Annotated in this window: 56 protein-coding genes and 2 pseudogenes (1 of these 58 running past the window's edge); 20 read left to right on the forward strand and 38 right to left on the reverse strand. The window is 61.1% G+C overall.

From position 1 onward, the window contains the following. Positions 1-206: pseudogene (locus tag RHIBUN_RS33575) on the reverse strand (IS630 family transposase); the annotation flags it as partial. Between the two features lie 101 nt (positions 207-307). Then, a complete protein-coding gene (locus tag RHIBUN_RS0118355; RefSeq protein ID WP_018116323.1) occupies positions 308-661 on the reverse strand; it encodes a DMT family protein in 354 nt (117 codons plus the stop codon). A gap of 294 nt (positions 662-955) precedes the next feature. Here RHIBUN_RS0118355 and RHIBUN_RS0118360 point away from each other — a divergent pair, with 294 nt between their 5' ends. Together RHIBUN_RS0118360 and RHIBUN_RS34805 are read left to right on the forward strand one after the other, a co-directional pair. After that, positions 956-1,156 carry a hypothetical protein gene (locus RHIBUN_RS0118360; RefSeq protein WP_025660671.1) on the forward strand — a complete coding sequence of 67 codons (201 nt, stop codon included), beginning with the start codon at positions 956-958 and terminating at the stop codon, positions 1,154-1,156. Beyond that, a complete protein-coding gene (locus RHIBUN_RS34805) occupies positions 1,149-2,060 on the forward strand; it encodes a hypothetical protein (protein ID WP_025660672.1) in 912 nt (303 codons plus the stop codon). The genes RHIBUN_RS0118360 and RHIBUN_RS34805 overlap by 8 nt, the downstream gene beginning before the upstream one ends. Before the next feature lie 194 nt (positions 2,061-2,254). On the opposite strand, the gene gltS is transcribed toward RHIBUN_RS34805, so the two are convergent. The 3 genes from gltS to RHIBUN_RS0118385 form a co-directional block, all read right to left on the reverse strand. Then, positions 2,255-3,460, reverse strand: a complete 1,206-nt coding sequence (gene gltS, locus RHIBUN_RS0118370; RefSeq protein ID WP_025660673.1) for a sodium/glutamate symporter — start codon at positions 3,458-3,460, stop codon at positions 2,255-2,257. A gap of 276 nt (positions 3,461-3,736) precedes the next feature. Further along, positions 3,737-4,396 carry a dihydrofolate reductase family protein gene (locus RHIBUN_RS0118375; protein ID WP_025660674.1) on the reverse strand — a complete coding sequence of 220 codons (660 nt, stop codon included), beginning with the start codon at positions 4,394-4,396 and terminating at the stop codon, positions 3,737-3,739. A 178-nt stretch (positions 4,397-4,574) separates the two neighbouring features. Next, positions 4,575-5,012, reverse strand: a complete 438-nt coding sequence (locus RHIBUN_RS0118385; RefSeq protein ID WP_025660675.1) for a VOC family protein — start codon at positions 5,010-5,012, stop codon at positions 4,575-4,577. Positions 5,013-5,645: 633 nt separating this feature from the next. Between RHIBUN_RS0118385 and RHIBUN_RS36435 the strand changes: the two genes are divergently transcribed. The 8 genes and pseudogenes from RHIBUN_RS36435 (at position 5,646) to RHIBUN_RS0118420 (ending at position 13,610) form a co-directional block, all read left to right on the forward strand. Beyond that, a complete protein-coding gene (locus RHIBUN_RS36435; RefSeq protein WP_037217146.1) occupies positions 5,646-5,870 on the forward strand; it encodes a hypothetical protein in 225 nt (74 codons plus the stop codon). 229 nt (positions 5,871-6,099) lie between these two features. Next, the gene (locus RHIBUN_RS33590) at positions 6,100-7,074 is read left to right on the forward strand and encodes a hypothetical protein (protein ID WP_245271687.1); all 975 of its coding nucleotides are present in this window, start codon (positions 6,100-6,102) and stop codon (positions 7,072-7,074) included. A 278-nt stretch (positions 7,075-7,352) separates the two neighbouring features. Then, positions 7,353-7,736 (forward strand): VOC family protein, encoded by a 384-nt coding sequence (locus RHIBUN_RS0118395; protein WP_018854757.1) that lies wholly within the window; start codon positions 7,353-7,355, stop codon positions 7,734-7,736. Positions 7,737-7,894: 158 nt separating this feature from the next. Then, on the forward strand, positions 7,895-10,801 hold the full coding sequence (uvrB, locus tag RHIBUN_RS0118400; RefSeq protein ID WP_025660676.1) for an excinuclease ABC subunit UvrB: 2,907 nt from the start codon (positions 7,895-7,897) through the stop codon (positions 10,799-10,801). A gap of 221 nt (positions 10,802-11,022) precedes the next feature. Then, positions 11,023-11,313 (forward strand): annotated as a pseudogene (locus RHIBUN_RS33595) (GIY-YIG nuclease family protein). A gap of 868 nt (positions 11,314-12,181) precedes the next feature. After that, positions 12,182-12,616, forward strand: coding sequence for a hypothetical protein (locus tag RHIBUN_RS0118410; protein WP_156932722.1), 435 nt, complete (start codon positions 12,182-12,184; stop codon positions 12,614-12,616). Positions 12,617-12,761: 145 nt separating this feature from the next. Beyond that, positions 12,762-12,965, forward strand: coding sequence for a hypothetical protein (locus RHIBUN_RS0118415; protein ID WP_018116365.1), 204 nt, complete (start codon positions 12,762-12,764; stop codon positions 12,963-12,965). Between the two features lie 432 nt (positions 12,966-13,397). Next, positions 13,398-13,610 (forward strand): cold-shock protein, encoded by a 213-nt coding sequence (locus RHIBUN_RS0118420; RefSeq protein WP_007533154.1) that lies wholly within the window; start codon positions 13,398-13,400, stop codon positions 13,608-13,610. 80 nt (positions 13,611-13,690) lie between these two features. On the opposite strand, the gene dusA is transcribed toward RHIBUN_RS0118420, so the two are convergent. Beyond that, positions 13,691-14,689, reverse strand: a complete 999-nt coding sequence (gene dusA, locus RHIBUN_RS0118425) for a tRNA dihydrouridine(20/20a) synthase DusA (protein WP_025660678.1) — start codon at positions 14,687-14,689, stop codon at positions 13,691-13,693. A gap of 193 nt (positions 14,690-14,882) precedes the next feature. Between dusA and RHIBUN_RS0118430 the strand changes: the two genes are divergently transcribed. Continuing rightward, complete coding sequence (locus RHIBUN_RS0118430; protein WP_025660679.1) at positions 14,883-15,578, forward strand: fumarylacetoacetate hydrolase family protein; 696 nt, start codon at positions 14,883-14,885, stop codon at positions 15,576-15,578. A 12-nt stretch (positions 15,579-15,590) separates the two neighbouring features. Continuing rightward, positions 15,591-16,118, forward strand: a complete 528-nt coding sequence (locus tag RHIBUN_RS0118435; RefSeq protein WP_018854751.1) for a gamma carbonic anhydrase family protein — start codon at positions 15,591-15,593, stop codon at positions 16,116-16,118. Positions 16,119-16,122: 4 nt separating this feature from the next. Here the strand turns inward: RHIBUN_RS0118435 and RHIBUN_RS0118440 are convergent, their stop codons facing one another. From RHIBUN_RS0118440 to RHIBUN_RS0118460, 5 genes are all read right to left on the reverse strand, one after another. Next, positions 16,123-16,473, reverse strand: a complete 351-nt coding sequence (locus tag RHIBUN_RS0118440; RefSeq protein WP_025660680.1) for a hypothetical protein — start codon at positions 16,471-16,473, stop codon at positions 16,123-16,125. Positions 16,474-16,484: 11 nt separating this feature from the next. Further along, a complete protein-coding gene (locus RHIBUN_RS0118445) occupies positions 16,485-16,925 on the reverse strand; it encodes a hypothetical protein (protein WP_025660681.1) in 441 nt (146 codons plus the stop codon). Positions 16,926-17,034: 109 nt separating this feature from the next. Beyond that, a complete protein-coding gene (locus tag RHIBUN_RS0118450; protein WP_016554263.1) occupies positions 17,035-17,433 on the reverse strand; it encodes a Fur family transcriptional regulator in 399 nt (132 codons plus the stop codon). After that, positions 17,430-18,239: a zinc ABC transporter permease subunit ZnuB gene (gene znuB, locus RHIBUN_RS0118455; RefSeq protein ID WP_025660682.1), complete on the reverse strand. Its 810-nt coding sequence runs from the start codon at positions 18,237-18,239 to the stop codon at positions 17,430-17,432. Before znuB ends, RHIBUN_RS0118450 begins: the two co-directional genes overlap by 4 nt. After that, positions 18,232-19,152, reverse strand: a complete 921-nt coding sequence (locus RHIBUN_RS0118460) for a metal ABC transporter ATP-binding protein (RefSeq protein ID WP_025660683.1) — start codon at positions 19,150-19,152, stop codon at positions 18,232-18,234. The genes znuB and RHIBUN_RS0118460 overlap by 8 nt, the downstream gene beginning before the upstream one ends. Before the next feature lie 101 nt (positions 19,153-19,253). On the opposite strand from RHIBUN_RS0118460, the gene znuA reads away from it, so the two are divergent. Further along, positions 19,254-20,234 (forward strand): zinc ABC transporter substrate-binding protein ZnuA, encoded by a 981-nt coding sequence (gene znuA / locus RHIBUN_RS0118465; RefSeq protein ID WP_025660684.1) that lies wholly within the window; start codon positions 19,254-19,256, stop codon positions 20,232-20,234. Positions 20,235-20,375: 141 nt separating this feature from the next. On the opposite strand, the gene RHIBUN_RS0118470 is transcribed toward znuA, so the two are convergent. The 10 genes from RHIBUN_RS0118470 to RHIBUN_RS0118515 form a co-directional block, all read right to left on the reverse strand. After that, positions 20,376-20,687 (reverse strand): RcnB family protein, encoded by a 312-nt coding sequence (locus RHIBUN_RS0118470; RefSeq protein ID WP_025660685.1) that lies wholly within the window; start codon positions 20,685-20,687, stop codon positions 20,376-20,378. 164 nt (positions 20,688-20,851) lie between these two features. Then, the gene (locus tag RHIBUN_RS0118475; RefSeq protein WP_025660686.1) at positions 20,852-22,465 is read right to left on the reverse strand and encodes a glycoside hydrolase family 43 protein; all 1,614 of its coding nucleotides are present in this window, start codon (positions 22,463-22,465) and stop codon (positions 20,852-20,854) included. Positions 22,466-22,561: 96 nt separating this feature from the next. Next, positions 22,562-23,593 (reverse strand): L-glyceraldehyde 3-phosphate reductase, encoded by a 1,032-nt coding sequence (gene mgrA, locus RHIBUN_RS0118480; RefSeq protein WP_025660687.1) that lies wholly within the window; start codon positions 23,591-23,593, stop codon positions 22,562-22,564. A gap of 67 nt (positions 23,594-23,660) precedes the next feature. Further along, a complete protein-coding gene (locus RHIBUN_RS0118485) occupies positions 23,661-24,794 on the reverse strand; it encodes a Gfo/Idh/MocA family oxidoreductase (RefSeq protein ID WP_018854740.1) in 1,134 nt (377 codons plus the stop codon). 8 nt (positions 24,795-24,802) lie between these two features. Then, positions 24,803-25,564, reverse strand: coding sequence for a sugar phosphate isomerase/epimerase (locus RHIBUN_RS0118490; RefSeq protein ID WP_025660688.1), 762 nt, complete (start codon positions 25,562-25,564; stop codon positions 24,803-24,805). Between the two features lie 42 nt (positions 25,565-25,606). After that, the gene (locus tag RHIBUN_RS0118495; protein WP_025660689.1) at positions 25,607-28,072 is read right to left on the reverse strand and encodes a glycoside hydrolase family 2 protein; all 2,466 of its coding nucleotides are present in this window, start codon (positions 28,070-28,072) and stop codon (positions 25,607-25,609) included. Positions 28,073-28,193: 121 nt separating this feature from the next. Next, positions 28,194-29,279, reverse strand: coding sequence for an ABC transporter ATP-binding protein (locus RHIBUN_RS0118500; protein WP_025660690.1), 1,086 nt, complete (start codon positions 29,277-29,279; stop codon positions 28,194-28,196). A gap of 3 nt (positions 29,280-29,282) precedes the next feature. Beyond that, complete coding sequence (locus tag RHIBUN_RS0118505) at positions 29,283-30,203, reverse strand: carbohydrate ABC transporter permease (protein ID WP_018854736.1); 921 nt, start codon at positions 30,201-30,203, stop codon at positions 29,283-29,285. Then, positions 30,196-31,098, reverse strand: coding sequence for a sugar ABC transporter permease (locus RHIBUN_RS0118510; RefSeq protein ID WP_025660691.1), 903 nt, complete (start codon positions 31,096-31,098; stop codon positions 30,196-30,198). The genes RHIBUN_RS0118505 and RHIBUN_RS0118510 overlap by 8 nt, the downstream gene beginning before the upstream one ends. 213 nt (positions 31,099-31,311) lie before the next feature. Next, the gene (locus tag RHIBUN_RS0118515) at positions 31,312-32,547 is read right to left on the reverse strand and encodes an ABC transporter substrate-binding protein (RefSeq protein ID WP_025660692.1); all 1,236 of its coding nucleotides are present in this window, start codon (positions 32,545-32,547) and stop codon (positions 31,312-31,314) included. Positions 32,548-33,001: 454 nt separating this feature from the next. On the opposite strand from RHIBUN_RS0118515, the gene RHIBUN_RS0118520 reads away from it, so the two are divergent. Continuing rightward, on the forward strand, positions 33,002-34,045 hold the full coding sequence (locus RHIBUN_RS0118520) for a LacI family transcriptional regulator (RefSeq protein ID WP_025660693.1): 1,044 nt from the start codon (positions 33,002-33,004) through the stop codon (positions 34,043-34,045). An 80-nt stretch (positions 34,046-34,125) separates the two neighbouring features. Here RHIBUN_RS0118520 and gndA read toward each other — a convergent pair whose 3' ends face one another. After that, complete coding sequence (gndA, locus tag RHIBUN_RS0118525; protein ID WP_198021162.1) at positions 34,126-35,577, reverse strand: NADP-dependent phosphogluconate dehydrogenase; 1,452 nt, start codon at positions 35,575-35,577, stop codon at positions 34,126-34,128. Between the two features lie 126 nt (positions 35,578-35,703). On the opposite strand from gndA, the gene RHIBUN_RS0118530 reads away from it, so the two are divergent. From RHIBUN_RS0118530 to RHIBUN_RS0118540, 3 genes are all read left to right on the forward strand, one after another. Continuing rightward, positions 35,704-36,489, forward strand: coding sequence for a helix-turn-helix domain-containing protein (locus tag RHIBUN_RS0118530; RefSeq protein ID WP_025660695.1), 786 nt, complete (start codon positions 35,704-35,706; stop codon positions 36,487-36,489). A gap of 69 nt (positions 36,490-36,558) precedes the next feature. Continuing rightward, on the forward strand, positions 36,559-36,957 hold the full coding sequence (locus RHIBUN_RS0118535) for a polyketide cyclase (protein WP_018854730.1): 399 nt from the start codon (positions 36,559-36,561) through the stop codon (positions 36,955-36,957). Positions 36,958-36,966: 9 nt separating this feature from the next. Continuing rightward, positions 36,967-37,320, forward strand: coding sequence for a VOC family protein (locus RHIBUN_RS0118540; RefSeq protein ID WP_025660696.1), 354 nt, complete (start codon positions 36,967-36,969; stop codon positions 37,318-37,320). On the opposite strand, the gene RHIBUN_RS0118545 is transcribed toward RHIBUN_RS0118540, so the two are convergent. The 13 genes from RHIBUN_RS0118545 to RHIBUN_RS0118605 all read right to left on the reverse strand — a co-directional run bounded on the left by RHIBUN_RS0118545 (position 37,321) and on the right by RHIBUN_RS0118605 (position 49,499). Then, a complete protein-coding gene (locus RHIBUN_RS0118545) occupies positions 37,321-38,040 on the reverse strand; it encodes a PAS domain-containing protein (protein ID WP_025660697.1) in 720 nt (239 codons plus the stop codon). Between the two features lie 183 nt (positions 38,041-38,223). Further along, positions 38,224-39,159, reverse strand: a complete 936-nt coding sequence (locus RHIBUN_RS0118550; protein WP_025660698.1) for a lipid A biosynthesis lauroyl acyltransferase — start codon at positions 39,157-39,159, stop codon at positions 38,224-38,226. Positions 39,160-39,163: 4 nt separating this feature from the next. Continuing rightward, positions 39,164-40,192 carry a zinc-binding dehydrogenase gene (locus tag RHIBUN_RS0118555; protein ID WP_025660699.1) on the reverse strand — a complete coding sequence of 343 codons (1,029 nt, stop codon included), beginning with the start codon at positions 40,190-40,192 and terminating at the stop codon, positions 39,164-39,166. Positions 40,193-40,246: 54 nt separating this feature from the next. After that, the gene (locus RHIBUN_RS0118560) at positions 40,247-41,533 is read right to left on the reverse strand and encodes a beta-ketoacyl-ACP synthase (RefSeq protein ID WP_025660700.1); all 1,287 of its coding nucleotides are present in this window, start codon (positions 41,531-41,533) and stop codon (positions 40,247-40,249) included. Between the two features lie 11 nt (positions 41,534-41,544). Continuing rightward, positions 41,545-42,741 (reverse strand): beta-ketoacyl-ACP synthase, encoded by a 1,197-nt coding sequence (locus tag RHIBUN_RS0118565; protein WP_018854724.1) that lies wholly within the window; start codon positions 42,739-42,741, stop codon positions 41,545-41,547. Then, the gene (locus RHIBUN_RS0118570; protein WP_018854723.1) at positions 42,738-43,220 is read right to left on the reverse strand and encodes a 3-hydroxyacyl-ACP dehydratase FabZ family protein; all 483 of its coding nucleotides are present in this window, start codon (positions 43,218-43,220) and stop codon (positions 42,738-42,740) included. The genes RHIBUN_RS0118565 and RHIBUN_RS0118570 overlap by 4 nt, the downstream gene beginning before the upstream one ends. Before the next feature lie 113 nt (positions 43,221-43,333). After that, the gene (locus RHIBUN_RS0118575) at positions 43,334-43,612 is read right to left on the reverse strand and encodes an acyl carrier protein (protein WP_007533215.1); all 279 of its coding nucleotides are present in this window, start codon (positions 43,610-43,612) and stop codon (positions 43,334-43,336) included. Positions 43,613-43,783: 171 nt separating this feature from the next. Beyond that, the gene (cbiB, locus tag RHIBUN_RS0118580; protein ID WP_025660701.1) at positions 43,784-44,764 is read right to left on the reverse strand and encodes an adenosylcobinamide-phosphate synthase CbiB; all 981 of its coding nucleotides are present in this window, start codon (positions 44,762-44,764) and stop codon (positions 43,784-43,786) included. After that, on the reverse strand, positions 44,761-45,762 hold the full coding sequence (cobD, locus tag RHIBUN_RS0118585) for a threonine-phosphate decarboxylase CobD (RefSeq protein WP_025660702.1): 1,002 nt from the start codon (positions 45,760-45,762) through the stop codon (positions 44,761-44,763). Before cobD ends, cbiB begins: the two co-directional genes overlap by 4 nt. Further along, positions 45,759-47,066 carry a cobyrinate a,c-diamide synthase gene (locus tag RHIBUN_RS0118590; protein ID WP_025660703.1) on the reverse strand — a complete coding sequence of 436 codons (1,308 nt, stop codon included), beginning with the start codon at positions 47,064-47,066 and terminating at the stop codon, positions 45,759-45,761. Before RHIBUN_RS0118590 ends, cobD begins: the two co-directional genes overlap by 4 nt. Beyond that, complete coding sequence (gene cobA, locus RHIBUN_RS0118595) at positions 47,063-47,905, reverse strand: uroporphyrinogen-III C-methyltransferase (protein ID WP_025660704.1); 843 nt, start codon at positions 47,903-47,905, stop codon at positions 47,063-47,065. The genes RHIBUN_RS0118590 and cobA overlap by 4 nt, the downstream gene beginning before the upstream one ends. A gap of 149 nt (positions 47,906-48,054) precedes the next feature. Continuing rightward, complete coding sequence (locus RHIBUN_RS0118600) at positions 48,055-49,005, reverse strand: nucleoside hydrolase (RefSeq protein WP_025660705.1); 951 nt, start codon at positions 49,003-49,005, stop codon at positions 48,055-48,057. 74 nt (positions 49,006-49,079) lie between these two features. Beyond that, the gene (locus RHIBUN_RS0118605; protein ID WP_018854717.1) at positions 49,080-49,499 is read right to left on the reverse strand and encodes a cobalamin biosynthesis protein; all 420 of its coding nucleotides are present in this window, start codon (positions 49,497-49,499) and stop codon (positions 49,080-49,082) included. A 99-nt stretch (positions 49,500-49,598) separates the two neighbouring features. Between RHIBUN_RS0118605 and RHIBUN_RS0118610 the strand changes: the two genes are divergently transcribed. From RHIBUN_RS0118610 to RHIBUN_RS0118620, 3 genes are all read left to right on the forward strand, one after another. Beyond that, positions 49,599-50,384: a TSUP family transporter gene (locus RHIBUN_RS0118610; protein ID WP_025660706.1), complete on the forward strand. Its 786-nt coding sequence runs from the start codon at positions 49,599-49,601 to the stop codon at positions 50,382-50,384. A 98-nt stretch (positions 50,385-50,482) separates the two neighbouring features. Next, positions 50,483-50,848 (forward strand): nuclear transport factor 2 family protein, encoded by a 366-nt coding sequence (locus RHIBUN_RS0118615; RefSeq protein ID WP_025660707.1) that lies wholly within the window; start codon positions 50,483-50,485, stop codon positions 50,846-50,848. 2 nt (positions 50,849-50,850) lie between these two features. After that, positions 50,851-51,654 carry a helix-turn-helix transcriptional regulator gene (locus RHIBUN_RS0118620; RefSeq protein WP_025660708.1) on the forward strand — a complete coding sequence of 268 codons (804 nt, stop codon included), beginning with the start codon at positions 50,851-50,853 and terminating at the stop codon, positions 51,652-51,654. Here RHIBUN_RS0118620 and RHIBUN_RS0118625 read toward each other — a convergent pair. The 3 genes in view from RHIBUN_RS0118625 to cobN are tightly spaced (at most 1 nt apart) and all read right to left on the reverse strand, a layout consistent with a single transcriptional unit that may run on beyond the window. Further along, positions 51,651-52,076, reverse strand: coding sequence for an EamA family transporter (locus RHIBUN_RS0118625; RefSeq protein ID WP_025660709.1), 426 nt, complete (start codon positions 52,074-52,076; stop codon positions 51,651-51,653). The two genes, RHIBUN_RS0118620 and RHIBUN_RS0118625, sit on opposite strands and share 4 nt — an antisense overlap. Beyond that, positions 52,076-52,708 carry a cob(I)yrinic acid a,c-diamide adenosyltransferase gene (cobO, locus tag RHIBUN_RS0118630; protein WP_025660710.1) on the reverse strand — a complete coding sequence of 211 codons (633 nt, stop codon included), beginning with the start codon at positions 52,706-52,708 and terminating at the stop codon, positions 52,076-52,078. Before cobO ends, RHIBUN_RS0118625 begins: the two co-directional genes overlap by 1 nt. A gap of 1 nt (position 52,709) precedes the next feature. Further along, positions 52,710-55,832, reverse strand: the 3' portion of a protein-coding gene (gene cobN, locus RHIBUN_RS0118635; protein ID WP_025660711.1) for a cobaltochelatase subunit CobN. Its footprint extends 645 nt past the window's final position; the window shows 3,123 of its 3,768 coding nt (coding positions 646-3,768); its start codon lies beyond the right edge, outside the window; the stop codon is at positions 52,710-52,712.

Genomic DNA, 55,832 nt, shown 5'->3' on the forward strand with positions numbered 1-55,832 from the left:
CGCTCAACACAGCGCTGGACCGTCTGATGATGCACGCCAAGTCGTCGTCCCACCGCAAAGAACGACGGGTTCTCGCGGTAGGCCAGCAGCATGGCTGCCCGCGATACCCGGCTCGCCGGCTCGGTTCGAGACCGCGAAAGAGCTGTCAGCGTTTCGATCTCTTGCTCGCTCATCGCCAGCTCAATGACTCGCCGCCTTGGTGCCATGATGAAACTCCTCATTTGAATAATCTCAAACCAGGAATCCACCAGCGCACGTCAGGTTCCATCAAACGCCGCTTTCATGGAATCGGTCGTCTAGTCAGACCTCAGGCGCGGAAGATGAACGATGCGCCGATCGCGATCAGGGCGAAGCCAATGGCGTGGTTCCACGTCAGGTTCTCGCCGAGCCAGAAGACGGAGAAGCCGGAAAAGACGATAAGCGTGATCACCTCCTGCATCGTCTTCAGCTGTGCCGTCGTATAGACGGCCGAACCGATGCGGTTGGCAGGCACGGCAAGGCAGTATTCGAAGAAGGCGATCGCCCAGCTGACGACGATGGCGATATAGAGCGCCGCGCCTTTGTGCTTGAGATGCCCGTACCAGGCGAAGGTCATGAAGATATTTGAGGCGAAAAGCATGACAACCGGCCAGATGGCGGTTGGGCTAAGGGCAAAAGGCATGGTCGATTCCTGGAGTTAAAGGTGGCGGCAGCATGTATCGCCAATTTTCTGCTCCGCAAGGGGTTACCCCATCTTGTCGCCTCATGCACGTCCGGTAACTGAAATCGATGCCCGTCAGCCAGCCTCAAAAGCACAATCCATGATTGATGTTGATTCGTGTCAATTCCTCCAAAGCTGTGCGCCTAATAGGGAAGGCATCCGCAGATTGACAGTCCGATACGCTGCAACGCAAGGCACTGCCGCGCATCGCCGGTCCGGATGGCCTCACCAGACGTCTGCCGGAGGGGACGCGCCATGGACACGATCACAGATATCAACAAATCCAGTCTGGCTGGCCTGCTTGCCGCACTCGCGCAGGCGAAAATGAAGGTCGGTTCGATCGCCGATGCCGATGGCAGCTATACCGTTACCTACGAGCCCTTGCCTTTCCGCATCGGACGGAGCCCAGCTCAGCGAGACTATGCCGAGCACACCGCCCGTTGCCAACATGGATAGCCCTGCCCCGGCGCCAGCAGGCGCGCATGGACCCTTCTTCCACGCCCGCGCGATCGCGCCGAAAACGATCCTTTATACCGACGCGGACGGGCGTGACGAAATCCGCGAAGTCGGCTCGCGCTCCTGGCGCAATTGCAACGCCGGCAATATCCGCAAGGGCGACTTCTCGATCAATTGCGGCGCCATCGGCGATGACGGCAGCTTCGCGATCTTTTCCGACGAGGAGAGCGGGAAGGCGGCGATCATCGCCCTGCTGAGAACGACCGCCTACATCAAGCTCACCCTCAAGCAGGCAATCTTCCGCTATGCGCCGCCGAACGAGAACCAATCCGAAGACTACGCCAAGTTCATCCGTGACAAGACCGGCATTGCGCTGACGGCGGTTCTCGCCGACCTCAAGATGGACGACTTCCGCAAGATCGCGAAATTCATCCAGGTCGTCGAGGGCTGGAAACCTGGCACAATCAGGCCGAACGGACCGCCTGCGCCGCTGATCGGCGCAGGCGCGGCCATCGGCGTGGCGTCGGCGGCGGCGTCGGCCACGCAGAACTGGATGGCCATTGCTCGCCGGGAAGCTGCCCTTCCCGCACATGAACGCAACCAATGGCCTGATCCCGGAGAGAACCCGCGCATCCTGAACTATTTCAAGGTCTGCGCCCCATGGTTCGAGGTTGATGGTTGCGACGAAGTCGATTGGTGCGCCGCCTTCGTCAACTACTGCCTTGTCAGTGGGCACATGGGCACCGACCATCCGGGCGCCCGCTCCCTCTTCTGGAACAAGAAGAAGCAGTTTCATGTCCTTCAAGCCCGCAACCAGGCGCGATCGCGGTTCCCCGCTACGCCCCCTTCTCCGACGCGAGCTGGGCAACGGGAAACGGCCATGTCGGCTTCGTGGTCTCCTTGACCAGCACGACGGTAACGCTCCTCGGCGGCAACCAGGGCAACACGAGAGAGGACATTCCCCCGTCTGGAGAAGAACGCAGCAGGCGCAAAGCAATCCGAATTCGTCGCCTTCCTGATGCCGGTCATCGTGTAGCAGCGGGCCCCGATCCGCGGAATGCCTGACGACGCCGAGGACCAGCGCTGCGTCGTCAGTCCCTATTGGACAAGATAGCCAAGGACTGCCGCGTTTATCAGGTCGATGAAGAAGGCGGAAACGAGCGGCAGAATGATGAACGCCATGCTGGAGGCACCGTGAATCTTGGTGACCGCTGTCATATTGGCGATAGCCGTCGGTGTGGCGCCTAGCGCGATACCGCCAAAGCCGGCGGAAATCACTGCAGCGTCGTAGTTCCGCCCCATCGCCGGGAACACGACGAAAAGGATGTAGATGACGGTCACGCACGTCTGCGCCCCGAGCACCAGGATGAGCGAGAGCCCAAGGCCGCTCAAGGCCCAGAGCTGCATGCTCATCAGCGACATCGAGAGAAACACGTTCAACGAAAGATCGGATATCAGCGACAGCGCACGGCTCCGCGTCGGCCATGGCAGGCGTGGAGCCGCCAACGGGACGACATTGGTCATCACGATGGCCACCAGAAGGCAAACGACGAAAAGCGGGAGCTTGAAGCCGGTCTCCTCGATCACCTCCTCCAAGGCATATCCCGTCAGGATCGCGATGTTGGTGACGAACAATGTCCTCAACAGGCTGACCGCGCTGACCTCATCGTCATGTTCACGCGCTGACTTATGCGACACCCCGATCGTCAACTCTTCGTTCGCCGGTCCGCTCAGGTGGTATCGGGCGATCAGTCGCTGTGCGATCGGCCCGCCGATAAGGCTGGCGATGACAAGGCCAAGCGTTGCGCTGGCAATGCCGACTTCCATGGCGTTGGTGACCCCGAAGCGGCTCGAAACGATTGGAGCCCAAGCGATCGTTGTGCCGTGTCCGCCAATGAGCGAAATCGAGCCGAGCAGAATGTCGATGCCCCTGGGCAGGCCGAGCGCTGCGCTTGTTCCAATGGCCGTCAGATTCTGGATGATCAGGAAGGCGACCGTTATGACCAGAAGGATCAGAAAAGGCCTGCCGCCGGCGGCAAGATCGGTGAGCCGGGCGTTGAGACCGATACCTGTGAAGAAATAGAGAAGCAGCAGATCGCGTGCCTGAAGCGCGAAGCTGATCTCGATGTCGAACAGCGTGTATGCTAGGAGCGTCACCGCCGCCGCAAGCATCCCGCCTGTCACCGCCTCCGGAATGCTCCACCGCGTCAGAACGGGGAAAAGACGGTTCAGAGTTGCCCCAGCAAAGAACACCAGAATTGCAATCGTGAAAGACAGTAGCCCCGGAACCTGAATTGCCGCCACGCGCCACCCTTCCCCAAGATTCGCCACGTCTGCCGCGGCGACGGTTTGCTGCCGGAAATCTGGCACACGACGCGGGATTGAGCCAGAAAAATACGCGCGATACTGGCAGGGAAAACGGCCGCGGCATCCCAACCTCAGGGACTTCTGCCGCTACGCCGCATTTTGGAATCCTTGAACCTTCATGCTCACCTTTGGTAAGGGCGTGCATGGAAGACGAAGAGCGATGCATTGCCGCCGCTCCTCGCCCAGCCTATGCCGCACCACCCGGCTATTGCCTCAGGTCAGGTTCTTGCGTCGCTCGAGCTCGGCCGCAGTCGGCTGCTCGAATTCGAACGAGCCGGTGACGATGTCGCCGTCACGAACATACTTGTTCGCAGTAACGCCGGAGCCCGAAACCCGCGAGCTGACGAGCTTCAGTTTGCCCGGAAAGGCGCCGTCACCGAACAGCTTCTTGCCCTTGCCGAGCACGACGGGAAAGAATGAAATATTCAGCTCGTCGACCAGGTCGTTCTTGAAAAGCGTCTGCAGGAAGTCGGTTGACCCCTGTGTCAATAGGTGCGGTCCATCGCCGCCTTTCAACGCCTTGAGCGCGCCGACCACATCGGCACCGAGCACCTGGCTGTTCTGCCAGCTGGGCACAAAGTCCGGCTTGCGGGTCGCGACATATTTGGTGATCCGATCGAAAAGTGGACCGATCGGGTCGTCGGCCGCGACATAGGGCCAGTGCGCGGCGAAGATGTCGTAGGTCTTGCGGCCGAGCAAAAGATCGAAAGGATTGGCGAACATCTCACCCACGGTCTCGCCCATCGCCTCGTCGAAATAGGGAGCGGCCCAGCCGCCATACCTGAAGTCGCCGATCGGGTCCTCGTCAGGACCGCCCGGCGCCTGCATGATGCCGTCGAGACTGACGAATGCACCAGTGATGATCTTCCTCATGCCTGTTCTCCTTTGTGGCCGTTTAGTTTGCTGACGGCGGCTTTCTCGAGCGAGCCGGCCGGTGTTGACGACTTAATCGCTCTTGGCGAGAACGCGGCCGGCCATGGCGGGATGGATCTCGAACACTGGGCCTGCCTCGGACTCGCTCCCTGACATTAGTCTTGCCTTCGTATTGCGCTCAGCTGAGTTCTTGGGCGAGCCCTATGAGAACCCCTTCAGGCCCCCTGATATAGCAGAGCCGATATATATCTTTGTACCGGACGACTTCGCCCACGAGTTGCGCGCCGCGCCTGCGGAGCCTTTCAAGCGTCTCATCGATGTCGTCCACGGCGAACATGACGCGGAGGTAGCCTAGGGCGTTGACCGGGGCGTTCCGGTGATCTGCGACGACATCAGGTGCAAGGAAGCGGGAGAGCTCAAGCCGGCTGTGTCCATCGGGTGTGCGCATCATGGCAATCTCGACACGCTGATCGGCCAGTCCAGTGACACGTCCGGCCCATTCTCCCTCGATCGTGGCCCGCCCTTCGAGCTCGAGGCCGAGCTCGTGAAAGAATTCAATCGTCTCTCCAAGGTCTTCGACGACGATTCCTACATTGTCCATCCGCTTGAGCGCCATGCTTCCAATCTCCAAGGTGTCGTTCCAATCTACAAGGTGTCGCCTAGTACTGTCCGCGTCAGACGCTTGAATCCGGACGGCCTCAAAACGCCACCCGGCTTTCAAACGGCTCTTACACTCCAAGGACGATCGCCCATGCGACGTGCCGACAACCGTCTGAGATAAAATCGAACCTGTAAGGCGCTATCCTGTTGGGCGTCGTCGACTGGGCGAAGTGACCGGAAGTCGATGACGAGGCGTCCTGCAATCACTCTCGTTCCATCCGCACCTCAACAGCAAACGCCGCCAGTTGATGCACGCGGCTACAACCGGAGCGATTACCACAAAGCGAACGCCCCAATTTCGGTACGGAAGTTTCCGCCAAGGCTCTAGTTATAAACAGTTATTGCGACAAAAGGTAATTCGTGAGATACATATATAGGTTGCAATCGCGCAACCAAGATAAGCTAGCATAAATAGATCGATACGGGCAAAGCGCCCGTCAGCTGTCTGGCGGCGATGATGCCGCTTGCGAAAGAACGATAGCCTGAGACCTCAGACATTTTGAAGACAACAGTAGATCAATCGTCGGTCTGAACAGTTACCGCCATGCGCATTGACATCCTAGGCCGACAGGCCCTGTGGAGAAAAGCCATGCCTTTTGATCTTACCCAGCCGCTCTCGTGGGAGAGCGCGGCAGGAGACGCAGCGGTGATGCTCGACGAGCTCCAACCGAACATCGTCAAGGCGCACACCCGCGAATTCCTGACCGTCCTGTTCCTGAAATTCACCGACCCGGCCGGAGGTCGGGCCCTGCTGAAATCGCTGTCGCAGCCACCGGCCGGCGCGCCGCTCCTGAATCCGCGCGGACTCACTTGATGGAGGTCAAGGCGTTCAAGGCCAACGGCACCAAGGGAACCCCCTGTGTCGGAGTCGGCATCACGCGCCACGGCTACACGGCCCCTGCAAGTCCCAGACCCGACGATCCCGCAGGACGGCTCGTTCCTGGCGGGCATGAAGAACGCCGCGCTGAACGACCCGGCTACCGGCGAACTGGGATCCACATTTCCGCGACGTCATCGACGCCGTCATCCTGGTCGGCGACCAGATGTCCGGGCCGCGCAACCGGGCTCTTGCCGCAGTCCATCAACTGATCCAGGCCGCGCACGGTGTTCAGATCCTCGGCGAGGAAAAGGGCCACGGTCTGCACAACAAGAACGGCGACGGCATCGAGCACTTCGGCTACGTCGACGGGGCAAGCCAGCCGCTGTTTCTCACCGAGGAAATAAACGACGAGCGGCTAACCGCCGACGGCACCAGTAACTGGGATCCGGCCTTCGGGCTGAACCGTGTCATCATCCCGGACACCGCGGCGCCCGATCCGACGAGGCATTTCGGCAGCTACTTCGTATTCCGCAAGCTCGAGCAGAACGTCAAGCTGATCAAGAAGCAGGAGAAGGCGCTGGCAAAGCGGCTGCATCTGAGGGGCGACGACGCCGAGCGAGCCGGCGCCATGCTGGTCGGCCGCTTCGAGGACGGCACGCCGTTGACGACCCAGTTCACCGACGGCAACCACCATCCCGTTCCCAACGACTTCAACTACGACAGCGATCCGGACGGCGCCAAGTGTCCGTTCTTCGGCCATATCCGCAAGGTCAACCCGCGCGGTTCCGGGGGCTTCGAGCCGGTCGAGGGCGAGCGCCTGCACATCATGGCGCGGTGCGGCCAGACTTACGGCGTGCGCACCGACCAGCCCAATGACGGCCGGATCGACAACAAGCCGAGCAAGGATGTCGGCCTGCTGTTCATGGCCTTCAATGCAAACATCGCGCAGCAGTTCGAATTTGCGCAAGGGACATGGGCAAACAATCCGGGCTTTCCCCGGGTGCCCGCAGGCGCCGGCAGCCCCGGTCTCGACCTGGTGATCGGCCAGAGCCCCAACCCGCGCCCCGATATCCATTGTCCGGCGCAATGGGGCGGCTCGACGATGACCACCACGACCGCACCGCCGCAGGCAGTGACCATGAAGGGCGGCGAATACTTCTTCATGCCGTCGCTGGCCTTCTTTCGCAGCCTCCCCTAGCCGGTCGGTTCCCGTTTACGCATCGAACACTCCTCACCCCTGTGCCCGTGGCAGGGGTGAGCCGCAAGAGCGAGACCGAGTGCGTGTTCGCACCCGACGTCCCAGACGCCCAAGCTTATCAGCCACTATACAGCCCGCATGCAAATGAGGCGCACATCATCTGCCGCGACGGGCTTCCCTTTTCTCCGGGCCGCGACAGTTTTCCTGGTGAGACAATTGGCGGTTACGCGTGACGGCGACCGACGCCGCCGTTGGCCGCCCAACATCGGGAGGAGGACATGGCGGAAACCACAGTCAATGTCCGCTACATGGTCGATGATGTCGAGGCAGCCATCGCCTGGTACACGACGCATCTCGGCTTTTCCGTTCTGACGAATTACGCTCCCGCCTTCGCGGATGTGCGGCGTGGAGCGCTGCGGCTGCTGCTCAGCGGACCGACCAGTTCCGCGGGACGGCCGATGCCGGACGGCGAACTGCCCCGCCCTGGCGGTTGGAACCGCATCCATCTGATCGTCGACGATCTGTCGGCGGAAGTGGCGCGCCTGCGCGGTGCCGGCGTCCAGTTCCGCAACGAGATCGTCACCGGACCGGGCGGGTCGCAGATCCTGCTGATTGATCCCTCCGGAAATTCCGTTGAGCTCTTTCAGCCGGCACGCGGATGACGCCGACCTGATATCCGCAAGCAGCCGTAACGCCGATGATCAGGACCGGGTGGCTTCGACGCCGCCTGGACGCGGCACCCCCGCCACGTCACGCGTCGCTCCCCCATCTGTACTCTTTGCCCCTTCACTTTCGCGGTGACTCTCGCCATATTCCGCCCATGGCCAAAACTCCGAAGAAATCCGCCGCCCCTGTTGGCTTCGAGGAAGTCCCGCAGTCGTCCGAGGCTCCCCTGTCCGGTTCCGTTGCCGACTGGGTGAAGCAGCTGGAGGCCGATGCTGAGGCGTCAAGTGTCGAGACGCAACGCCAGATCGCCTCGAAGGCCGGCAAGCACCGCAAGAAGGTCGAAATCGCCGCCTCGAAGTCGGCGCGCGGCACGTCGATGGGCGGCTCGACCGATCCGAAGACCCGTGCGGCCGCCGGCCTCAATCCGGTGGCGGGCATGGACACGACGCTGGAGGAAGCCGCCTCATTGCAGGCCGGCACCGCCGTCACCGCCACTGTCGAGGCTTTGTCGGCGCTGATCGAGAGCGGCAACCCGCTGCACAAGAACGGCAAGATCTGGACGCCGCACCGCCCCGCCCGGCCGGACAAGTCCGAAGGCGGCATCTCGATCCGCATGAACAGCGAATATCAGCCCGCCGGCGACCAGCCGACTGCCATCAAGGACCTCGTCGAGGGCCTCGGCAATGGCGACCGCAGCCAGGTCCTGCTCGGCGTCACCGGCTCCGGCAAGACCTTCACCATGGCCAAGGTGATCGAGGAAACCCAGCGCCCGGCCCTGATCCTCGCGCCGAACAAGACGCTCGCCGCGCAGCTCTATTCCGAGTTCAAGAACTTCTTCCCCGACAACGCGGTCGAGTACTTCGTCTCCTACTACGACTACTACCAGCCGGAAGCCTACGTCCCGCGCTCCGACACCTATATCGAGAAGGAATCCTCGATCAACGAGCAGATCGACCGCATGCGCCACTCGGCGACGCGCTCGCTGCTCGAGCGCGACGACTGCATCATCGTCGCCTCCGTCTCCTGCATCTACGGTATCGGCTCGGTCGAAACCTATACCGCCATGACCTTCCAGATGAACGTCGGCGACCGCCTCGACCAGCGCCAGCTGCTCGCCGACCTCGTCGCCCAGCAATACAAGCGCCGCGACATGGATTTCCAGCGCGGCTCCTTCCGCGTCCGCGGCGACACCATCGAAATCTTCCCGGCCCACCTGGAAGATGCGGCCTGGCGCATCTCCATGTTCGGCGACGAGATCGACGCCATCACCGAGTTCGACCCGCTGACCGGCGCCAAGACCGGCGACCTGAAATCGGTGAAGATCTACGCCAACTCGCACTACGTCACCCCGCGCCCTACGCTGAACGCCGCCATCAAGTCGATCAAGGAGGAGCTGAAGCTCCGTCTCGTCGAACTCGAGAAGGCCGGCCGTCTCTTGGAAGCCCAGCGCCTGGAACAGCGCACCCGCTACGATATCGAAATGCTGGAAGCGACAGGCTCCTGCCAGGGTATCGAGAATTATTCGCGCTACCTCACTGGCCGCGACCCCGGCGACCCGCCGCCGACGCTGTTCGAATACGTCCCCGACAACGCCATCGTCTTCATCGACGAAAGCCACGTCACCATCCCGCAGATCGGCGGAATGTACCGGGGCGACTTCCGCCGCAAGGCGACGCTCGCCGAATACGGCTTCCGCCTGCCTTCCTGCATGGACAACCGTCCCTTGCGCTTCGAGGAATGGGACGCCATGCGCCCCGACACGATCGCCGTCTCGGCCACCCCCGGCGGCTGGGAGATGGACCAGTCAGGCGGCGTCTTCGCCGAGCAGGTCATCCGCCCGACCGGCCTGATCGACCCTCCCGTCGAGGTCCGCTCCGCCCGCAGCCAGGTCGACGACGTGCTCGGCGAAATCCGCGAGACCGCGGCCAAGGGCTACCGCACCCTCTGTACCGTGCTGACCAAGCGCATGGCCGAGGACCTAACCGAATACCTGCACGAACAGGGCGTCCGCGTCCGCTACATGCACAGTGACATCGACACGCTGGAGCGCATCGAGATCATCCGCGACCTCCGCCTCGGCGCCTTCGACGTGCTCGTCGGCATCAACCTCCTGCGCGAAGGCCTCGACATTCCCGAATGCGGCTTCGTCGCCATCCTCGATGCCGACAAGGAAGGCTTCCTGCGCTCCGAGACCTCGCTGATCCAGACGATCGGCCGCGCCGCGCGTAACGTCGACGGCAAGGTCATCCTCTATGCCGACAACATCACCGGCTCGATGCAGCGCGCCATGGACGAGACCGCGCGGCGCCGCGAAAAGCAGGTGGCCTACAACGAGGAACACGGCATCACGCCGGAGAGCGTCAAGGCGAAGATCTCGGACATCCTCGACTCGGTTTACGAACGCGACCACGTCCGCGCCGACATATCGGGCGCCTCCGGCAAGGGCTTTGCCGATGGCGGCAACCTTGTCGGCGGTAACCTGCAGACCCATCTCAACGCGCTGGAAAAGCAGATGCGCGACGCCGCCGCCGACCTCGACTTCGAGAAGGCCGCCCGCCTGCGCGACGAGATCAAGCGCCTCAAGGCCGCCGAACTCGCGGTCATGGACGACCCGATGGCACGCGAGGAAGCCCGCTCGCAGGAAGGCAGCGGCAAGACGAGCGGCAAGCCGGCCGCAGGCGGCGGCTCGCTCTTCGCCAAGCCCGGCCTCGACGACATGGGCCCCGGCACCGACACCGAAACCCCGCTCTTCCGCAAACCCGATCTCGACGATATGGGCCGCGACGTCGCCGACCCCGCTGGCAAGAGCCTCTTCCGCCGCAACAGCCTCGACGAAATGACCGTCGGCCGCACCGAAAAGCCGGTAGCCGGCCATCTGCCGGACAAGCCCGACGCCGCCAAGGGCACGAAGCGCTTCTCACCGCTGCTGGAAGGCCACCCGGAGCGCGACGACGTCAGGCCGCTTGTGCGCGGCAAGGCGGGCGTGGGGAGTTATGAGGATCCGGTGGACCAGAAGCGCAAGGGGCGCACGAAGGGCAAGACGGGGCGGCCTGGGCAGTGATCGCCTCGGCCAGACCATTCCCTCTGTCGCGCCACCACCCACACTCCCCATCATCCCGGACTTGATCGGGGATCCAGCAACCGCGCGTCCGCGCGGTGAATGAATCAGCAAACAACAACAATCTCCGCGCGATGGACATCGCGCCGCTGGGTGCCGGATCAAGTCCGGCATGACGGCCACCGCTGATTACATTCTATCTCAGGAACACGCATTATCCGCTCATGAAGGGCTACGTCTACATCCTGACTTCGCAGCGCAACGGCACACTCTACACCGGCGTGACATCCAACCTGCCGCGCCGCCTCTTCGAGCATCAGACCAACCTCACCCCGGGCTTCACCAGCCGCTACGGCGTCAAGACGCTCGTCTGGTTCGAGGAATACGACCTCGTCACCGATGCGATCGCTCGCGAAAAGACCACCAAGAACTGGCCGCGCAAATGAAAACTCGACCTCATCGAGACAATGAACCCCGACTGGCAGGACATCGCCCATTTCCTGCATGGCCCCTGAACTCGTGCCCACAACACCACCTCATCCGCCCGGCACTCATCGCCAACTTACCCGTCACCGCGGACCTGATCCGGGGTCCATCGCGCTCAAGTCCTTGAGCGCGAAAGACTCTCTTGCACCGCAGAAGCGGCGCCACTGGATGCCGGATCAAGTCCGGCATGACGGAGTGCAGAACGAGCATACCAAGGCAAACTCTGAGGTCGGAACGACGATCGCCCTCTCACCGTCACCCCGGACCTGATCCGGGGTCCACCGCGCTCAAATCCTTGAGTGTGGAGACTCTTTGCACCGCAGACACCACTGATGGGCCTACTTTCTTTCCTTTTACACGTTAGGTGAAATTCTACTCGAAATTCATCCCCACCCCTCCCAACCCATGCCATCATCCCTCTCGTCCCGTCACGGATACACCGCAAGGCGTTGCGGCGAGGCGGGACCGGCGCGGGTGTGAGGGAAGGACGCAAAACCTCATGCACCGGGTCCGCAGAAAATGGTCTCCCTCCGGGGACGGCGGCGATCGCGCGAATGCGGCGTCGAGTTGAGCCCCGGACGTACCATGTGTGGCACACATGGCCCCCAGGAGAAGTGAAGCTTCCTCGGGCAAGGCGGCAGAGGGACCGGAGTTGAGGGCATAAACCGCCGAACGGGGCGCTCGACAGCGCCATTTTACACTTTTCAGATGAGGCTCTTTCGAGCGCCACGTGCGAACCCCGTCGCCCGCACGGGCCGGCAAACCGCTGCCAGGATCAAACCACGGGCGAAACCAGCCGCGTGAAGGCAAAGCCGCGCGCCGCCGCCGGCGCACCGGCGAAGGAGAGACGGAGGCGCAGACATGATGGGATCCGCAGGGAAAACGGACGAAGCGACGATGAGCGAATCGGAACGCCGGATCGGCGACTACGGCACGCTGAGGCTGCGCCTGCGCACCGCCGAGATGCTCGGCCTGCCGGCGAGCGTCTGCGGCGTGCGCAATTGCCGCCGCACGCGATCCTGCCTGCTCGTTTTCACCCACAACAGGCTGCCGCTCTGCTACACCATGCTGACCGAGCACGAGCGGAAGGCGCATGACGAGTTCTTCGATTTCGCCGCCAGCGTCTACGAGGCGGCGCAGTCAGGCCATTTCGGCAATCTCTACCGGCTGCTGATCGACAAGCCGCCCGAGTATCACCAGGCGGTGACCGAGATCGTCTGCAACGCCCTGCCGCCCGGCCATCGCGCCCATGGCGGCCTCGATGCGATCGACAGGCTCAGGGCCGGCCAAGCGCCCGCCGCGTGGAGCTGGAAAACACGTTTCCGGCGATGACCGCCGGAGCGGTACGGCGGCGCGTGCTCGTGTCGGACGATCTCGCACCGGACTGCAAGGCATCCTCTTCGGCAGCGCCGCCCGTTAAACTTGCTTCAACCCCTGGGTGGCATACCTGCCCCGGCAGCGCATAAGGAGACATTGCATGGCCTTCGTCGGCTTCAGGAACACCCACAACAACACGATCTATATCAACCCCGAGCAGGTCATCTACGTTTCCTCCTTCGAGGAAGACGTCACCATTGTCGCCTATGCCGTCACCGATGCCAGCGGCAAGCCCGTCGTGTCGCATGTGCGCGGCAGCGCCGACATCGTGCAGCACAAGCTCGCCAGCGCTGCTGCCCGCTAGGATTGCGCGCTCGAGACGGTCACGGCCGAGGGGGCAAAGGCGCGCGGCGGTGCCGTTCCGGCACAGTTTCCGGAAACGGCACAGCAGTGGCTGTGAATGCTTACAATTCGTCAAGCGTCTGAATCTTTGGCGATTCCCGCTCCGGCGATTCTGGTGCCACAATATTGCCGCTTGCCTTTTGCTTCGAATGCTGTCACCAAATGCGGCTCTCGGGCATTTGCATGCCGGTGACTGGACTGATGTGGTAAAGCTTTCCGGCAGGAAGGCAGCGTGGGGGACACCCGCGTACGTAGACGTTCTTTCCCCGTTCGTGAACTACTCGACTGACCCTTCGCGCGCTGAATTTTGATGAGGGAGCGCGAAAGCTAAAGCCGTCCGTTTCCTCTCGCGGGGGATGGATACCAAACAGACTAAGGGAAAAGGACTATCCCAATGGCCACCAAGGGCACCGTAAAATTCTTCAACCAGGACAAGGGTTTTGGTTTCATCACGCCGGAAGGCGGCGCGAAGGACGTTTTCGTCCACATCTCCGCGCTCCAGGCTTCTGGCATCCAGTCGCTGCGCGAAGGCCAGCAGGTCACCTTCGACACCGAGCCGGACCGCATGGGCAAGGGCCCGAAGGCCGTCAACATCTCGGCTAACTAATTCATTCTCTGCTTCGGCAGGAAAGAGAACGGCGCTCCGTAAGGGGCGCCGTTTTTCGTTCGGCCGGTCGTAGCGTCGCCCTAGGCGCTGACCGTTTCCCTCGCGCCCTCGAAATCCACCGCCGCAAAGGCGGCTGCGATCACCTCGGGGCCTGCTCCCGCCTTGACCGCGTCGGTCGAGAGAATCTGTCGGTAGCGCCGCGCGCCAGGCAGCCCCGTAAACAGCCCGACCATGTGCCGCGCCACCTGCTGCAGCCGCCCGCCGTTGGCGATATGGCGCTCGGCATAAGCCATCATCCGGCCGCGGATATCGCCCCAGTCAGCTTCGTCGGCAACCGCGCCATAGAAGCGATGGTCGACATCGGCAAGAATCGCGGCGTTCTGGTAGGCCACACGCCCGAGCATGATGCCGTCGACGTGGTTCAAATGATCAGCCGCCTCGTCCAGCGTCTGGATGCCGCCGTTGATGCCGACAAAGACATCGGGCCGCGCCTCTTTCATGCGGTAGACGATCTCGTAGTCGAGCGGCGGGATTTCCCGATTCTCCTTCGGCGACAGGCCCTTCAGCCAGGCCTTTCGGGCGTGGATCCAGACGGCGTCGGCACCGGCATCGAGCACACGGTCGAGAAGATCGGGCAGAGCCGCTTCCGGATCCTGCTCGTCGACACCAATCCGGCACTTCACCGTGACAGGCACGTCGGCCACCGCCTTCATCGCCGCCACGCAGGCCGCCACCGTCTCCGGTGTCAGCATCAGGCAAGCGCCGAAGGTGCCTGACTGCACCCGGTCCGAGGGACAGCCGACATTGAGATTGATCTCGTCGTAGCCGTAAGAGCCAGCGATCCGAACCGCCTCGGCAAGTTTCGCCGGATCCGACCCACCGAGCTGCAGCGCCACCGGATGCTCCGCTCCGTCGAAGGACAGCAGCCGTTCGCGCGGCCCATGGATGATCGCATCGGCCACCACCATTTCCGTGTAGAGCAGCGCATTGCGGCTAATCTGCCGGTGAAAATAGCGGCAATGGCGATCGGTCCAGTCGATCATCGGCGCAATCGCGAAGATCGGCTGGCCCGACGTCAGGACCTCGGCGTAGAAATTGGATGTCGTCATGCCGCGCTCATAGCGTAAAGGCAGGCAAAACGCCAGTTTTCCTCACGCAAGGCAGCCATGTCAGGATGCAAGGCGATGATGATGCTGCGTTGTCGAACCACGCGTTCCCCCGCCGTTGCTTTCCGTCTAAGATGTCAGGACTCACGAACAGCAAGAGCGTGCAATGTCCCTTCCCGCCACCGTCATCCCGCTTCCGCATCCCGTCCTGCTTCCCGTCGAAGGCACATCCGAGGCGTTCCCGGTACGCCGCGTTTACTGCGTCGGGCGTAACTACGCCGACCATGCGATCGAGATGGGCCATGACCCGAGCCGCGAGCCGCCGTTCTTTTTCCAGAAGAACGCCGACAATCTGCTGCCCGCAGGCAAGGACTTCCCCTACCCGCCGCTGTCCAGCGATGTGCATTTCGAGGTCGAGTGTGTGCTGGCGCTAAAAGCCGGCGGCCAGGATATCGCCGCCGACAAGGCGCTCGACTGTATTTATGGCTACGCCGTCGGCATCGATTTCACACGTCGCGATCTACAGGCCGAGGCGAAGAAGCTCGGCCGCCCCTGGGAAGTCGCCAAGGCCTTCGAATATTCAGCACCGGTGTCGCCTATCGTCCCGGCAAGCCAACTTGGGCATCCCTCGGCGGGCCGGATCTGGTTGGAATTGAACGGCAAGCGCGTCCAGGATGGCGACCTCAACCAGATGATCTGGAAGGTGCCTGAGATCATTGCCGAACTCTCGAGACTCTTCATCCTGGCGCCGGGCGATGTCATCATGACCGGTACGCCGGCAGGCGTCGGCGCCGTAAAGAAGGGCGACCGTGTCGATTGCGGCATCGACGGCATTTCCACGCTGTCGATCAACGTGGCCTGAGGGGGAGACGTCATGCCTGTCTACGCGCTTGGCGAATTGATGCCGGACCTGCCGCCATCAGGCAACTATTGGATCGCCCCGGATGCCCATGTCATTGGTCAGGTGTTACTTGGCGTCGACGTCGGCGTCTGGTTCGGTGCAGTGCTGCGCGGCGATAACGAGCCGATCACCGTCGGCGCGGCGACGAACATCCAGGAAGGCGCGATGCTGCACACCGATCCGGGATTTCCCGTAACGATCGGCGAAGGCTGCACCATCGGTCATCACGCCATCGTCCACGGCTGCACGATCGGCGACAATTCCCTGATCGGCATGGGTGCCACTGTGCTGAATGGCGCCAAGATCGGCAACAACTGCCTCGTCGGCGCAAATGCGCTGATCACCGAGGGCAAGGAGTTTCCGGATAACTCCTTGATCGTCGGCTCGCCGGCGCGCGTGGTCCGCACCCTGGACGAGGCGGCGATCGCCGGGTTACGCCGCTCAGCCGAAAAATATGTCGGCAACTGGCAACGTTTCGCGCGGGACTTGCGCCCACTCTGAACTGTTAGAACAGCAGACCGACGCCGGTCACGTTCTTGACGGCCGTCTTCACGAGATCGAAAACGGCGTTCAGGATCTTCTGCGCGGCGACATAAAGGAGGAATTCGAACTCGGCCAACGCGCTGTTGAGATTGAGTTCGAAAAGAAGCAGCGTCAGGTCAGCAGAGTTGACGGTGATCGTCTCGCCGAGCTGCGCCATGACCTTGGCGGTCTTCTGCGCGATGAAACCCAGCTGGTAGGTCATCTCGTCGCGAATGGCGGTCCATTGGCCCTTTGCCGTCGCGGCCGCGACGGACAGCAGGCCTTCAAGCAGTTCTTCGGCAGATTCCGGTGCGAAATTCGCGTCAACAGACATGGCTGTCCCCCCTATTTCAATGACCCTTCCATCGTTCTGGCGATGCCGCAGGTGTTCTGAACGATCGTAACATTGTCCGTTTCGTTGGCCCGCTGACCCTTGGCCTCGAAGTTCGCCCGGGAAGCTTCGATCGCCTGCCGGCAGCGCTCGATGTTGTCGGCCACGAGCTGGGCGGCGCGAGCAGATGGTTTGCCCGGGAGATAAGCCGTGCGCCGCCCTGCGATATCGCCCGCGTCCTTCACCATGGCGAGAGCTTCGATGTAATATGGCTCCACGTCACGATAGCGGGCACGTTGCGGCGCTTTCGTCTCCACCGTGGTTTCCATTTTCGTCAGGCTCGAATGTGCGCCGTCAAGCTTCGTATAGACGGCCTCGTTGTAAACAGGCGCAAAGATGGAGCATCCGCTGACCGGAATTGCCAATATCAGCAAAGATAGATGACGTTTCGGCATGTGTGGGTCCCCAGCCCCGCCGAACATCATAAACCAGCTACAAATACAATCAATACTTACATAAACAATAATCAGCAACCATAGAGAGAATTAGGTTCAGCGGTCAGGCCTAAGCGGCACACGCCTCACACAGACCACGGATCTCGATCGTGGTCTTCTCTGCCTTGAACTTCTTGCCGCGCGTCCAGTCCATGAGGCGGTGATCGACCTCGTGGTCGTGGAACTCCATGACATGCCCACAGCTCTCGCAGATCGCGAAGGCGACGATGCCGTGACTGTGGCAGTTCTGGTCCGGATGGGCGCAGGCGACGAAGGCGTTGATGCTTTCCAGCCGGTGCACCACGCCATACTCGAGCAGCTTCTCGAGGGCGCGGTAGACCTGCAGTGGCGCGCGAAAACCATGATCGCGCAGCTTGTCGAGGATCGTATAGGCGCTCAGCGGTCCGTCCGCCTTTTCGAGTACCTCGAAAACGAGAGCCTGGTTCTTGGTCAAAGCAGGTGCGTTCATGAACGTTGTCCTTCCAAGGCCCGCCCGCGCCTCGGCAGCAGGCTCAGAATGAAAAGGATCAGGGCCGCGACGACGATCGAGGGGCCGGAGGGCGTGTCGTAGGTCAGCGAACCGAACAACCCGCCGACCACGGCGACGGCGCCGATCAGCGAGGCGAAGACCGCCATCACCTCAGGCGTCGAGGCGAAACGGCGCGCCGCGGCCGCCGGGATGATCAGCAGCGAGGTGATCAGCATGATGCCGACGATCTTCATGGCGATTGCGATGACAACAGCCATCAGCAGCATGAAGAACAGCCGCGCCCGCTCCGGCTGCAGTCCCTCGGCCTCGGCAAGCTCGGGGTTGACCGTGGAGGCCAGAAGCGGTCGCCAGAGCCAGGCGATCGCCGCCAAAACGAGAATGCCGCCGCCCCAGATCATGACAATATCCGTCTTCGAGACCGCAAGGATGTCGCCGAACAGGAAAGAGATGAGGTCGATGCGCACCCAGCTCATGAAGGCGACCATGACGAGACCAATCGCCAGCGTCGCGTGCGACAGAATACCGAGCAGCGCATCCGCAGACAGCGCCTGGCGTTTTTGCAGGAACAGCAGGAGGATCGACACGGTAGCCGCGACGAGGAACACGGCAAGCGTCAGGTTGAACTGCAGGAGCAGCGAGAGCGCGACGCCGAGCAGGGCCGAGTGGGCGATCGTATCGCCGAAATAAGCCATACGCCGCCAGATGATGAAACAGCCGAGCGGGCCGGTCGTCAGCGCAAGCCCGACGCCTGCAAGGATCGCGCGGACGAAGAAATCGTCAAACATGGCGCTCTCCTGCGGGCTGTTTGTGATCATGGCTATGATCGTCAGCATGATGATCGTGGCTGTGACCGGCGTGGTTGTGGTGGGCGTGGTCGTGCCCTTCGTGGCCATGATGGTGGCCGTCATCAGGATGGCAGTTATCGGTGACGGAGCCATCGAAATGCAGCACACGGCCATCCGGCAGATGCGTGTGGTCGTGGTGATGGCTGTAGACGGCAAGCGCCTGCGCAGCGCGGCTACCAAAGAGGCGGACATATTCGGCGCTCTGCGTCACCGCCTGCGGTGTGCCGCGGCAGCAGACATGGCCGTTGAGGCAGATGACCGTATCCGTCGCCGCCATGACGACATGCAGGTCGTGCGAAATCAGCAGGATGCCGCAGCCGGTCGAGTTGCGGATCGACTGGATCAGGTCGTAGATCGCGATCTCGCCTGAGAAATCGACGCCCTGAACGGGTTCGTCGAGGACGAGGAGATCAGGCTTGCGCGCAATCGCCCGCGCCATCAAGGCCCGCTGAAACTCGCCGCCCGAGAGATGCTGCACTTCGGCGCCGAGCATATGTGAAAGCCCGACGGCTTCGAGCGCGGCGGTCATGTCGTGTTCGGAGAGCGGTCCGGTCAGCGTCATCAGTCGGCGTACGGTGAGCGGCAGCGTCCAATCGACCGCAAGCTTCTGTGGCACATAACCGACCTTGAGGCCGTCGGCGCGTTCAACCGTACCCTCATCGGGCTTCAGCACGCCGATCGCCGTCTTGACGGTGGTCGATTTGCCCGAGCCATTGGGGCCGATCAGCGTCACGATCTCGCCGCGCGAGACCGAGAAATCCACGCCCCGGACGAGCCAGCGGCCGCTTCTTTGGACGCCGACGTTGGAAAGCGAGACCAATGGCTTCGCTTCGGAATTTGCGGGAGAGAACATCATTTTTCCGAATGTGCTGTTGCGACTTGCTATCGCACACGTTATAGCATAACGCAATTGATGTAATAACATTACAACTGCAATTCAAGCGGAGTACACCGATGAAATTCGCGACGGCCCTTACCCTCGCAATTCCCGCCATCTTCTTTGCCGAGGCGGGCAGAACGGCGGATGCGCCTGTCGTGGTGACCTCGATCAAGCCGGTTCACTCGCTCGTATCTGCGATCATGCAGGGCGTCGGCACACCCGAACTGATCGTCGATGGCGCCGCCTCGCCCCACACCTACAATATGAAGCCGTCAAACGCGCGCGCGCTGCAAAACGCCAAGGTGGTGTTCTGGGTCGGTCCCGGGCTTGAAACGTTTCTGGAGAAGCCGCTGGAGGCGATCGGGTCTGATGCCGTCGTCGCCGAGCTCGACAAGGCGCCCGGCCTGACCAAGCTCAAGTTCCGTGAGGGCGGCGCCTTCGAACCGCACGACGACCATGACGGTGAAGATCATCATGACGGCGATGGACACGATCATGCCCGTGCCGACACCGATCAGGGCCACGATCACGGGACTTTCGACACCCATCTCTGGCTCGATCCGCAGAATGCCAAGGCGATGGCCTCCGAGATCACCACCACCCTCGTCGCAGCCGACCCCGCCAATGCCCTCACCTACCAGGCCAACGCCAAGACGCTGGACGACAGCCTCGACGCGCTGGACAAGGAAATCGCCGGCATCGTGTCACCGGTGAAGGACAAGCCGTTCATCGTCTTCCACGATGCCTACCAGTATTTCGAGAACCGCTATCATGTACGGGTCGCGGGCTCGATCACCGTCAGCCCCGAAACGATCCCCGGCGCGGAACGCATTGCGGAGATCCACAAGAAGGTCGGCGAACTTGGCGCCACCTGCGTCTTCGCCGAACCGCAGTTCCAGCCGCGATTGGTCGATGTGGTCATCGAGGGGACCAAGGCGAAGGCCGGTGTCCTCGATCCGGAGGCCGCCACGCTCGAGGCCGGCGCGGACCTCTATCCCAACCTCATGCTCGGCATTGCCAACAGCATGAAGGACTGCCTCGCGCGAGAAAGCTGAGATTGCAGGGGCGGGTGCGGCCCCCCCGCCCTTCACTAGTTCTGGCCACGCGCACAGCGTCCTACGGAAGCCTGCAATTGGCGTCTGATTGAATCAGAAGGGCGGCATTAAAGCCCCCTTTTCACATGGTGACGTCAGCGTTTAGCGAATGACGATGTTCGCGATCACACCGTTGACCGAGCCGATGAGCAGGAAGTCGTTGTCGACCTGCACCCAGCGATAGCCGCGTGGCGGAGCCGACAGGCGGTAGCGATGATAGTCGCGCACGTCACGCATATGGCGGCGCTCGGCAGGCGTCATGCGATGGCCGCGGCTCCAGTTGTACTTCGTGACGTGAACGTCGCGCTCCACGACGACCGGCCGGCGGTGATCCTGGGCGCTCGCTTCGGTCGTTGCCAGCAGCGGAGCAGCGAGCACAGCAGTAGCGAGAAGGACGGTGGTGAGCTTTTTCATTGGGAGGTTCCTCGTGTTGAATACGCCCAGAACCTAGGTCCAAAATGATGAACCGAAACTGAAAGTTTCATTAAACTTACGTAATGAAAACAAGTGTTTAAAAGCATCTATTAAATTAGCAAATGCGACATCGCCCGCAATTTCAGGCGATGTCGCTGGTTCGATCATAGTTCCTCGTAATTGAACCAATCGAAATCCGCGGTCTTTGCGCGACCCGACGTATCGAAGGCGAAAACGCCGGCGAATGCACCGGTGAACGAGCCGTGCTCGCCACGTCCGCCCTCGTCGGAGACCACACCGGCATCCAGCACAGGCCCGATCGGCTGCCAGGCCCCCTTGCCTTCCGTCTGCCAGAAGAACTGCAGGTCATTGTCGCGGATTTCCATGGAAAGCTGAACGCGCCCTTCGGCAGGCACCGCAACGCCGCTGCCGACCGGGAAGTCGAGACGGCTGTGGGGATAGTCGCCATTGCAGGAGAAAATGGTGACGCACCGTCCCAGCTTCTCGTGGAGGGTCACGGCGACCGCGTGGAACTTGTGCCTGTTATAGTAATGCGTCAGGCCGGCAACCTGCTGGTAGGTGTCGGGATCAAACTCCACGACCGTCTCCGCCCTGAAGCTGTGGTGCTCCTGACGACGGGCGACAAGAGACTGTTCGAACCACGAACCGATGCTTTCGCGCCCGATCAGCCTCAGGTGTCCTGCCCGATCGGTAAGGTTGAAAATGCGCTCCGGCTGTGGCGTGCGAAGCCACTGGAAATCATCAGGCAGCTTTCCACCGTCGAAGCTGTATTCGCTGCGCACAGGCTTCTCGACCGGCACAGCGCCGGCCAGTCCCGGCACGGTGACATCGGGAACAACCCTGCCGTTCTCGAGGTAAAGCCACCCGTCCTCCTTCCAGACACACTTCTGCAGGCTGGTCTCGCGACCGAGCGTGCAGCGGCGCTTCGGCGGCATCGGGCGACCGCAGAGGTGCGTGTGATAGACCTGGCCATCGGGCGTTTCGACATACTGGCCGTGCCCTGCTCGCTGGAGAATGGCTTCGGGATGATCCTTTGACGTGATGAGGTGCTTGTTCGGATGCATCTCATAGGGACCGTCGATCGTGCGCGAACGGGCCATGGTGACAGCATGGTCGTAGCCGGTGCCGCCCTCGGCGGTCGTCAGGTAATAGTAGCCGTTCCGTTTGAAAAGATGCGGTCCCTCAACGAGGCCGAGCGAACTGCCGGCGAATATGTTCTTGATCGGCCCCTTCAGCGACCTGGTCGCCGCATCCCATTCCTGCAGCAGAATGCCATCGAAGGCCGGCGACTTCGGCGCACCGCCGAAGCTCTCGGTGCGATGATTCCACTGCATGTTCATGAACCACTTGCGGCCGTCCTCATCGTGGAACAGGGACGGGTCAAAGCCCGAAGAGTTCACGTAGACGGGCTCCGACCATTCGCCCTCAATGGTTGGCGAAGTCACGATGTAGTTATGTGCATCCTTGAAGTTGCCGTCGAAGCGCTTGACGTCGGTATAGACCAACCAGAACAGCCCATCGGCATAAGAAAGACAGGGAGCCCAGACGCCGCAGCTATCGGGATTACCGCGCATGTCGAGTTGCGACTTGCGCTCGAGCGGACGCCGGACCATCGTCCAATTCACAAGATCGCGCGAATGATGGATCTGGACGCCGGGATACCATTCGAACGTCGAGGTGGCGATATAGTAGTCGTCCCCAACGCGGCAAATGGATGGATCGGGGTTGAAGCCCGGCAGGATCGGGTTGCGGATCATGGTGAAGTCTCCTCCCTGAAATATGCGCGGCTTGCCGCACGTACATCAAAAAATGATAGGAGAAACGCCCGGAGCACCGAGTCCGGGCGCTTCGGCTTATTCGCGTTCCGCAGATTTTGCCCAGAGATTGATGTCGGCCTCGCGGGCATAGACATCGATCTCCTTGAGCTCAGCGGCGGTAAATTCGAGATTGTCGAGCGCCTTGACGCAATCGACAATCTGCGACGAACGGCTCGCGCCGATCAGCGCCGACGTCACCCGGTCGCCACGCAGAACCCAGGCAATCGCCATCTGCGCCAGCGTCTGGCCACGACGCTCCGCGATCTCATTGAGCTTGCGGATGTTGTCGATGATCTGAGGACGAATGAAGTCCTTCTTGAGGAAGTGGTTCTGGGCAGCACGGCTATCCTGCGGGATGCCGCCGAGATACTTGGTCGTCAGCATACCCTGCGCCAGCGGCGAGAACACGATCGACCCCATGCCGGCCTCGTCAAGCGTATCCAGCAACGTGTCGTCCTCGACCCAGCGGTTGAGCATCGAATAACTCGGCTGATGGATCAGGCACGGCGTCCCGAGATCCTTCAGGATAGCGGCAGCCTCCCGGGTGCGCTGCGAATTGTAGGACGAGATGCCGACATAGAGCGCCCGGCCGGAGCGGACGATATGATCGAGCGCGCCGCAGGTTTCCTCGAGCGGGGTATCCGGATCGAAACGATGCGAATAGAAGATATCGACGTAGTCGAGACCCATGCGCTTCAAGCTCTGGTCACACGACGCGATCAGATACTTGCGGCTGCCCCATTCGCCGTAGGGACCCGGCCACATGTCGTAGCCGGCCTTGGACGAGATGATCAACTCGTCGCGCAGGCCTGAAAATTCAGTGCGCAGGATTTCACCGAAGGCGGTTTCGGCGCTGCCAGGAGGCGGGCCGTAGTTGTTGGCGAGGTCGAAATGGGTGATACCGAGATCGAAGGCCGTGCGGCACATGTCGATCTTGCGGTCATGCGGCGTGTCGCCGCCGAAATTGTGCCAGAGGCCGAGCGATACCGCAGGCAGCTTCAGGCCGGAACGGCCTGTGCGGTTATACTTCATCTTTGAATAGCGGTCGGAAGCCGGTTGCCAGCTCATAATTCTGATCCTTTAAGCGAAAAAGCGCGGGCTTGTCGCCCGCGCCGGACCATAGTCCTTTGGTCGCTTACTTCAAGAGCGCCTGCGCTTCTTCGATGCCGAGTGCGGCCGGCTGCGTGCAGGTCGTCGTCAGCTCGATGAAACGGCCTTCCTCGCCCGACTTCAGGATTGAAGTCATGACGTCGACGCCGTGCAGCGTGCGATCGAGCGAGCAACGCGCATCGCGCCCCTCGATGATCGCCATCGCCATGTCGGCGAGACCCGCCGTGCGGTAGTTGGCGCGCGGTCCCTGCGGGCTCTCCTGGTTGAAGATACCGAAGGGATGTTCCCAGCCTTCGACCGGCTTGATGTCCTTGTCCTTGCCGCTGGCCTCGACGACGCCGCCGAAGAAGTTCGGATCCGGCACGTAAAGCGAGCCCTCGGTGCCATAGAGCTCCATGTTGGCGTGGCGATGAGACCAGACATCCCAGCTCGCCGTCAGCGTGACAGTCGCGCCGCTGACAAATTCGAGGATCGCCTGGATCGTCGTCGGCGTCTTGACCGGGATGGTCTCGCCATGACGCGGCTGGCTGGTGATGGTGCGGGTCTCGGACGCCATGGAGGTCATCGCGCCGACGCGCTTCACCGGACCGATTAGGTTGATCAGGTTGGCGATGTAGTATGGACCGAGATCGAGGATCGGGCCGCCGCCGGGCAGGAAGAAGAAGTCCGGGTTCGGATGCCACATCTCCATGCCCGGGCTCATGACGTAGCACGCGCCCGAGGTGACGCGGCCGATGCCACCGTCGTCGATAAACTTGCGGGCAAGCTGGTGCGCGCCGCCGAGGAAGGTATCCGGCGCGCAGCCGACGGAGAGGTTCTTCTCCTTGGCAATGCGGCGCAACTCTTCACCCTGCTCGAGGGTGAGAACCAGCGGCTTTTCCGAATAGACGTGCTTGCCGGATTCAAGGATCGCCTTGGAAACCGGGAAGTGAGCATCCGGGATCGTCAGGTTGACGACGACGTCGATCTCGTCATTGGCGAGAAGCTCATCGATCGTCTGCGCCTTTACGCCGTATTCCTCGGCGCGGGCCTGGGCAGCCTGCACGTTGATATCGGCGCAGGCCAGGACCTTCAGACCCTTGAAAAGCGGAGAGAGTGAGAAGTAGGTGGTGGAGATGTTGCCGCATCCGATGATGCCGACGCCAAGTTCCTTGGTCATGATATGCCTCAATAAGTCTTGAAGGATGCGATCGAGCGCGTGATCAGGCGGTCGACATCGGCCGGGTTGTCATGCTCGACGACGTAGTGCTTGGTCTTGGTGCTCTTGAGTGCAGCGATGAGCTTGGCCCACTGCAGAGTGCCGTGGCCAACATCTGCCCAACCATCCTCGTTCCTGTTCTCGCCAGCCGGCGCAATGTCCTTGACGTGAGCCGAGGTGATGCGCGATCCGAGCTTTTCGATCCATGCGAACGGGTCAGCACCACCGCGAACGACCCAGGCGATATCCGCTTCCCAGGAAATGTCAGGAGCGCCTTCAAAGATGCGTTCGATCGGCAGTGAGCCATCGGCGAGCTTCACGAATTCGAAGTCGTGGTTGTGCCAGCCGAACTCATAGCCGGCATCCTTGTAGGGCTTTGCCATCTCATGCAGCCGCTTGCCGAAGGCCAGCCAGCCGGCACCATCGGTCGGGCGCTGCTCGGCGGCGAGATGCGGCGCATAGATCGAGTCCATGCCGAGGACCTTTGCAATGTTCAGCGACTTCTGGACTTCGCCGTCGAGGAAATCAGGGCTGAAATGGCCACTGGCCATGACAAGACCGTTCTTGTCGAGTTCGGCACGCAGGCTGTTCAGGCCGGCATCATCGAGGTCGGCATAGATGCCGCCGAAACCTTCGACTTCCTGATAGCCGGCCTTGCCGAGCTTTTCAAAGATCGCCGAATAGGGCTGGAAGTTACGGGCGCTGTAAAGCTGGAAACTCAGTTTCGTCATCATTCCTCCTCGGGCCTCGTGCCCATTGCATTTCAGTCAGGATCAATCCACGGACTGACAGGATTGCAGGTCGTAGAAACGGAATTCAGGCAAGGTGCCGCCCTCGAGCGGCTTTGCCGGGGTGAAGGTAATGCGGCGCGTCTCGCCCGCCGCCAGATCGAAGGCATTGTCTGAATACTTGCCGTCGGTCTCGGTCTCGATCATCACGAAGAGCGCAAGTCCCTTCGCAGTGACGTTAAGGCACACGGAGCCGTCTTCCTCGACATACTCGTGTGTGACCATGAGGCCCGCAGCCTCGAGCTCCAGTGCCTTGTAGGTGCCGTGCACATAGTGCCCCTCGCCACCCATGCCATTCGACGCCGTGAAGCGCCAGGCAAGCAGTGTCCCGGCAGGAATTTCGGAAACGTCGATGCTCGTCGCCGTTACGGCTGCGTCAGGGGTGCAGACCGCCTGCACGTCCTTCAGGTGCTTGCGTTCGCCCTTCATGTCGAGGACCGAGACCGACAGGTCGATGCTGACCTCGGCAAGCGTGTCGTTGACCAGCGAGAAGCGGATCTGCTTGCCGTCCTCATCAGGGATCGCCGCAACGGCGACCGGCTGGAAGAAGCGCTTGACCAGATAATGCATCGCCTTCCAGCGACCGCCGTGGTCGAGGCTCGACCACGAGGCGACCGGCCATGTGTCATTGAGCTGCCAGTAGATGGTGCCCATGCAATGCGGCTTCAGCGACCGCCAGTATTCCACTGCGGTCTTGATTGCGAGACCCTGCTGGATCTGGCTGAGATAGACGAAATTCGGGAAGTCCTTCGGGAAGCGGAAATAGCGGAACATCGTCCCGGCAATGCGCTCGTTGCCACCTGCATTCTTCTGGTGCAGTTCCATGACAGGCGACGCTACGTTCATGTCCTTCGGATCGGCGTAGGTCTTGATGACAGGCAGCGACGTATAGGATTGGAAGCCGAATTCCGAGCAGAAGCGCGGGCGCACCGATCGATAATTGTCGAACGACTTGTTCTCGTGCCAGACCGACCAGTAGTGCATGTCGCCGGAACCGTCGGCATGCCAGGCATCGCCGAAATCGAGATAACCGGATGCCGGGCTCGACGGCCACCAGATGGCGTCGGGCGCCGCCTTCTTCATCGCCTGCTCGATCGTACGGTTGAGGCGATCGTAGGAGACGAGATAGCGGTCGCGATCCTTCTTCGACTCGTCGAACCAGGTGAGCGCACCGACCAGTTCGTTGTCGCCGCACCACAGCGCGATCGACGGATGCGAGGACAGACGGCGCACCTGATAGTCGACCTCAAGCGCGACGTTGTCGAGGAAATCCTCCGTCGAAGGATAGAGGTTGCAGGCGAACATGAAATCCTGCCAGACCATCAGGCCCATCCGATCGCAAAGATCGTAGAAATAGTCATGTTCGTAAAAGCCGCCGCCCCAGACGCGGATCATGTTCATGTTTGCGGCATGAGCCGACTGCAGCAGGTCTTCAGTCTTCTCGGGCGATGACAGCGAAAACAGCGCATCAGCCGGGATCCAGTTGGCGCCGCGGCAGAAGATCTCGCGGCCGTTGACCTTCAGCGCGAAACGGCTGCCGGCGGCATCGGGCGTCGTGATCAGCTCGACCGTGCGAAGACCGATTTGCTTGCTGACCGCATCCGACGGAAGTTCGACAGTCAATGTGTAGAGCGCCTGCTCACCACTGCCCGCCGGCCACCACAAGCGCGGCTTATCGATCTGGAAGACGTGGTTGACGACGGTTTCGCCGGCGCCGACGCCCACGTCGAGCCGAATGCGTTCCCCGTCGAGCGTAAAATGAACAGGCACAATCCCCGGATTCTTGGCGAACAATGTCGCCGTCACCTGCAGATCGACGGAGCCGTCGAGATTATGGACCTGACGTGTCGTGACGTGGTCGATGCGCGCAGTCTCGAGCCTGCGCAAAGCGATCGTGCCATAGAGGCCGAGCGGCGCAATCGCGATGTTCCAGTCCCAACCAAAATGGCACTGCGGCTTGCGCAGCATATTGCCATTCGCAATAGGCGAATTGCCGGGGTGATATGGGATGTAGAACGGCTGCTTGGCCTGCCGGTCGGCACCGGCCGAAATGCTCGAGTGCAGCACGATCCGAATGTGGTTCTCGCCAGTCTTCAGCTGGCCACCTACATCGGGCCGGTAGCGACGGAAGCTGTTGTCGGCGAGCAGCACCGGAGAACCGTTGACGAACACCGCGGCAACGGTATCGAGATAGTCGATATCGAGATACCAGTCGCCGTCCGGCTCGGACAGCGTGAAACTACGTTCCAGCACCCAGTCGCGTTGCGCCACCCACTGAACGATCTCCTCGTTACGGCCGAAATAGGGATCGGGGATCAGTTCAGCGGCATGCAGCGCCGTGTGCACATCGCCCGGCAGCGTGATCGATGTCGTGACCTCGCCGTCGGCTGAGGTGAGCTTCCACGATCCGGATAGGTCGAGGTTAAACCCGTTTGTCGGCAAGGAAGTCATAGCATTATCCCGATCGGGCCGCGCTTAGGACCGCCCGCAATCGCGGGCCGCAGCCGAACTTGGTGGCCAGATGGCCGATTGGAGAACGGGCGGAACTATACGCTCCGCCCTATTGCGATTTCTAGATGCGAAGTTCAGTCTCCGCATCAAAGAGCGACGCCAGCGACATATCGAAGCCGAGCTTGACGGCGGAACCGGGGCTGAAGCGGCGTGCACCATTGATACGCACGGACATTGTGTGGCCGGCATGCTTCAGCCAAAGCAGGTTGTCGGCGCCCATTGGTTCCTCGATGTCGACGGTCGCTTCGTGGACCTCGGCGCCGAGATTCTCGTTGACCTTCACATGTTCAGGACGAACGCCGAGAATGACCTTGCGGCCCGCTTGCAGCGATTCGGGCGCCTCATAGGCTGCAACAGAGAAGTTCACGCCGTTGGCGGTGAAGAAAGGCTCGTCACCCTGCTTGGTGATCTCCCCACGCAAGAAATTCATCGACGGCGAGCCGATAAAGCCTGCAACAAAGAGATTGCGTGGCTTGTTGTAGATCGTCGTCGGGTCGGCAAGCTGCTGGATGATGCCGTTTTTCATGATCGCGATACGGTCGGCCAAGGTCAGCGCTTCGATCTGGTCGTGCGTGACGTAGATCATGGTGTTATTCAGCGACTGGTGTAGGCGCTTGATTTCGACGCGCAGTTCGGAGCGCAGCTTGGCGTCCAAGTTGGAAAGCGGCTCATCGAACAAGAATACATCCACATCGCGAACCAGTGCGCGGCCGATCGCAACACGCTGACGCTGGCCGCCCGAAAGCTCGGCCGGCTTGCGCTTCAGCAGCGGCTGGATCTGCAGGATCTCTGCCGCACGCGCCACGCGCTTGTCGATCTCTTGCTGCGGCACCTTGGCGACCTGAAGGCCGAATGACAGGTTCTTCTCGACGCTCATCTGCGGATAAAGCGCGTAGGACTGGAAGACCATGCCGATGCCGCGGTCCTTCGGCTCTTCCCAGGTGACGTTCTTGCCCTTGATAAAGATCTGGCCGTCGGATGCGTCAAGCAGTCCAGCGATGCAGTTCAACAGCGTGGACTTGCCGCAGCCGGAAGAGCCCAGGAGAACCAGGAACTCGCCGTCGTTGATTTCGAGGTTGAGGTCCTTGAGAACGCTGACCGAACCGAAGTTCAACGAGAGATCTCGGATGGAAACACTTGAATTCATGGATCAGCCTTTCACTGCGCCAGCGGCAATACCACGGACGAAAAGTCGTCCCGATACGAAATAGACAACGAGCGGCACCAGACCCGTCAGGATCGTTGCGGCCATATTGACGTTGTATTCCTTCACGCCCTGGACAGAGTTGACGATGTTGTTGAGCTGCACGGTCATCGGGTAGTATTCCGGCCTAGTGAAGACGACGCCGAACAGGAAGTCGTTCCAGATGCCGGTGACCTGCAGGATCATAGCGACGACGAAGATCGGCAGCGACATGGGCAGCATGATCTTCAGGAAGATCTGCCAGAAGCCGGCCCCATCGATGCGGGCAGCCTTGAAGAGCTCCTGCGGCAGCGATGCGAAGTAGTTGCGGAACAGCAGCGTCAGGATCGGCATCCCGAAGATGCTGTGCACGATGATCAGGCCCGTCAGAGTTCCATAGACGCCGATCTCACGCAGCACGATAACGATAGGATAGATCATCACCTGATAGGGAATGAACGCGCCGACGACGAGGATCGCGAAGAAGACTTCCGAACCCTTGAAGCGCCAGTTGGCGAGCGCATAGCCGTTCACCGAGGCAATGGCGATCGACAGGACCACCGAGGGAACGGTGATACGCACCGAATTCCAGAAGCCGCGCGAGAGGCCGTCGCAGTTCAGGCCTGTGCAGGCCGTCGCCCAAGCCTTCACCCAGGGCTCGAAGGTGATTTCGACCGGCGGTGAGAAGATATTGCCGAGGCGGATTTCGGGCATGCCCTTCAGCGACGTGACCATCATCACGTAAAGCGGAAGAAGGTAATATGCAGCGGCAACAAAAAGCGTGCCATAGAGAATGATGTTGCGCGGAGAGATCACCCGCTTCGGCTTCGGGCCGCTGGGGCCGGACGCGCGGCCACCGGAGGTCTTGAGAGTAACAGAATCAGGCACGTTTACGCCCTCCGAATTCCAGATAGGCCCACGGGATGATGATGATCGCGACGGTGACCAGCATCATGGTCGAGGCGGCGAAACCCTGCCCCAGATTCTGAGCCTGGAACATGTAGTCGTAAACGTATTTCGCAGGCACTTCAGAGGCGATGCCTGGACCACCTGATGTCTGCGCCACCACCAGGTCGTAGACCTTGACGATGCCACTGGCGATGATGACAAGCGTCGTGATGAAGACAGGCCGCATCATCGGAATGACGATGAAGAGATAGGTCTTCCACATCGGGATGCCGTCGACGCGCGCGGCCTTCCAGATGTCTTCATCGATACCGCGTAGGCCGGCGAGCATAAGGCACATGACGAGACCCGTGCCCTGCCACAGCGCGGCGATCAAAATGCCGTAGATGACGATTTCAGGTGTGTAGAGCGGGTCGAAATTGAAGCTTGTCCAGCCAAGCGACCGGACAACTGATTGGATGCCAAACTCAGGGTTCAGGATCCACTGCCAGACGAGGCCGGTAACGATGAAAGACAGGGCGAATGGGTAGAGGAAGATCGTACGGAACGTATTTTCGAACCGGATCTTTTGGTCCATCAACGCCGCGAGCACAAAGCCAATCACCAGGCTGAAGATAATCGATAGCACGCCGTAGATCGCAAGATTCTCGATGGACACGATCCAGCGCGGGGCAGCCCACAGGCGCCTGTATTGTTCGAGACCTACGAAGCTCAACCGCGGAAGGAGCTTCGAGTTCGTGAATGAATAAACGACCGTCCAGGCCGAGCCACCGACGAAGATGACCAAGGCGGTCAGGATCATCGGAATGGATGCAATCTTCGAATTCAGATTGCGCAGTAACTGATTTGGCCGGCCGGCTTTCGCTTGACCCGTCATTGTAATTCCTCCTGAATCGCAATTCTGCTGTGATCCAGAGCAGCGAACCGTCTACCGGTCGCCTCCTCTTCTCACTCCCATACCAAGGCCGGATGCCCTGCATCAGCTGCTACCAGCCTCGAGCGCTGCCGCCACCCGGACACGATGGGAGTTCCGGGCAAATCCGGCTCCGTCACACGGAGCCGGATCGCAACAGCGTCGGAAAAGCGACGATCAGTCGGCAGAAGCGATGATTTCAGCGAAGCGCTTCTGAGCGGCTTCCGGCGTCATCGACGGATTTGCGAAGAACTCCGAGAAGAGGTCTTCCTTCTGCTTCTGGCTATCCGCCGACAGAAGCTGGTCGGTACCTTGGATCACATTGCCCTTTGCGAGGATGTCGAGACCCTTCTTCATGCAGTCGTTGGCTGCACCAAGGTCAACGTCACCGCGAACTGGCAGCGAGCCCTTCTTCAGGTTGAAGGCAACCTGCGTCTTGGGATCGAGAAGCGTCTTGGCAAGCACAGCCTGTGCCTTAGACTTCTCTTCGTCCTTGAGCAGGGGGAAGTAGAAGGCATCACCACCGGTGGAGATGATTTCGTTCACGCCGAGGCCCGGAAGGCAGGTGTAGTCGGTACCGGCCTTCTGACCAGCCAGCTGGAACTCGCCTTGCGCCCAGTCACCCATGATCTGGCCACCGGCCTTGCCCGTGATGACGAGGTTGGTTGCTTGATTCCAGTCCTGAACATTGCTGCCCTTGGACATACGGCGAGCGTCATCGGCGGCCTTGAAAACCTTTGCGATCTCCGGACCGGCAGCCGCTTCAGCGTCCTTGTCCTTGAACACCTTGAGGAAGGTATCCTTGCCGGCAATGGCAACCATCAGCACGTCGAACGCGCCGGCAGCTTGCCAGGGCTGACCGCCAACGGCGAGCGGAACGATGCCGGCCTTTTCGAGTGCCGGAGAGGCGGCGACAAATTCGTCCCAGTTCTTCGGCACTTCAACGCCAGCCTTCTTGAAGGCTGCATTGGAGAGCCACAGCCACTGCCAGGAGTGGATGTTGACCGGGGCACAATAGATCTTGCCGTCGATCGTGCAGGAATCGAGCAGGCTCGACGGACGAACGATATCCTTCCAGTGCTCGGCGGTGGCGACGTCGGTCAGGTCCCGCATCAGGCCAGCCTGAACCAGCTCTTCGGCCTGACGGCCATGGTTGAACTGCGTGGCACCCATCGGATCACCGCCGGTGATGCGGCTGATCATGATCGGACGCGCGGTACCGCCGGAGCCGGCGATCGCACCGTCGACCCACTTGTTGCCTGTCGCGTCGAATGCCTTTGCGAGTTCTGCCACGGCAGCGGCTTCGCCACCAGAAGTCCACCAATGGGTGACTTCAAGATCGGTCGCGTTCGCCGCACCGAGCGGCAGCACGACGGAAGCGGCAAGTGCAGCCGCGATCAAACGAAAATTCATGAGTTCTCCTCCCTCACTGAAACGTTGCCGGAAAAACTTAGTGCAATCGATATTTTCGCGCAACAGCCAGCCGATGAAAAATTTCTAAACTTTTTTCTTTGCAATCTGAGGCTGCATATTGGCGTTGATTTTTGCACGGGAGAGCGTGGAAAGCACAACGAGCGAGCAAGTGCACAATCGGAATTATCGAATTGTTTTAACGCACAAAATATCGTAGTTATCGCATTTTCGGCGGTACGTTTCATTCGCAGGCGCAAAAAATGTGACCAAAACACCATGACTAAACCTATGGGAGCACCCATGCTGTTCAAACGCGAAAAAAGTCTCGACAATTCTACTGTATCGTTACAGATTTCGCTGTCTGAGGGAGGAGCATCTTTGGTCGCACTTGCGCTTACGACGCTTCTAAAAAGACTCTATAAGCGGACCAAATCGCATAGGATGGTCTAGAGGGATGAAAAATAACGAAAAATTCGGAGACGCCACCGGCGTGCTCCAGCGGGAGAGGCCGACGCTCAAGACGATTGCCTTCATGACGGGCCTCGGTGTGACCACCGTTTCGCGTGCCCTGAAGGATGCGCCCGATATCGGTGCCGAAACCAAGGAGCGCGTGCGCATGGTCGCCCGCCAGCTCGGCTATCAGCCGAACAGAGCGGGCGTGCGCCTCAGAACCGGCAAAACCAACGTCATCGCGCTTGTGCTCAGCATCGACGAAGAGATCATGGGCTTCACCAGCCAGATTGTCTTCGGCATTTCGGACGTTTTGTCGGGCACGCCCTATCACCTCGTCGTGACGCCGTATTCCATCGCCAAGGATCCGCTATTACCGGTCCGCTACATTCTCGACACCGGCTCCGCCGACGGCGTTATTATCTCGCGAATCGAGCCCGACGACCCTCGCGTCAGCCTGATGATCGAACGCAACATGCCCTTCTCCACGCACGGGCGCACCGAGAGCGATCTCGAACATCCCTATCATGATTTCGACAGCGAGGCTTACGCTTATCAGGCCGTCCGCGCCCTCGTCGCCAAAGGCCGTCGGAAGATAGCGCTGCTGCCGCCGCCAGGCCGGCTCACCTATTTCGCCCATACGCGGATCGGCTTCCAGACGGCGCTGCATGTCTATGGCGCCGAAGAGATCCCGCTGCGCGTCAACATCGACGCGCCGTTGCAGCAGATACGCGACGAGGTGGAGGCGCTGATGCGTTCCTCGCATGCGCCAGATGGCATCGTTTCCTCCTCGGCCGCCGGCGCGATCGCCGTCAATGCCGGTGTAGAGGCTGCCGGTTGCGTCGTCGGTCGCGACGTCGACCTCGTCTCGAAGCAATCGACCGAGATCCTCAACTGGATACGACCGAATATGATCACCTGTTTCGAGGACGTTCGCGAGGCCGGCCGCGAACTCGCCCGCGCGGTGATCGGCCGCATCGAAGGCGTTCCGCCCGAAAAGCTGCAGAGCGTCAGCCAGCCGACCTGGCCGGACGGCGTCTTCGACTGACCCAACAGGAAACCAAAGCGGCGAGAATCAAAAAAGCCCAGCTCCGGCCGGGCTTTTTCATTTTGGGAACGCGCGCCGGCTCAGAAGGTTGCCGCACCGCTACCCCACGGGCCGTGGTGGAAGTCCTTGCTGTCGAGGCGATCAAAGCCGTGCGCGCCGAAGAAGTCACGCTGCGCCTGGATCAGGTTGGCGGTGCCGCGGCCTTGGCGATAGGCGTCGAAATAGGTCAGCGCCGAGGTCAGCGCCGGAACCGGCAGGCCGGCTTGCACGGCCGCCGCAACGACGCGGCGCAGCGCCGGGATCGATTCCTTGACCATCTCGGAGAAGGCAGGCGTCACGACCAGGTTGGCAGCATCCGGAGCCTTGGTGAAGGCCGAGGTGATCTCGTCAAGGAACTGCGAGCGGATGATGCAGCCGGCTCGCCAGATCTTGGCGATGACAGGCATCGGCAGCGACCAGTTGAACTCGCGCGATGCTTCCGCCATGACGGCGAAGCCCTGCGCATAGGCGCCGATCTTGGCGGCGAACAGCGCCAGCTCCAGATCCTTGTTGAGTTCGGGGCCGTAGGCGATCGGGAACTTGTATTCCGGCTTGCCGAAGATCTTCTCGGCGGCTTCGCGCTCGGTCTTCATCGACGACAGGCTGCGGGCGGCAACGGCGGCTTCGATCGCGGTTGCCGGAATGCCCATGTTCTGCGCTTCGATCGCCGACCACTTGCCGGTGCCCTTCTGGCCGGCCTTGTCGAGGATCATGTCGACCATTGGGCCACCGGAGACCGGATCGCTCGCGGCCAGCACCTTCTCGGAGATCTCGATCAGGTAGGAGTTCAAGCGACCCTTGTTCCATTCGCCGAAGATGCCGGAAATGTCCTTGGCGCTCTTGCCGAGACCATCGCGCAGTATGCCGTAGATTTCGGCGATCATCTGCATGTCGGCATATTCGATGCCGTTGTGGATCGTCTTGACGAAATGGCCGGCACCGTCATTGCCGAGCCAGGCAACGCAAGGATCACCGTTGTATTTGGCGGCGATCGAGGTCAGCACCTTCTCGACGCGCTTCCAGGAGTCCTCGGTGCCGCCGACCATGATCGAAGGCCCATGGCGTGCACCCTCTTCACCACCCGAGACACCCATGCCGATGAAGGTCAGGTCGGTGTTCTTCAGGCGGTCGAAACGGGCGATCGTGTCGCGGAAGTTGGCGTTGCCGGCATCGATCATGATGTCGCCCTTGGAAAGATGCGGGCGCAGTGCTTCCATCTGCTGATCGACGGCCTCACCGGCCTTGATCATGATGATAATCGGACGCGGCGGGCGGATCGCTTCGACGAACTCCTCGATCGTCTTGCAGGGAATGATCTTCTTCTTCAGATCGCCGGCGCTTTCGTAGAATTCATCCGTTTTCTCAGGTGTACGGTTAAAGACAGCAATCTTGTTGCCTTTTTCCGCAATGTTGAGCGCCAGGTTGGAACCCATGACGGCAAGGCCGATCAGCCCGATTTCTGCCTTTTCCACGATACACCTCCGATGAGTCATTTTTGGACCGGTGTTGTGGCACTCTCTGGCTCAAACGGCAAGTTCGATTCGGCTTCGAATCGGCCTCGTATTGCCGGCATCGCAAACTAAGCCATATTCCCACTTGATCTTACAGGAAGAGGACCAATGAGCCGCGCAGCAACACAGGAGGAGGCCGTTCTGGCCGCTCGCGCAGGCCGATACACGGAGTATGCGCCCTCGCCTGTGCTTGGCGCTCATTTTCATTGTCTTTGGTCACACGAGATCCGCAGCGGAGCCGATCGGATAGCGATCGTGCCGGACGGTTATTGCGACATCGTCTGGATGGGTGGCACGCTGGTGGTGGCCGGACCGGACCGCAGCAGTGCCTTTCCGTCGCTTGCCGGTGGCGAGAGGATAGTGGGTGCGCGCTTCGCTCCGGGCGCCGCAGCCGGGTGGCTCAAGGTGCAGCTCTGCGACATCGTCGGACAGTCCATTCCTCTGGAGGATTTCTGGGGCGCGGCGGCCTTGAGATTGAATGAATTGCTGGGCGTCGGTGTCGGATCGAACGAACGGTTGCTGCAGTTAAAAGCCGCACTTGAGCAGGAGGCCGCCAGACGCATCGCGCCGGCCGGTGACATGGCCTCGGTGTTTGCGCGCGCAAGCGGTATTTCGCAGTCCGGCGACGTGGCCGACGCGATGCTCGAGGACCTGTCCATCGGGGCGCGCCAGCTTCGCCGGCGTTGCCACACCCATTTCGGCTACGGACCGAAGACCCTTGCGCGAATTCGCCGGTTTCAGCGCATGCTCGGCCTCTGCCGGAGCAGCAAGAGCCTTCCGCTCGCGGAGTTGGCGGTGGCAGCCGGTTATGCCGACCAGGCGCATATGACCCGAGATGCGCGCGAAATTTCCACGCTGACGCCCATGCAGCTTCAGCAGCAGATAGCCGGTTGAACGTCCGTTTTCTTCAATATGAAACTGGCCGTTCTGCTATCTCCATTGAGAGCAACACAGGAAAATGCCATGTCTACGATGCCCGCAAGGATCGTCCACAGCTCCATCGACAGGAACTGGCGCGACGTCTATGCCTTTGCCGCCGCCCCGGAGAACATGCCGCTTTGGGCCTCTGGACTGGCCTCCGGGCTGGAACGCAACGGCGACGACTGGATTGCCACTGGTCCGCTCGGCACGGTCAAGGTCAGTTTCGTCCCGAACAACGAGTTCGGCGTCATCGACCACACAGTGACGATCGAGAGCGGGTTACGGGTCTACAACGCACTGCGGATCGTGCCGAACGGCGATGGCTGCGAGGTCATGTTCACGTTGTTGCGCATCCCGGGCATGACGGACGAGCAGTTCGAGGCCGATGCCGCCCACGTCGCGAAAGATCTCACGGCACTCAAGGCGTTGATGGAAGCATAGGAGGCGATCATGGCTGCAACAGGGGACAACCGACGCATCGACTACGTCGAATTTAACGTCAGCGATATAGAGGCCTGCAAGGCGTTCTACGGCAGGGCTTTCGGCTGGACCTTTACCGACTATGGTCCCGAATACTGCGAATTTGATGACGGACGGCTGAAAGGCGGGTTTACGACGCTAGGCAATCCCCGGCCCGGCGGGCCTCTCGTCATTCTCTACGCGGATGATCTTGAGGCCGCCCTTTCAAGCGTGGAAGCTGCCGGCGGAACCATCGTAAAACCCATCACCGGCTTCCCCGGTGGACGCAGGTTTCACTTCAGTGATCCGGACGGATATGAACTTGCCGTGTGGACGAAGGCCTGATTACGCGACGACGGTCGGCGCCTTCGCTCCCGCGTGCTGCAAGATGATCAAGGCCCCGATCACACTTCCAGACGAATCTCGCAATGGCGACATGCGGCAGTGGACGATCTTCACCGCGTCGCTGTCGTGGCGCTCGTAGGCGTAGTCGCTGCCACGCCCCGCAAAACAAGCGTCGAGCTTTGCCTTCGCGCCTTCGTGAAAGCGCTTCTCGCCAATAAACTCCATCACGTGACGACCAATCATATCGATTGGCTTCCGGCCAAGATATGCCGAGTTGACGGTGTTCGAATAAAGATAGCGATAGTCCCTCGTCAGCACCGCGACACGGTCGGGCATCGCATCGAGGATTGCAGCATTCAGAAAGTGGCCATTGTCGACGCTCGGCGCGAACGCAAAAGGATCGGTAACAGGCTGCCGCTCAACCGGCGGCATCCGCCAACGGGGTGCAGATCCCCCGAAGTACCTTTCCATAAGCGCCGAAAGCAGCGCGACATAACCGCGAACGGTCTCACCGTCGTCCGCATATTGGTCGATAAGGCAACTGATGAATTCCAGCTGCATATGAACTTCAAGAATGCTCGTAGCGGCATGCCCGAGAATTGCGTCGACGAGCGGTTCGACCGAGCGATCCAGCATGTTCACGCGCGCGTCGTCACCGACGGCGATCGCCGCATCAATCTGCGCACAACACAATGAGAACGCTCGAAAAAGACCCAGCAAGACGCCTCCAATGCATTCCGTGAAGGAATGCGACCGAGATCGACCGAGCTATGCGTCACGCAAGTTGAAGCCAACAGCGCTTAGCCACTCGCCTTGATGGCAATCGCTAACATGACGCCGGTTCATATTCAATGAACGCGGCCGCAGGTTTTTCAATGATGAGATATAGGGATCGACGCAGGCTTACTTGAACACGTCGTGTTTTATCTTCCACCGGTCGTGATACCAGAGCCACTGCTCGGGATACTCCCGCACCCAGCTCTCCACCTTGTCGTTCAAGAGCTGCGCCGTCGCGACCATATCGAGATTGCCGTTGCTATCCCGGGGCATCGCGAGCTTCGGCTCGATTTCCAGCCGATAGCGATTTCCCGGAAGCCGGATGCAGCGTGCAGGATAGACCTCGCAGTTGAATTGACGGACGAGCTTTCCGAGCAGCGGATTGGTCTGGGCGTCGAGCCCGAAGAACTTTGTCTTCAGTCCCCTGCGGAATTTCTGGTCCACAAGGACACCAACGCCCTGCCCCGCCTCCAGCTGCCGCGCCAACGCGAAAGACGAGCCAGCATGAGACGGCACGAGCTTGCCCATTCGTGCGCTGCGAAAATCGAAAACTCTCTTCGCGACATAGGGGTTGTTCGGGGGGCGAAACAGCACCGACACATGAAGGCCAAATGCCGCACCGGCTACCGGCAGCAGCTCGAAATTGCCCGTGTGCGCAGTGAAAACGATGAATGGGCGCGGATTTTCCAGCAGATCGATGAAGATCGGTATCCCCGACACCTCGACCCGGCCCGGCTCCTTGCTCAAATAGTCGAAATCGAACAGCCGGTCGAGAAACACATACTCGGCGGCAAGACGCCCCATATTCCCCCAGCTCGCCAGCGCGATTTCCTGGATCTCCGCTTCGCTCTTCTCAGGAAACGCGTTGCGCAGATTGGTCAGCATCAGCCGGTGGCGCTTCACGCGCGGGCCGAGTTTTCGCGTCAGCCAGTCGGCAAAGTTAATCGCACCGTCAGCCGGAAACAGCTTCAGGAAGTTCAGAAAACCGAACATCGCCTGGGCGATCAACCACTGGCGAAAGTGGATGAGGGCCAGCACGACCTTAGTGATGAAGAGCTTCAAGTGCTCAATCCATCTTGAGGATGATCTTGCCAAAGATCTGGCGCGACTCCATGCGCTCCAGTGCGCGGTCGATGTCGTCGAAGCCGACTTCGGTGTCGATGACAGGATGGACCAGTCCGCGCCCCATCTTCTGCATGGCATTCGCCATGTTCTCCATGCGGCAGCCGAACGAGCCGAGCAGCTTCAGCTGTTGCTGGAAGAGCATCATAAGGTTCATGTCGGTGGAGACACCCGAGGTAGAACCGCAGGTGACAAGACGCCCGCCGCGCTTCATCGAGAGCATGGAGCCCGCCCACGTATCCTTGCCGACGTGCTCGAAGACGACGTCGACGCCCTTCTTCTTGGTGAGCTTGCGCACGACGCCTTCAAAGCGGTCGGTGCGGTAGTTGATGACATGATCAGCGCCGAGTGCCTTGGCCTTCTCGATCTTGTCGTCGGAGCCCACAGTCGTGATGACGGTGCAGCCGATCTTTTTCGCCAGCTGGATCGCCGCCGTGCCGATGCCGGAGCCGCCGGCGTGCACGAGGATGGTTTCGCCCGGTTCCAGCTTGGCGTTGTCGAACAGCATGTGCTCGACCGTTCCAAAGGTCACTGGAGCAAGCGCCGCGCCGATGGCATCAACCCCGGGAGGGGCCGGAACGAGGAGGCGCGCAGGCAGGTTCACCTTTTCCTGCGCAAAACCGTCCAGATGGAAACCATGAACGCCGGAAACATGCTCACAGAGATTGTCGCGGCCCTCACTGCACGGACGGCAGAGGCCGCAGGTACGTGCACCATAGATCGACACCAGTTGGCCCGGCAGGACATTGGCAACGCCCGGCCCGATCGCTTCGACAACGCCCGCAGCTTCCGCGCCGATCACCAGCGGCATCTTGCGCTTCGCAAACGCCATGCCGCGCCAGCCCCAGACGTCGATGTGATTGAGAGCCACTGCCTTGACGCGCAGCGTAACCTCACCCGGGCCGGGAGCGGCCGGTTCTGGAAGGTCGGTGATCTCAAGCTTGCGATCGTCAATCAGTTGCAAGGCGCGCATGGCAAAGTCCTTCGCCGCGAGGGCGTTCTATCTCGATGTTTTGTCGGGAACCGATTAAGCCGGTTCGAGCGCCATGACAAGGCTGGCATTCTGCCCGCCGAAGCCGAAGGAGTTGGAAAGCACGGCGTTGACCTGGCTTTCCCGCTTCTTGTTTGGCACCACGTCGATAACGATCGATGGATCGGGGTTGGTGTAGTTGATCGTCGGCGGCAGCGTGCCCGTCAGCATCGTCTGCAGCGAGAACACCGCCTCCACCGCGCCCGCAGCCGTCAGCGTGTGACCGATCATCGACTTATTCGACGACAACGGGATGGACGCCATCCGCTCGCCGAACACGGCCAGCATGGAAGCATATTCCATCTTGTCGTTCTCTGGCGTCGAGGTGCCGTGGGCATTGATGTAGCCGATATCGCCCTCGCCCATGCCAGCATCCGCCAGCGCTGCGCGGATCGTCGCAATCGCCGGGCCGCCGTCGGGAGACGAACGGGTACGATGGAAGGAGTCGGCTTTTTCGCCAGCGCCCTTCATGATGCCGAGGATCTTCGCGCCGCGCGCGACAGCTGCCTCGAGCGACTCCAACACCAGTGTGGCGGCACCTTCGGCAATGACGAAACCGTCGCGATCCTTGCTGAACGGCTTGGAGGCCTTGGTCGGCGGATCGTTTTGCGTCGAGAGAGCCGAAAGCAGCGAGAAGCGGATGAGTGCCTCCGCGCTGACAGAGCCGTCGGTCGCTACCGCAAGCGCTCGCGAGCTACGACCCTGGCGGATCGCCTCGATGCCGAGCTGGATTGCAGTCGCGCCTGATGCACAGGCGGTCGACAATGTCACCGGCAGACCGCGTGTGCCGAAACGATCGGCAAGGCGCTCGGAAATTGCGCCGAACAGCGACGCCTCATGGAAAGCGCCGTCCGGGCGCTGGCGCATAGCAGCCAGGAACCGGTCATAGGCATCCCCGGCATGATCGGCCGGCGGCGAACGGTCGGCGAGATCGAAACGCGCGCTCCACTCCGGCTCGATCGGCGGCGCAGCAAGGAACAACGGACCATCAAAATCGCCGCTGATACCAGCATCGGCGAGCGCTTCGATCGTGGTTTCACGGGCAAACGCGTAAGAGCGTTCGACTGCGTTCGCGACCGGAATGTCGATGAAATCGACGGTTCCGGCGATGCGGGTCGAAAGTCCCTCGGTCGGAAAACGATTGATCGCATGAATGCCAGAGTTACCGGCGGTCAGTGCTGACCAGTTATCTTTCAGGCCCTGCCCCAGCGAGGTGATGATACCGACACCCGTCACTGCGACGATCGGGCGGCCGAGGTGATCCTTGTAAGCCGAATCTTTCATTTGCACACTCCTCACGCTTCCGCGGAAAGAACCGCGACGCCTTCGCCACGCTGATGACCGACTGTAGTAACAACGGCCGCCTTGGTCGCGGCCGCCATCGGCTTTTCATGGGCCTGATCGAAGACCGGAATCTTTGCCTTACTGTCGACGGCCAACGCCCCCAGCGCCAGGCCGAGCGTGAAATGCGCCTCAAGTCCATGGCCGGTGACACCGCCGAAGCCGCGAACAGCGGCGCCAGGCAGATGACGCTCGAGTACGGCCTTCTCACGGCCGGCGAGGTCAGGAATGCCCGTAGAGCCGGAGAAGATTGCGGTGCTCTCCGGCGGAAGGTCGGACGCGGTTTCCAGCAATCGCTCAAGGCGCTTCTCGAGGTTGCCCGAGTTGCGATTGCCGCGATCGCCTTCAATGGACGAGATCGACGCATAGATGTGCGCGCCACGTGCGTCCGCATGCGCGCGCGACTCCAGGACGAGGAACGCGCCGAGCGATCCGGAAATGACGCCGCCGTGATCTCGGGACCAAAGCGGCTGCCATTCGTTGCGGCAGTAGACATTGATCGCCTCGAACAGGAGGACCATGTCCAGACGTTCCGCCGAATAAGCCCCGCCGACCAGTGCGTGCGTCGATTCGCCCGACTTGATGCGATGGAAGGCCGTCTCGACAGCGGAGATGCCAGCGGACTCCTCGCCCATGAAGGTCCGCGAAGAACCGGTAACCTTGTGGACGATGGAAATGTTGCCGGCGAGCAGGTTGGACAGCTGCGCCAGGAATAGCGTCGGGCGCAGTTCCGTCGTCAGCTTTTCGTTCAGGAGAACCTCACGGTCGTTGCGCTTCAGGCCTTCGTCGACGATCAGCGTATCGACATTGATGTCGCGCTCGCCGCCGCCAGCAGCGACGATCATGTCCATGGTGCCGCAGGCTTCCGCGTCTTCCTTGAAGCCGGCGTCATCGAGAGCGAGACCAGCGGCGAAAACACCGATACGCTGCCAGTTTTCCATCTGCCGCTGGTCGCCGCGCTTGGCGATCTGCTGCGACCAGTCGATCTCCGGAAGCGGGTGGACCGGATAGGGCTTGAATTTCTCAAGCTCGACGATTGTCTGCGGCGCGCCTTCAGCAGTGAGCAGCGCGATATGCGGCTCCTTGCCGACGCCCTGGCACGTTACAATGCCGACGCCCGTGATCACGACATCATTCTGAGCCTTACTCATTCATTTACTCCCTGCGAAGCAATCGCATCCATGAGGCCAACTTCAGCGGCACGCTTCTTGACGATATCTCCAAGCGGAACCTCGCTGAAAGGCATGGTCCGCAGCTTGAGCTGCGCGTCGCAGACCTTCTTACCGCCGCTCGTGATCTTTGCCTTGGTTACCGCAAATCCGGAGCCGTCATGTTCCAGAAACGCCTCGATGTCCAACACCGCCTCGGGTTCCACGAAGGTACGCATCTTGGCCCCGTCGACGGACATCAGGAACGGCATTGCGGCAAAATCGGTGGCCGCCAGCACGAGCATGCCAGATGCCTGCGCCATCGTTTCGATCAGCAGCACACCGGGAACCAGGGGCATACCGGGAAAATGACCTTCAAAGACCGGGCTTTTCGCAGGCACGACAGAGCGCGCCTTGAGCGTCCCTTTCTGAAGGTTGACCGCCTCGATGCGGTCAATCATCTGGAAGTACTCCAGTAGCATCGAATCCTCCGGCCACAAGGATACCTGCCCTGCGGCTAGGCCTACTTAGGAACGAAACCGCCCGGCCGCCATGGTTAACAGCGGCAGGGCGGAGAAAAAGATGACGGCGCCAATCAGGCCTTGGCGGCGCGCAGCTCGTCGATCTTGGCACAGAGGTTCTTCAGCACGAAATATTCTTCCGTGGAAACCTTGCCCTCGTTGACTTCCTGCGTCCACTTCTCGAGCGGGATCTTGATTCCGAATTCCTTGTCGATCGCGAAGACGATATCGAGGAAGTCGAGGCTGTCGATACCGAGGTCGTCGATCGTATGGCTTTCCGGCTTGATCGTATCGCGATCGATCTCGCTGGTTTCTGCAATGATGTCGGCAACTTTATCGAATGTGGCGGTCACGCACTTACCTCTTGAAATGACGAGTTAACCCTCCTCATAGGCAAATCCATTTCAAAAAGCCAATGCTTTCCTCCCTCCCGGCACGCAATTTGCACGACCAGTGTTGCTTAAACAGCAAAGCACACGGGCGGCTTGCCGCACAGCGTGCTGGGTGAACTCACCCCTTCGCGATCAGAGCAGTACCAGGAAAAGAACCAGGGCGGTCCACGCAAGGATCGAACAGCTGGCATAAAAGACCGAGACGCCATCCTCGATGTCGGCGACCGTTGCCGTTTCACGTCCGCTGCCGTTGATCATCGGCTCCATGACGACAACCCCGGAATAAACGCGTGGGCCAGCAAGTTGCACATCCAGCGCCCCCGCCATCGCCGCCTCCGGCCGGCCGGAATTGGGAGAGCGATGCCGGCCGCCGTCGCGGGCGGCAATACGCAGCGCTTCCCGGCAGGCGGCGCTCCCTCGCCGCAGCCAGGCCCCGGCCGCAATCAGGAAAATCGAAAGGCGCGCAGCCGGCCAGTTGGCAAAATCGTCCAACCGAGCAGCCGCCCAGCCGAAATCGGCATACCTGTCGGACTTGTGTCCGATCATCGAGTCCGCCGTGTTCAGCATCTTGTAGGCGAATAGGCCGGGTAAGCCAAAAACGGCGTACCACAGCGCTGGAGCAACCACGCCATCCGAGAAATTCTCGGCCAGGCTTTCGATTGCCGCACGGCAGACGGCGGGCTCGTCCAGTGTTTCCGGATCACGCCCGACAATCCGCGAAACAGCCAGCCGGCCGCCACTGATGCCTTCGGTTTTCAATCCGGCGGCAACGGCCTCCACATGATCGGCAAGGCTCTTCTGCGCCATGAAGACGGCAACGCAAACAACTTCAAGGAGGATCCCGATCAGGCCGAACAACGAGAAGAAGCGATGCAAGACGAAACCCGCAGCGGCACTGAGGATCAAAAGGCCGGCGATCGACCAGACGCCGTTGCGGCGCCGCACGCGCTTGTGAAGTTCCGTGCGATTGAACATCCGGTCGACTCGAGAGATCGCGTTTCCGAAGAGCGCAACGGGGTGCGGCATGCGCATCCACAGCGCATCTGGGTCCCCGACAATCCTGTCGAGCAGAAGCGCGAGAACCAGCACAAGAAGATTATGGTCAAATGTCATGATCTATAACTCTGCAGTGCATCAGATAGCCGTTGGTCGCCGGCCGCATCGGCGGCGAGACCGAAACGCAGCCAACGCGGCTGATAATCGAATTTGCGAACCAGAATGCGATGCTGGCATAGATGCCGGTGCAGCTCGGCGGCTTGCTCGTGATCGACGAGTGCAAAGAGGTGCGTTCCTCCGACAATGCTTAGACTGCCTTGCTCGAGAATCGTGCGTAGCGCATCGGCCCTCTCGGAGATCCGCAGCTGTATCGGGGCCAGATCCGATGCAAGGAGATCGGTTGCGATCGAAAGCGCGGGACCGGACACCGACCACGGCCCAAGCAGGTCTTCGAGTTGCGCCAGGATTTGCGGAGCGGCGACGGCAAATCCCAGGCGCAACCCTGCCAGCCCGAAGAACTTGCCAAAGGAACGAGAGACGAGAACATTCGGCAGCCGCGAGGCAAACGGCGCCAGGCTCATCTCGGGGCATGTATCGCCGAAGGCTTCATCCACAACGACGAAACCTCCTCTGGTCCTCATCTCTTCACTGAATACTACGACCTTCTCCGGAGCGTAGACGCGACCATCGGGGTTGTTCGGATTGACGATGACGACAATTGCGTGACCGGCTTTGACGTCATCCAGACCGGAGACCAGATCCACGGAATGGCCTGCCATCCGGAAGGCGCGCTCATATTCGCCGTAGGTCGGAGCCAGAATGGCAACCCGTCCGGCAACATCAAAGAGCCGCGGCAATAGCTGGATAACCGATTGCGTACCGGGAACAGGCAGCGGGAGGATGTCGCAGCTGCGATAATAGTCTCGCGCCGCCGCACGCGCGCGATCGATGAGATGCTTGTCGGGCAGGCGATGCCAGGCGCGCATTGGGATAGCCGGCAGTGATACCGGGCACGGGTTGATACCCGTCGAAAGGTCAAGCCACTGCTCTGCCTCGCCGCCGTACATTGCGGCGGCAGCCGTGATGCCACCTCCATGAACAATCGGGGCGTTCATCTTGCCCCCTCGGCAAGGTCGATCAGATGCATGTAGGACCCTGCGATCTGCCCGCGCTGGAGCCCGGCTTGTCCAAGGTCATTGCCCAACGCGTCCGTCACCTGGAAGAGACGATCGGCTTCACCCTCGGAAACCACGGCCGAATAATGAAACTCATGCGCGGTCATAGGCAGCTCAAAATAGGCGCCGTTCAATGGCTTCACGCGGCGATAACCCAGGTGGCGTTTGCGCTCCTCGTAGCTGGTCACCACAGGCAAGAGGCCGAGCATCTCATGACGGACGCTGGCCCCGTCGATCAGCCCTTCGCCGAGAACCATGTATCCGCCGCACTCCCCGTAGATGCGCACGCCCCTGTTGGCGGCGTCGAGCACTTTGGCCCGGAAATTGGCGGCCGCCGCAATACGTCCGGGGTGGAGCTCCGGATACCCGCCCGGAAGATAGATCGCATCTGCCGCCGGATCCGGCGCCTCGTCCGCAAGCGGCGAGAAGAACGAGATTTCTGCACCGCGCCGACGCCAACCAAGCAGCATGTGCTCGTAGGAAAAGGCAAAGGCGATGTCGCGCGCCACTGCTATCCTGCTGCCGAGCGGCGGCAACCGAGGAATGTTGGCAGTGGACGGGCGATTGAGCCCCTGGCGCGCAATGCGCAGCAGGAACTCGAAATTGCATTCGTCGGACACCGCATCGGCAGCATGCTCGATGAAGCTTTCAAGCATATCATGCTCTCCCGCCTGGACGAGGCCGAGATGCCTCTCGGGAAGAGCGATGTCATTGTCACGGCGGACGACGGCAACAATCGGCATGCGGATCTCATCGAGCGCCTTGCGCAGCATCATCTCGTGGCGTTCGCCGCCAACCTTATTGAGAATGACGCCGGCGATGCGAACATCCGCGCGAAAGCCCGCAAATCCCGTTACCAGTGCAGCCACCGACTGCGACATGTGCGACGCATCGACGACAAGCACGACGGAAAGACCAAGCATGGCAGCAAGGTCGGCCGCAGTGCCCTTCCCGTCGGTCGCGCCGTCGAAAAGCCCCATCATCGCCTCGATAACGAGGACGCGGTCGCCAGAACGATGCAGGGTCGCATTGGCGGCGATCAATTCCGCGCGCATCGCCCATGGATCGAAGTTGAGGCAGGCAACGCCGCTGGCCGCCGCATGAAAGGCCGGATCGATATAGTCGGGCCCCGCCTTGCCGGGCGCTACCGCAATGCCACGCTTACGAAGCGCACGCAGTAGGCCCAGAGTCACCGTAGTCTTCCCCGATCCGGAGGACGGGGCCGCAATCAGCAAACCGCTCATGCCGTCTCCCTGCTGTTCGAGTCCTGGAATGGATCGGGGCGCAGCCTGCGTCCTGCAAGCGCCCCCAGCCAATCGAGCGACGGCCTCAGCCGGACAACCTCCCCGACCACCACGATTGCCGGCGGTTCGAGGCCGGAGGCTGCAACAGCGGCCGGCGCCTCATCGAGCGTGGTTTCTAGCACCTGTTGGAGGCCGGTCGATGCGTTGCAGACGAAGGCAACCGGTTCCGATGGCGATCGCCCAGCGGCGACGAGCTTCTTGCTGATCTGATCGATATGCTTCATCGCCATATACATGACGATAACAGGCGAGCCCTTGCCGATGGCTTCCCAATTGATCGCATCCGGTACGATGCCCGAGGAATCGTGTCCCGTCAGGAACGTCACCGCATGGTTGACATCCCTGTGCGTGACGGGAATGCCAGCATAGGCCAGCCCGCCGATACCCGCGGTAATGCCCGGTACGATACGGAACGGGACATTGTGCTCGACTAGCGTCAACGCCTCCTCGCCACCGCGCCCGAAGACGAAGGGATCGCCGCCCTTGAGGCGCAGGACGCGCTTGCCTGCGTGGGCGAGTTCGACCAGCCGCAGCGAAATGTCGCGCTGCTTGGCGGACGGCTTGCCGCCACGCTTTCCAGCATATTCCAACAAGGCGTCGGGTCGTGCAAGCTTCAGGCAATCGACGTTCACGAGCGCATCGTGAACCACGACATCCGCCTCCGCCAATCCCTTGACGGCAAGAAGCGTCAGCAATCCGGGCTCGCCTGGGCCCGCACCAACAAGCCAAACGCTGCCCGGCTCAAGAGCCGGCAGATGTGAAAACGCAGCTTCGATCATTGGCATGATCTATGCCCCGTCGCAGGCAAGGTCAACGCCGCTGATCGCGCTCGAGACAGATGTGAAAGGCACACGTCCTCCAACCATTCCGTCTCCTCTTGCGGCAAGCAAGGTTTCACGCCCAGCCGACGTGCGACCGGGCGAAGTTCTCACCCACGCAGAAGCGTGTCGCGTATGAGACTGATCACCTTTTCGGACTCGATGCCGGTGCAGACGACCTGGCTCGGCAGGCCGTCCCAATCGCCCGGCGGGAAGCGGCGGCCGTCTGGTTTCACGATTGTCTGCCCATCGGCAATGCCGCCGCAGACGACGCGCACCGGGCCGCTGATTGTCGAGAACCGCTCGGGTGCGATTAAGTAGACGCAGGCACAGCTGTCGTGAACCATCATGCCGTCTTCGACTGCGTGCTTGTAGAAGTCGATGTAGTCCTGTGAAAGATCGTTCAACAGCTTTACGGCGCTGTCGCCCTTGGCCGCGACGTCGGCAAGATAGCCGCGGCTCATCGTCGTGATCGCGGTCACGTCGAGGCCAATGACCGCAACCTTCCAGGGCGCGGTCAGGACGATGTCGGCCGCTTCCGGATCCCCATGGATGTTGGCTTCCGCGACCGGCGACACGTTGCCCGGAACGTAGAAGTTGCCGCCCATGATGACGACGTCCTTCACGAGGCCCGCAATCTCCGGATCTTCCTTGAGCGCCATCGCCAGGTTGGTCATGCGACCGACGGCAACCAGTCTGACCTCGCCCGGGTGGGCGCGGACGGTATCGATGATGAAGCGGTGAGCGGGACGCGGATCGAGCGGCAGATCGATCGTTTCGGGCACTTCGATGTTGCCGAGGCCGTTCTCGCCGTGCACGAAGGTCGGCCATGCCCCCTCTGTGCGCGCTGGATCGATCGTCACGCTGGCGCCCTTGGCGACCGGAGCGGGAATGTTCCACTCACGCTTCAGGAACAGCGCGTTGCGCGTCGTCGTCTCCACCGACGCGTTGCCGAATACGGTGGTGATTCCAAGCAGATCGATCTCGGGATGGCGGTGCAGAAAAAGCAGAGCCATTGCATCATCGACGCCCGGATCCGTGTCATAAATGACCTTGTGCATGAGTGTGCCTCTTTTCGTTATTGTCGCAGGGCAGCCGGACGGCGCCGCGAAGTCGGCGGCCACCATAGCGTCCACTATTCTTTCTGCAACAGGGCGCACGCGATCGCAGCGGTGGCGCGTCGTGACTTGGTCTTCGGAACGACGAGTTCCGCATGCGGCCCAATCGCCGCCAACGCAGCCGATTCGGCAACCCCGTGACACCCCACTCGGGCGAAGACGACTGCCGAAGGATTTTTCAGCCGCGGCGTTTCTTCCTCGAGCCGTGCCGGAGCGAAGAGCAAGAACGGCACGCCAAGGCGGCGCGCTGCTGCAAGGATCGCGGGCTCATTGCATCGCGTATCGATCGACGCAACGGCCGCCAGCTCACCGGGGTCGATACCCGCCGCCGTCAACGCCGCGCTGGCAAGCTCGCTCACCTCGTTTTCAGGCGTTCCGCGCTCGCAGCCGAGACCGAGCACGTACCGGCGCGTCCCATCGAATACAATTTCGGTCACATGCGACAATGAAACCCGCCCCTGTGTTCCTCAAGCCATTGCAGCACGGGGCTGGAAATGCAACATGCGCCGCGTACCACATTCCAGAGTTCTCCCTCCTTGTCTGACCTTGCCCCTCATCTGCTATTCATGCTGGCTGCAGCTGGCTTTTTCGCCGGCTTCGTCGATTCCATCGCGGGCGGCGGTGGCCTGATCACGGTCCCGGCGATGCTGATTGCCGGTATTCCTCCGCTGCAAACGCTGGGCTCCAACAAGGTGCAATCCGTATTCGGGGCAGCTTCCGCTACGATCGCCTATGCCCGAAAGGGACACGTGCATCTGCGCACGCAATTGCCGATGGCCTTGATGGCAGTCCTCGGCGGCTCTCTCGGCGCCGCCTTGGCAACGGTCGTTCCGGGCGAAGTGCTGCGCGCGGTCATGCCGATCCTGCTTGTGGCAATCGCTCTCTATTTTGCCTTGAAGCCGAACCTGAATGATGTCGACAAGCATCGCCGCATGACGCCCTTCGTCTTCGGCCTGACGCTGGTTCCGGCAATCGGATTCTACGATGGCGTCTTTGGTCCTGGTGCCGGCTCCTTCTTCATGCTGTCCTTCGTATCCCTTGCCGGCTTCGGCATGTTGAAGGCAACGGCGCACACCAAGCTTCTGAACCTCGGCTCGAATATCGGCGCGCTCATCGTCTTCATTTCCTTCGGTGCGATCCTTTGGAAGATCGGCTTGATGATGGGCGTCTGCCAATTTCTGGGGGCGCAGCTCGGCTCCCGGCTTGCTATGCGCACCGGCGCCCGCCTGATCAAGCCGCTGCTCGTCATCGTCTGCGTCGCCTTCACGATCAAGCTTCTGGCCGACCCGGCCAATCCCATCCGTATCTGGCTTGAAATCTGACGCCGCGTCCGATTACCTCCGGCGTAATTGATGAGGCGCCGGCGCTTCTCCATGATCGCGATGTCTGGACGAACCAGGCGCCAACAGGAGATGATCTGATGACCGATGCGAACACCGAAGCCCAGCGCTACATCGCGATCTGGAACGAGACGGATGCGACCCGCCGCACCGCCTTGATCGCGGAAAGCTGGCATGAAGCGGCAACCTATATCGATCCCTTGATGCGCGGCAAAGGCCATGAGCAGATCAACGCACTTGTTGAAGCCGTGCATGCGCGCTTCCCGGGTTTCCGGTTCGAACTCGTCGGCACCGCCGATGGCTACGGCGACAACCTGCGCTTCTCGTGGGGTCTCGGACCGACGGGCGGGGAACACCTCATCAAGGGCACCGATTTCGCGGTGCTCGAAGGTGGACGACTGAAATCCGTGCACGGCTTCATCGACCAACTCCCGGAAGCCGCATGATGATGACGCCCGCCCGCTCCCTTGGGGACTATCTGCGCGACTGGCGGCAGAAGCGCCGAATGAGCCAGCTCGCCCTCGCCTTGGAGGCCAAAATCTCGCAGAGACATCTGAGTTTCATCGAGAGCGGGCGGTCGATCCCAAGCCGCGACATGCTGCTGCATCTGGTCGAACGGCTCGGCGTGCCGCTCAGGGATCGCAATCCGCTGCTGCTGGCCGCAGGTTTTGCGCCGCTGTTTTCCGAGCGTTCGCTCGACGATCCGACCCTTCGACCGGCGCGGCAGGCAGTCGACATGATCCTCAAGGGACACGAGCCCTACCCCGCCCTTGCGATCGACCGGCACTGGACATTGATTGCCGCCAATGACGCGATCGCCCCGCTTCTTGAGGGCGTCAGGGATCGCGCTTTGCGGGAAGGGCCAATCAACGTTCTCCGCCTCAGCCTGCATCCCGATGGGCTGGCGCCGAAGATTGTCAATCTGCCGGAATGGCGCGCACATCTCCTCGAGCGGCTGCACCAACAGATTTCGGCCACGGGAGATCCGATTCTCGGCGAACTGCTGAAGGAATTGTCCGCCTACCCGCTAAGCGGTGGCCGGCCGGAGACGAGCAGGAAAGCCGACTATGCCGGCATCGCCGTGCCGCTCGAACTGGAAACGGAAGCAGGCCTGCTCTCTTTCCTTTCGACAACCACTGTTTTCGGCACGCCCGTGGACGTCACCCTTTCCGAACTTGCGATCGAATCCTTTTTCCCCGCGAACGAGCAAACGGCAAGACTTCTCGCAACAACGGCACAGGCGAGCGGCTAGAACAAGGCGAGCAAGAGCGCCCCGCCGGCAATCAGGCTTACGCCGAGCCAGTTCATGAGATTGAGCTTTTCACCGAGAAAGACGACGCCGAAAACCGCGACAAGAACGATGGAAAGCTTGTCGATCGGCGCGACGCGTGCGGCATCGCCGATCTTCAGTGCGCGGAAATAGGCAAGCCACGAGGCGCCCGTCGCGGCGCCTGAAAGGCAAAGGAAAAGCCAGGTCTTGCCTGAAATGCTGGAGAAGGGCTGCCATTGCCCGGTTGCCACAACAATGGCGCTGATGATGAAGACGATAACGACAGTGCGGATCAGCGTGGCGAGATCGGAATTGATGCCGACGACGCCGATCTTTGCAAAGATCGCCGTCAACGCAGCAAACGCCGCCGAAAGCACCGCCCAGAAAATCCAACTCTGTGTCATCAGAACTCCACGCCGGGCTGTCCCTTGATGCCGGAACGGAACGGATGCTTGATCAGCTCCATCTCGGTGACGAGATCGGCGATCTCGATCAGTTCATCCTTGGCGTTGCGCCCGGTCAGGACGACGTGGGTCATATACGGCTTCTCGTTCTTCAGGAACTCGACCACTTCGTTGATATCGAGGTAGTCGTAGCGTAACGCTATATTGATCTCGTCGAGGAGCACCATCGAATTCCGTTCGTCGCGGATCAGTTCTTTCGCCTTCTCCCAGGCTGCACCAGCCGCAGCCACATCGCGAGCGCGATCCTGCGTCTCCCAGGTGAAGCCCTCGCCCATGGTGTGGAACTGGCAGATGTCGGAGAAGTGCTTTTCGATCAGGTCGCGCTCGCCGGTCCACATCGCGCCCTTGATGAACTGAACGACGGCAGACGGCTTTCTGTGCGCGATATGCCGGAAAATCATCCCGAACGCGGAGGACGACTTGCCCTTGCCCTTGCCGGTATGGACGATGATGAGGCCCTTTTCGTCCGTCTTCGTCGCCATGATCTTGTCGCGGGCGGCCTTCTTCTTCGCCATCTTCTCGGCGTGGCGCGCGTCGTCGTGGCCAGCGGTTTCGGTATTTTCGGCGGTCATCTCAATTCTCCCCGGATGCAAGCTTGAATGTGTCTGAAAGGTCGAAGCGCGCGGAATTGCTGCGCGGCGTCCAGAGATGGCGATCGATGGCCTCGAGCAGCCGCTCCTTGATATCCTCGAAGGCGGCTGGGTTCTTCTCGATCATGAACTCGCGCACCTTTGGATCAACCACGAAGGCCTGGTAGACGGCTTCGAAATGATGATTGCCCACAGCGCCCGTCGTTGCCGCAAAGGCAAAGAGGTAGTCGACGGTCGCGGCGATCTCGAAAGCGCCCTTGTAGCCATGGCGCATGACGCCGTCGATCCACTTCGGATTGACGACACGGCCGCGCACGACACGCCCGATCTCCTCTTCCAAAGACCGGATCACCGGCTTCTCGGGCCTGGAGTGATCGTTATGGTAGATCGCTGGCCGATCACCCGCGAGCATTTCGGCCGCAGCCGCCATACCGCCCTCGAACTGGTAATAATCGTCGCTATCAAGAAGGTCGTGCTCGCGATTGTCCTGGTTCTGCACGACCGCCTGGATCGAGCGCAGGCGCTCTTCGAAGACGCCACGCTCTGCCCGGCCCTCTTCGCCGGCGCCATAAGCGTAGCTTCCCCACACGAGATAGGCTTCAGCGAGATCGGCCCGGCTTTCCCATCCCTTCTCGTCGATCAATGCCTGCAAGCCGGCACCGTAGGCGCCTGGCTTCGAGCCGAAAACGCGATAGCCGGCCCGACGGCTTGCTTGGGCCGGGTCCAGTCCGGCCGCTTCAAGCCGTGCAGCCTCGCCGCGCATGCGCTGCGCAATCGGGTTGTCGGTAGCATCTTCTTCCAGCGCCCCGACGGCACGGATTGCCTTGTCGAACAGTGCAATCTGTTCCGGAAAGGCATCCCGGAAGAAGCCTGAGATACGCAGCGTCACATCGACACGCGGATGCCGTAGCAATGCGGGCGGGATGATTTCATAGCCGGTGACGCGCCGCGAGGTCATGTCCCACACCGGCTTCACGCCGATTAAGGCCAGAGCCTGGGCGATGTCATCGCCGCCCGTGCGCATGTTCGAGGTGCCCCAGGCGGTCAGGCCGAAGGAGACCGGCCATTCGCCGTGATCCTGCACGTAACGGCGGATCATGAGTTCAGCGGACTTCTTCCCGAGCTCGTAGGCCGCCGGCGTCGGCACGGCACGGCTGTCGACCGAGTAGAAATTCCGCCCTGTCGGCAGCGCATCGGGACGTCCTCGCGTGGGCGCACCTGACGGACCGGGCGGCACGAAGCGCCCATCGAGCCCGCGGAGTAGACCTTCGATCTCCGCCGTCCCACAGGCGAGAATGGCTGGCCTGAGCCGCATCTCGATCTCCGCGAGAACGGCGCGCGTCGCTGCCCAGTCCTCCGGGCAGGTGAACTCAACTGCCACCAGCTTTGCGGCAAGAAGTTCGATCCGCTCGACTGTATCGCCGTTCGTTCGCCAGACAGCGTCCGTGATGCCCACGAGAAAATCCGGATACGGTCCAGCCCAGGCCTCGGCCATATCGCAATCGAGCGGGTCGAACGCCAAGTCGAGATCCGCGGCAATCGCACGCTGAAGGCTACGGTCACCTCCCTGTCCGAGCCCGCGCGGAACCCGGGCCAGCGCGACCGTCAGATCCGTCAGCAACCGTCCCTGCGGCGAGACGCCGAAAACATGCAGGCCGTCGCGGATCTGCATCTCCTTGAGATCGCAGAGATAGGCGTCGAGCTTCTTCAAAGCCTCCGTCTCGCTCTCACCCTTGTCAATGCCGGCATCGCGATCGAGGCCGATGTCGGCCACGAGATCGAGGATCTGCTTGCTGAGAAGCCGGATGCGGCGCGGATCACCGCCCGACGCCTCGTAGTATTCGTCGACCAGCGCTTCCAGATCCTTGAGCGGCCCGTAGCTCTCGGCACGCGTCAGCGGCGGCGTCAGATGATCGATGATCACGGCGCCGGCGCGACGCTTGGCTTGCGTCCCCTCGCCGGGATCGTTGACGATGAAGGGATAAAGATGCGGCATGGGGCCGAGGACAGCTTCGGGGTAGCATTCCACTGACAAAGCCAGCGCCTTGCCCGGCAGCCATTCCAGATTGCCGTGCTTGCCCATGTGAATAACGGCGTGGGCACCGAATTCGTGGCGAAGGAAAGCGTAAAAGGCAAGATAGCCATGCGGTGGCACGAGATCCGGGGAATGGTAGCTTTCCTTTGGATCGACGTTGTAGCCGCGCGCCGGCTGGATGCCGACCAGCAGCTCACCAAGACGCATGAACGGCAGCGCAAAAGCGCCCTCCACGACATAGGGATCGGCCTCGGGTGCGCCCCAACGCCCACAGATTTCATCCTGAATCTTTTTGGGAAGACTTCCGAAGAAAGCCTTGTATCGACTCACTGAAAGCGATTCGCGAACAAGCTTCCCATCCTGTCCTGAACTTGTCGGCCCTTCCATCAGGCGTCGTATCAGCGCATCGCCATCATCGGGAATATCCGCGACTGGATAGCCGGCGCCACCCATTGCCTTCAGCACCTCGACGGTGCCGGCGGGCGTGTCCAACCCGACCCCGTTACCGAGTCTGCCATCGCGGTTCGGATAGTTCGCCATGACAAGAGCGATGTGTCTCTTGCCGACGGGTGTCGTCCGCAGATTGGCCCAGTTGGCTGCAAGCCGCGCTGTATAGCGCATCCGCTCGATATCCGGCTCGCTGCTGACAATATTGGCCTCGACGCGCGCGTCGTAGCGCAATGCCGACTTGAACGAAACCGCTCGGGCAAGCACCCGTCCGTCAACCTCCGGCAGCGCAACATTCATTCCAAGGTCGCGTGCGGAGAGCCCCTGCGAGGACGCGGCCCAAGCTTGGCGCGACGACGCCGAAAAGATCGCCTGAAGCACCACCGCGTCGTTCGCCTCGAGCACGGTCTGCTCGCGATCCGCACCAGGCGCAGACACGGCAAAGCCTGTCGTATTGATCACCACCTCGGGCTTGATGGCGTTAAAAACACTTTCGAGAATGCCCTTCGAGACAGGATCCTTGAGGCTGTAAGCAAACACCGGCAGCGGCCGGATGCCTTCAGCCAGCAGCGTATCGATCAAGGCTTCGACAGGCTTGGTCTCTCCGCTTTGCACGAGCGCGCG

The organism is Rhizobium sp. IBUN, assembly GCF_000510625.1.
GTDB lineage: Bacteria > Pseudomonadota > Alphaproteobacteria > Rhizobiales > Rhizobiaceae > Rhizobium > Rhizobium altiplani.

Bases quoted from the DNA above. Each gene is read 5' to 3' on its own strand.
- RHIBUN_RS0118355 (WP_018116323.1), bottom strand. From the start codon at position 661: ATGCCTTTTGCCCTTAGCCCAACCGCCATCTGGCCGGTTGTCATGCTT.
- RHIBUN_RS0118360 (WP_025660671.1), top strand. From the start codon at position 956: ATGGACACGATCACAGATATCAACAAATCCAGTCTGGCTGGCCTGCTT.
- RHIBUN_RS34805 (WP_025660672.1), top strand. From the start codon at position 1,149: ATGGATAGCCCTGCCCCGGCGCCAGCAGGCGCGCATGGACCCTTCTTC.
- RHIBUN_RS0118375 (WP_025660674.1), bottom strand. From the start codon at position 4,396: ATGAGGAAGATCATCACTGGTGCATTCGTCAGTCTCGACGGCATCATG.
- RHIBUN_RS0118385 (WP_025660675.1), bottom strand. From the start codon at position 5,012: ATGGCGCTCAAGCGGATGGACAATGTAGGAATCGTCGTCGAAGACCTT.
- RHIBUN_RS36435 (WP_037217146.1), top strand. From the start codon at position 5,646: ATGCCTTTTGATCTTACCCAGCCGCTCTCGTGGGAGAGCGCGGCAGGA.
- RHIBUN_RS33590 (WP_245271687.1), top strand. From the start codon at position 6,100: ATGTCCGGGCCGCGCAACCGGGCTCTTGCCGCAGTCCATCAACTGATC.
- RHIBUN_RS0118395 (WP_018854757.1), top strand. From the start codon at position 7,353: ATGGCGGAAACCACAGTCAATGTCCGCTACATGGTCGATGATGTCGAG.
- uvrB (WP_025660676.1), top strand. From the start codon at position 7,895: ATGGCCAAAACTCCGAAGAAATCCGCCGCCCCTGTTGGCTTCGAGGAA.
- RHIBUN_RS0118410 (WP_156932722.1), top strand. From the start codon at position 12,182: ATGAGCGAATCGGAACGCCGGATCGGCGACTACGGCACGCTGAGGCTG.
- RHIBUN_RS0118415 (WP_018116365.1), top strand. From the start codon at position 12,762: ATGGCCTTCGTCGGCTTCAGGAACACCCACAACAACACGATCTATATC.
- RHIBUN_RS0118420 (WP_007533154.1), top strand. From the start codon at position 13,398: ATGGCCACCAAGGGCACCGTAAAATTCTTCAACCAGGACAAGGGTTTT.
- RHIBUN_RS0118430 (WP_025660679.1), top strand. From the start codon at position 14,883: ATGTCCCTTCCCGCCACCGTCATCCCGCTTCCGCATCCCGTCCTGCTT.
- RHIBUN_RS0118435 (WP_018854751.1), top strand. From the start codon at position 15,591: ATGCCTGTCTACGCGCTTGGCGAATTGATGCCGGACCTGCCGCCATCA.
- RHIBUN_RS0118440 (WP_025660680.1), bottom strand. From the start codon at position 16,473: ATGTCTGTTGACGCGAATTTCGCACCGGAATCTGCCGAAGAACTGCTT.
- RHIBUN_RS0118445 (WP_025660681.1), bottom strand. From the start codon at position 16,925: ATGCCGAAACGTCATCTATCTTTGCTGATATTGGCAATTCCGGTCAGC.
- RHIBUN_RS0118450 (WP_016554263.1), bottom strand. From the start codon at position 17,433: ATGAACGCACCTGCTTTGACCAAGAACCAGGCTCTCGTTTTCGAGGTA.
- znuB (WP_025660682.1), bottom strand. From the start codon at position 18,239: ATGTTTGACGATTTCTTCGTCCGCGCGATCCTTGCAGGCGTCGGGCTT.
- RHIBUN_RS0118460 (WP_025660683.1), bottom strand. From the start codon at position 19,152: ATGTTCTCTCCCGCAAATTCCGAAGCGAAGCCATTGGTCTCGCTTTCC.
- znuA (WP_025660684.1), top strand. From the start codon at position 19,254: ATGAAATTCGCGACGGCCCTTACCCTCGCAATTCCCGCCATCTTCTTT.
- RHIBUN_RS0118470 (WP_025660685.1), bottom strand. From the start codon at position 20,687: ATGAAAAAGCTCACCACCGTCCTTCTCGCTACTGCTGTGCTCGCTGCT.
- RHIBUN_RS0118475 (WP_025660686.1), bottom strand. From the start codon at position 22,465: ATGATCCGCAACCCGATCCTGCCGGGCTTCAACCCCGATCCATCCATT.
- mgrA (WP_025660687.1), bottom strand. From the start codon at position 23,593: ATGAGCTGGCAACCGGCTTCCGACCGCTATTCAAAGATGAAGTATAAC.
- RHIBUN_RS0118485 (WP_018854740.1), bottom strand. From the start codon at position 24,794: ATGACCAAGGAACTTGGCGTCGGCATCATCGGATGCGGCAACATCTCC.
- RHIBUN_RS0118490 (WP_025660688.1), bottom strand. From the start codon at position 25,564: ATGACGAAACTGAGTTTCCAGCTTTACAGCGCCCGTAACTTCCAGCCC.
- RHIBUN_RS0118495 (WP_025660689.1), bottom strand. From the start codon at position 28,072: ATGACTTCCTTGCCGACAAACGGGTTTAACCTCGACCTATCCGGATCG.
- RHIBUN_RS0118500 (WP_025660690.1), bottom strand. From the start codon at position 29,279: ATGAATTCAAGTGTTTCCATCCGAGATCTCTCGTTGAACTTCGGTTCG.
- RHIBUN_RS0118510 (WP_025660691.1), bottom strand. From the start codon at position 31,098: ATGACGGGTCAAGCGAAAGCCGGCCGGCCAAATCAGTTACTGCGCAAT.
- RHIBUN_RS0118515 (WP_025660692.1), bottom strand. From the start codon at position 32,547: ATGAATTTTCGTTTGATCGCGGCTGCACTTGCCGCTTCCGTCGTGCTG.
- RHIBUN_RS0118520 (WP_025660693.1), top strand. From the start codon at position 33,002: ATGAAAAATAACGAAAAATTCGGAGACGCCACCGGCGTGCTCCAGCGG.
- gndA (WP_198021162.1), bottom strand. From the start codon at position 35,577: ATGACTCATCGGAGGTGTATCGTGGAAAAGGCAGAAATCGGGCTGATC.
- RHIBUN_RS0118530 (WP_025660695.1), top strand. From the start codon at position 35,704: ATGAGCCGCGCAGCAACACAGGAGGAGGCCGTTCTGGCCGCTCGCGCA.
- RHIBUN_RS0118535 (WP_018854730.1), top strand. From the start codon at position 36,559: ATGTCTACGATGCCCGCAAGGATCGTCCACAGCTCCATCGACAGGAAC.
- RHIBUN_RS0118540 (WP_025660696.1), top strand. From the start codon at position 36,967: ATGGCTGCAACAGGGGACAACCGACGCATCGACTACGTCGAATTTAAC.
- RHIBUN_RS0118555 (WP_025660699.1), bottom strand. From the start codon at position 40,192: ATGCGCGCCTTGCAACTGATTGACGATCGCAAGCTTGAGATCACCGAC.
- RHIBUN_RS0118560 (WP_025660700.1), bottom strand. From the start codon at position 41,533: ATGAAAGATTCGGCTTACAAGGATCACCTCGGCCGCCCGATCGTCGCA.
- RHIBUN_RS0118565 (WP_018854724.1), bottom strand. From the start codon at position 42,741: ATGAGTAAGGCTCAGAATGATGTCGTGATCACGGGCGTCGGCATTGTA.
- RHIBUN_RS0118570 (WP_018854723.1), bottom strand. From the start codon at position 43,220: ATGCTACTGGAGTACTTCCAGATGATTGACCGCATCGAGGCGGTCAAC.
- cbiB (WP_025660701.1), bottom strand. From the start codon at position 44,764: ATGACATTTGACCATAATCTTCTTGTGCTGGTTCTCGCGCTTCTGCTC.
- cobD (WP_025660702.1), bottom strand. From the start codon at position 45,762: ATGAACGCCCCGATTGTTCATGGAGGTGGCATCACGGCTGCCGCCGCA.
- RHIBUN_RS0118590 (WP_025660703.1), bottom strand. From the start codon at position 47,066: ATGAGCGGTTTGCTGATTGCGGCCCCGTCCTCCGGATCGGGGAAGACT.
- cobA (WP_025660704.1), bottom strand. From the start codon at position 47,905: ATGATCGAAGCTGCGTTTTCACATCTGCCGGCTCTTGAGCCGGGCAGC.
- RHIBUN_RS0118600 (WP_025660705.1), bottom strand. From the start codon at position 49,005: ATGCACAAGGTCATTTATGACACGGATCCGGGCGTCGATGATGCAATG.
- RHIBUN_RS0118615 (WP_025660707.1), top strand. From the start codon at position 50,483: ATGACCGATGCGAACACCGAAGCCCAGCGCTACATCGCGATCTGGAAC.
- RHIBUN_RS0118620 (WP_025660708.1), top strand. From the start codon at position 50,851: ATGACGCCCGCCCGCTCCCTTGGGGACTATCTGCGCGACTGGCGGCAG.
- RHIBUN_RS0118625 (WP_025660709.1), bottom strand. From the start codon at position 52,076: ATGACACAGAGTTGGATTTTCTGGGCGGTGCTTTCGGCGGCGTTTGCT.
- cobO (WP_025660710.1), bottom strand. From the start codon at position 52,708: ATGACCGCCGAAAATACCGAAACCGCTGGCCACGACGACGCGCGCCAC.